The 56,816-nt window shown below is 70.6% G+C and carries 50 protein-coding genes and 1 tRNA gene (1 of these 51 running past the window's edge); 36 read left to right on the top strand and 15 right to left on the bottom strand.

Annotated features, from left to right (window positions below; translation table 11 throughout):
• Window positions 1-2,381 carry the 3' portion of a penicillin acylase family protein gene (locus tag ACQKIP_RS02695; RefSeq protein ID WP_365866369.1) on the top strand. Its footprint begins 376 nt before the window's first position, so 2,381 of the gene's 2,757 nt are visible here — the last part of the coding sequence; the start codon falls outside the window, past its left edge; its stop codon occupies window positions 2,379-2,381.
• Window positions 2,382-2,450: 69 nt separating this feature from the next.
• On the opposite strand, the gene ACQKIP_RS02690 is transcribed toward ACQKIP_RS02695, so the two are convergent.
• Window positions 2,451-3,062 (bottom strand): 5-formyltetrahydrofolate cyclo-ligase, encoded by a 612-nt coding sequence (locus ACQKIP_RS02690; protein ID WP_365866367.1) that lies wholly within the window; start codon window positions 3,060-3,062, stop codon window positions 2,451-2,453.
• A gap of 94 nt (window positions 3,063-3,156) precedes the next feature.
• On the opposite strand from ACQKIP_RS02690, the gene galU reads away from it, so the two are divergent.
• From galU to ACQKIP_RS02655, 7 genes are all read left to right on the top strand, one after another.
• A complete protein-coding gene (galU, locus tag ACQKIP_RS02685; RefSeq protein ID WP_361195199.1) occupies window positions 3,157-4,062 on the top strand; it encodes a UTP--glucose-1-phosphate uridylyltransferase GalU in 906 nt (301 codons plus the stop codon).
• 4 nt (window positions 4,063-4,066) lie between these two features.
• Window positions 4,067-5,398, top strand: a complete 1,332-nt coding sequence (gene glp / locus ACQKIP_RS02680; RefSeq protein ID WP_365866365.1) for a molybdotransferase-like divisome protein Glp — start codon at window positions 4,067-4,069, stop codon at window positions 5,396-5,398.
• Window positions 5,399-5,485: 87 nt separating this feature from the next.
• Window positions 5,486-5,986 carry a cyclic pyranopterin monophosphate synthase MoaC gene (moaC, locus tag ACQKIP_RS02675; protein WP_361195203.1) on the top strand — a complete coding sequence of 167 codons (501 nt, stop codon included), beginning with the start codon at window positions 5,486-5,488 and terminating at the stop codon, window positions 5,984-5,986.
• Window positions 5,983-6,483, top strand: coding sequence for a MogA/MoaB family molybdenum cofactor biosynthesis protein (locus tag ACQKIP_RS02670; RefSeq protein ID WP_365866363.1), 501 nt, complete (start codon window positions 5,983-5,985; stop codon window positions 6,481-6,483). The genes moaC and ACQKIP_RS02670 overlap by 4 nt, the downstream gene beginning before the upstream one ends.
• On the top strand, window positions 6,480-7,103 hold the full coding sequence (locus ACQKIP_RS02665; protein WP_365866392.1) for a GNAT family N-acetyltransferase: 624 nt from the start codon (window positions 6,480-6,482) through the stop codon (window positions 7,101-7,103). The genes ACQKIP_RS02670 and ACQKIP_RS02665 overlap by 4 nt, the downstream gene beginning before the upstream one ends.
• Window positions 7,104-7,300: 197 nt before the next feature.
• The gene (gene sepX / locus ACQKIP_RS02660; RefSeq protein ID WP_365866361.1) at window positions 7,301-8,557 is read left to right on the top strand and encodes a divisome protein SepX/GlpR; all 1,257 of its coding nucleotides are present in this window, start codon (window positions 7,301-7,303) and stop codon (window positions 8,555-8,557) included.
• Window positions 8,558-8,624: 67 nt separating this feature from the next.
• Window positions 8,625-8,698: transfer RNA gene (locus ACQKIP_RS02655), tRNA-Ala, on the top strand.
• 76 nt (window positions 8,699-8,774) lie between these two features.
• Here ACQKIP_RS02655 and ACQKIP_RS02650 read toward each other — a convergent pair.
• Window positions 8,775-9,287, bottom strand: a complete 513-nt coding sequence (locus ACQKIP_RS02650) for a GNAT family N-acetyltransferase (protein WP_427741982.1) — start codon at window positions 9,285-9,287, stop codon at window positions 8,775-8,777.
• Window positions 9,288-9,370: 83 nt separating this feature from the next.
• Here ACQKIP_RS02650 and ACQKIP_RS02645 point away from each other — a divergent pair, with 83 nt between their 5' ends.
• The gene (locus ACQKIP_RS02645) at window positions 9,371-10,171 is read left to right on the top strand and encodes an exodeoxyribonuclease III (protein WP_365866359.1); all 801 of its coding nucleotides are present in this window, start codon (window positions 9,371-9,373) and stop codon (window positions 10,169-10,171) included.
• Window positions 10,172-10,262: 91 nt separating this feature from the next.
• Window positions 10,263-11,312 carry a DUF6528 family protein gene (locus ACQKIP_RS02640; RefSeq protein WP_365866358.1) on the top strand — a complete coding sequence of 350 codons (1,050 nt, stop codon included), beginning with the start codon at window positions 10,263-10,265 and terminating at the stop codon, window positions 11,310-11,312.
• 52 nt (window positions 11,313-11,364) lie between these two features.
• Here the strand turns inward: ACQKIP_RS02640 and ACQKIP_RS02635 are convergent, their stop codons facing one another.
• Complete coding sequence (locus ACQKIP_RS02635; RefSeq protein WP_365866389.1) at window positions 11,365-12,006, bottom strand: MerR family transcriptional regulator; 642 nt, start codon at window positions 12,004-12,006, stop codon at window positions 11,365-11,367.
• A gap of 186 nt (window positions 12,007-12,192) precedes the next feature.
• Between ACQKIP_RS02635 and ACQKIP_RS02630 the strand changes: the two genes are divergently transcribed.
• From ACQKIP_RS02630 to ACQKIP_RS02620, 3 genes are read left to right on the top strand one after another with little or no spacing between them, the layout of a single operon-like run.
• Window positions 12,193-13,776 (top strand): flavin-containing monooxygenase, encoded by a 1,584-nt coding sequence (locus tag ACQKIP_RS02630; RefSeq protein WP_365866356.1) that lies wholly within the window; start codon window positions 12,193-12,195, stop codon window positions 13,774-13,776.
• On the top strand, window positions 13,773-14,726 hold the full coding sequence (locus ACQKIP_RS02625) for an alpha/beta fold hydrolase (RefSeq protein ID WP_365866354.1): 954 nt from the start codon (window positions 13,773-13,775) through the stop codon (window positions 14,724-14,726). Before ACQKIP_RS02630 ends, ACQKIP_RS02625 begins: the two co-directional genes overlap by 4 nt.
• The gene (locus tag ACQKIP_RS02620; RefSeq protein ID WP_361195216.1) at window positions 14,723-15,601 is read left to right on the top strand and encodes an SDR family oxidoreductase; all 879 of its coding nucleotides are present in this window, start codon (window positions 14,723-14,725) and stop codon (window positions 15,599-15,601) included. The genes ACQKIP_RS02625 and ACQKIP_RS02620 overlap by 4 nt, the downstream gene beginning before the upstream one ends.
• Window positions 15,602-15,692: 91 nt before the next feature.
• Here the strand turns inward: ACQKIP_RS02620 and ACQKIP_RS02615 are convergent, their stop codons facing one another.
• Both ACQKIP_RS02615 and ACQKIP_RS02610 read right to left on the bottom strand, forming a co-directional pair.
• Window positions 15,693-15,899 carry a hypothetical protein gene (locus ACQKIP_RS02615; RefSeq protein WP_365866352.1) on the bottom strand — a complete coding sequence of 69 codons (207 nt, stop codon included), beginning with the start codon at window positions 15,897-15,899 and terminating at the stop codon, window positions 15,693-15,695.
• Window positions 15,900-16,012: 113 nt separating this feature from the next.
• Window positions 16,013-19,303: a S41 family peptidase gene (locus tag ACQKIP_RS02610; protein WP_427741978.1), complete on the bottom strand. Its 3,291-nt coding sequence runs from the start codon at window positions 19,301-19,303 to the stop codon at window positions 16,013-16,015.
• A gap of 235 nt (window positions 19,304-19,538) precedes the next feature.
• Between ACQKIP_RS02610 and ACQKIP_RS02605 the strand changes: the two genes are divergently transcribed.
• Window positions 19,539-20,111: a TetR/AcrR family transcriptional regulator gene (locus ACQKIP_RS02605; protein WP_365866386.1), complete on the top strand. Its 573-nt coding sequence runs from the start codon at window positions 19,539-19,541 to the stop codon at window positions 20,109-20,111.
• Between the two features lie 109 nt (window positions 20,112-20,220).
• Complete coding sequence (locus ACQKIP_RS02600) at window positions 20,221-22,473, top strand: MMPL family transporter (protein WP_365866350.1); 2,253 nt, start codon at window positions 20,221-20,223, stop codon at window positions 22,471-22,473.
• Window positions 22,474-22,507: 34 nt separating this feature from the next.
• Here ACQKIP_RS02600 and ACQKIP_RS02595 read toward each other — a convergent pair whose 3' ends face one another.
• A complete protein-coding gene (locus tag ACQKIP_RS02595; protein ID WP_365866349.1) occupies window positions 22,508-22,849 on the bottom strand; it encodes an SsgA family sporulation/cell division regulator in 342 nt (113 codons plus the stop codon).
• A gap of 212 nt (window positions 22,850-23,061) precedes the next feature.
• Between ACQKIP_RS02595 and ACQKIP_RS02590 the strand changes: the two genes are divergently transcribed.
• From ACQKIP_RS02590 to ACQKIP_RS02575, 4 genes are read left to right on the top strand one after another with little or no spacing between them, the layout of a single operon-like run.
• Complete coding sequence (locus tag ACQKIP_RS02590) at window positions 23,062-24,138, top strand: energy-coupling factor ABC transporter permease (protein ID WP_365866347.1); 1,077 nt, start codon at window positions 23,062-23,064, stop codon at window positions 24,136-24,138.
• A 1-nt stretch (window position 24,139) separates the two neighbouring features.
• Window positions 24,140-24,901: a cobalt ECF transporter T component CbiQ gene (gene cbiQ, locus ACQKIP_RS02585; RefSeq protein WP_344520595.1), complete on the top strand. Its 762-nt coding sequence runs from the start codon at window positions 24,140-24,142 to the stop codon at window positions 24,899-24,901.
• Entirely contained in the window at window positions 24,889-25,653 is a 765-nt protein-coding gene (locus tag ACQKIP_RS02580; RefSeq protein WP_365866344.1) for an energy-coupling factor ABC transporter ATP-binding protein, read from the top strand. Before cbiQ ends, ACQKIP_RS02580 begins: the two co-directional genes overlap by 13 nt.
• A gap of 35 nt (window positions 25,654-25,688) precedes the next feature.
• On the top strand, window positions 25,689-26,852 hold the full coding sequence (locus ACQKIP_RS02575) for a serine hydrolase domain-containing protein (RefSeq protein WP_365866342.1): 1,164 nt from the start codon (window positions 25,689-25,691) through the stop codon (window positions 26,850-26,852).
• A 39-nt stretch (window positions 26,853-26,891) separates the two neighbouring features.
• On the opposite strand, the gene ACQKIP_RS02570 is transcribed toward ACQKIP_RS02575, so the two are convergent.
• From ACQKIP_RS02570 to ACQKIP_RS02550, 5 genes are all read right to left on the bottom strand, one after another.
• On the bottom strand, window positions 26,892-27,743 hold the full coding sequence (locus ACQKIP_RS02570; RefSeq protein WP_365866340.1) for a DMT family transporter: 852 nt from the start codon (window positions 27,741-27,743) through the stop codon (window positions 26,892-26,894).
• The gene (locus ACQKIP_RS02565; protein ID WP_365866338.1) at window positions 27,740-28,273 is read right to left on the bottom strand and encodes a YbaK/EbsC family protein; all 534 of its coding nucleotides are present in this window, start codon (window positions 28,271-28,273) and stop codon (window positions 27,740-27,742) included. The genes ACQKIP_RS02570 and ACQKIP_RS02565 overlap by 4 nt, the downstream gene beginning before the upstream one ends.
• Window positions 28,274-28,414: 141 nt before the next feature.
• Window positions 28,415-30,061 (bottom strand): penicillin-binding transpeptidase domain-containing protein, encoded by a 1,647-nt coding sequence (locus tag ACQKIP_RS02560; protein ID WP_365866384.1) that lies wholly within the window; start codon window positions 30,059-30,061, stop codon window positions 28,415-28,417.
• A 228-nt stretch (window positions 30,062-30,289) separates the two neighbouring features.
• Window positions 30,290-31,921: a penicillin-binding transpeptidase domain-containing protein gene (locus ACQKIP_RS02555; protein WP_365866336.1), complete on the bottom strand. Its 1,632-nt coding sequence runs from the start codon at window positions 31,919-31,921 to the stop codon at window positions 30,290-30,292.
• 119 nt (window positions 31,922-32,040) lie between these two features.
• Window positions 32,041-33,789 carry a dolichyl-phosphate-mannose--protein mannosyltransferase gene (locus ACQKIP_RS02550; RefSeq protein WP_365866334.1) on the bottom strand — a complete coding sequence of 583 codons (1,749 nt, stop codon included), beginning with the start codon at window positions 33,787-33,789 and terminating at the stop codon, window positions 32,041-32,043.
• A 158-nt stretch (window positions 33,790-33,947) separates the two neighbouring features.
• On the opposite strand from ACQKIP_RS02550, the gene rsmI reads away from it, so the two are divergent.
• The 11 genes from rsmI to ACQKIP_RS02495 all read left to right on the top strand — a co-directional run bounded on the left by rsmI (window position 33,948) and on the right by ACQKIP_RS02495 (window position 47,992).
• Window positions 33,948-34,793: a 16S rRNA (cytidine(1402)-2'-O)-methyltransferase gene (gene rsmI / locus ACQKIP_RS02545; RefSeq protein WP_365866382.1), complete on the top strand. Its 846-nt coding sequence runs from the start codon at window positions 33,948-33,950 to the stop codon at window positions 34,791-34,793.
• Between the two features lie 194 nt (window positions 34,794-34,987).
• Entirely contained in the window at window positions 34,988-35,437 is a 450-nt protein-coding gene (locus ACQKIP_RS02540; protein ID WP_427741974.1) for a hypothetical protein, read from the top strand.
• Between the two features lie 80 nt (window positions 35,438-35,517).
• Window positions 35,518-36,408: a TatD family hydrolase gene (locus ACQKIP_RS02535; RefSeq protein ID WP_365866332.1), complete on the top strand. Its 891-nt coding sequence runs from the start codon at window positions 35,518-35,520 to the stop codon at window positions 36,406-36,408.
• Between the two features lie 157 nt (window positions 36,409-36,565).
• Window positions 36,566-37,927 (top strand): ubiquitin-like domain-containing protein, encoded by a 1,362-nt coding sequence (locus ACQKIP_RS02530; RefSeq protein WP_365866331.1) that lies wholly within the window; start codon window positions 36,566-36,568, stop codon window positions 37,925-37,927.
• A 26-nt stretch (window positions 37,928-37,953) separates the two neighbouring features.
• Window positions 37,954-38,823, top strand: coding sequence for a 16S rRNA (adenine(1518)-N(6)/adenine(1519)-N(6))-dimethyltransferase RsmA (gene rsmA / locus ACQKIP_RS02525; RefSeq protein ID WP_365866329.1), 870 nt, complete (start codon window positions 37,954-37,956; stop codon window positions 38,821-38,823).
• Complete coding sequence (locus ACQKIP_RS02520; RefSeq protein ID WP_365866328.1) at window positions 38,820-39,713, top strand: 4-(cytidine 5'-diphospho)-2-C-methyl-D-erythritol kinase; 894 nt, start codon at window positions 38,820-38,822, stop codon at window positions 39,711-39,713. Before rsmA ends, ACQKIP_RS02520 begins: the two co-directional genes overlap by 4 nt.
• 76 nt (window positions 39,714-39,789) lie before the next feature.
• On the top strand, window positions 39,790-41,142 hold the full coding sequence (locus tag ACQKIP_RS02515) for an acyltransferase family protein (protein ID WP_365866326.1): 1,353 nt from the start codon (window positions 39,790-39,792) through the stop codon (window positions 41,140-41,142).
• Window positions 41,143-41,225: 83 nt separating this feature from the next.
• Window positions 41,226-43,049 (top strand): ABC-F family ATP-binding cassette domain-containing protein, encoded by a 1,824-nt coding sequence (locus ACQKIP_RS02510; protein WP_365866324.1) that lies wholly within the window; start codon window positions 41,226-41,228, stop codon window positions 43,047-43,049.
• Window positions 43,050-43,194: 145 nt separating this feature from the next.
• Window positions 43,195-45,060 (top strand): PQQ-binding-like beta-propeller repeat protein, encoded by a 1,866-nt coding sequence (locus ACQKIP_RS02505; RefSeq protein WP_365866322.1) that lies wholly within the window; start codon window positions 43,195-43,197, stop codon window positions 45,058-45,060.
• Window positions 45,061-45,127: 67 nt separating this feature from the next.
• Entirely contained in the window at window positions 45,128-47,005 is a 1,878-nt protein-coding gene (locus ACQKIP_RS02500) for a PQQ-binding-like beta-propeller repeat protein (protein ID WP_365866321.1), read from the top strand.
• A 261-nt stretch (window positions 47,006-47,266) separates the two neighbouring features.
• Window positions 47,267-47,992, top strand: a complete 726-nt coding sequence (locus tag ACQKIP_RS02495) for a helix-turn-helix transcriptional regulator (protein ID WP_365866319.1) — start codon at window positions 47,267-47,269, stop codon at window positions 47,990-47,992.
• 22 nt (window positions 47,993-48,014) lie between these two features.
• Here ACQKIP_RS02495 and ACQKIP_RS02490 read toward each other — a convergent pair whose 3' ends face one another.
• Together ACQKIP_RS02490 and ACQKIP_RS02485 are read right to left on the bottom strand one after the other, a co-directional pair.
• The gene (locus ACQKIP_RS02490; RefSeq protein WP_365866317.1) at window positions 48,015-48,296 is read right to left on the bottom strand and encodes a hypothetical protein; all 282 of its coding nucleotides are present in this window, start codon (window positions 48,294-48,296) and stop codon (window positions 48,015-48,017) included.
• Window positions 48,297-48,320: 24 nt separating this feature from the next.
• Window positions 48,321-50,003 (bottom strand): sodium:solute symporter family protein, encoded by a 1,683-nt coding sequence (locus ACQKIP_RS02485; protein ID WP_361195262.1) that lies wholly within the window; start codon window positions 50,001-50,003, stop codon window positions 48,321-48,323.
• Window positions 50,004-50,232: 229 nt separating this feature from the next.
• On the opposite strand from ACQKIP_RS02485, the gene galT reads away from it, so the two are divergent.
• From galT to galK, 3 genes are read left to right on the top strand one after another with little or no spacing between them, the layout of a single operon-like run.
• Complete coding sequence (galT, locus tag ACQKIP_RS02480) at window positions 50,233-51,303, top strand: galactose-1-phosphate uridylyltransferase (RefSeq protein WP_365866315.1); 1,071 nt, start codon at window positions 50,233-50,235, stop codon at window positions 51,301-51,303.
• A complete protein-coding gene (gene galE, locus ACQKIP_RS02475) occupies window positions 51,300-52,253 on the top strand; it encodes a UDP-glucose 4-epimerase GalE (protein WP_365866314.1) in 954 nt (317 codons plus the stop codon). The genes galT and galE overlap by 4 nt, the downstream gene beginning before the upstream one ends.
• Window positions 52,254-52,276: 23 nt before the next feature.
• Window positions 52,277-53,437: a galactokinase gene (gene galK, locus ACQKIP_RS02470; RefSeq protein WP_365866312.1), complete on the top strand. Its 1,161-nt coding sequence runs from the start codon at window positions 52,277-52,279 to the stop codon at window positions 53,435-53,437.
• Between the two features lie 16 nt (window positions 53,438-53,453).
• Here galK and ACQKIP_RS02465 read toward each other — a convergent pair whose 3' ends face one another.
• Window positions 53,454-53,897, bottom strand: a complete 444-nt coding sequence (locus ACQKIP_RS02465; RefSeq protein ID WP_365866310.1) for a GNAT family N-acetyltransferase — start codon at window positions 53,895-53,897, stop codon at window positions 53,454-53,456.
• 279 nt (window positions 53,898-54,176) lie between these two features.
• Here ACQKIP_RS02465 and ACQKIP_RS02460 point away from each other — a divergent pair, with 279 nt between their 5' ends.
• Window positions 54,177-54,953: a LuxR C-terminal-related transcriptional regulator gene (locus ACQKIP_RS02460; protein WP_160505515.1), complete on the top strand. Its 777-nt coding sequence runs from the start codon at window positions 54,177-54,179 to the stop codon at window positions 54,951-54,953.
• Here ACQKIP_RS02460 and tamR read toward each other — a convergent pair.
• Entirely contained in the window at window positions 54,912-55,409 is a 498-nt protein-coding gene (gene tamR, locus ACQKIP_RS02455; RefSeq protein WP_365866309.1) for a MarR family transcriptional regulator TamR, read from the bottom strand. The genes ACQKIP_RS02460 and tamR overlap by 42 nt on opposite strands.
• A gap of 123 nt (window positions 55,410-55,532) precedes the next feature.
• Here tamR and ACQKIP_RS02450 point away from each other — a divergent pair, with 123 nt between their 5' ends.
• Window positions 55,533-56,363, top strand: a complete 831-nt coding sequence (locus ACQKIP_RS02450; protein WP_365866306.1) for a trans-aconitate 2-methyltransferase — start codon at window positions 55,533-55,535, stop codon at window positions 56,361-56,363.
• Between the two features lie 4 nt (window positions 56,364-56,367).
• Window positions 56,368-56,760, top strand: coding sequence for a VOC family protein (locus tag ACQKIP_RS02445; protein WP_365866304.1), 393 nt, complete (start codon window positions 56,368-56,370; stop codon window positions 56,758-56,760).
• Window positions 56,761-56,816: the final 56 nt, after the last annotated feature.

The raw sequence follows: 56,816 nt of genomic DNA, 5'->3' as shown, positions 1-56,816 counted from the left end.
ACGAGTTCCTGCGGACGCTCGGCTGGCACCGAGTGGCGCAGAAGGAGTACGACTCCAAACTCTCGCCGGAGACGAAGAAGTACCTCCAGGCGTACTCCAAGGGAGTCAACGCCTACTTGAAGGACAAGAGCGGCAAGGACATCTCCCTGGAGTACGCCGCCCTCGGTTTCACCAACGACTACGCGCCCCAGAAGTGGACGCCCGTCGACTCCGTGGCATGGCTCAAGGCCATGGCCTGGGACCTGCGCGGCAACATGCAGGACGAGATCGACCGCTCCCTGATGACCAGCCGCCTGGGCCCGTCCCAGATCAAGGACCTGTACCCGAAGTACCCGTACTCCCGGAACAAGCCCATCGTCCAGGAGGGCGCCTACAACAGTGCCACCAAGGAGTACGAGGGCAAGGGCAGCGCGGGCAGCCAGTCGCAGTCACAGACAGGCGGCGCGGCCGGTACGGGCCTCGCGGGCAACGCCCAGGCCCCCGACGGACTGCAGTCCCAGCTGTCGGGCCTCTCCGACATCCTGGACAGCGTCCCGGACGCGGGCCTCGGCCCGAACGGCAACGGCATCGGCTCCAATTCCTGGGTGGTCTCCGGCGACCACACGATCACCGGCAAGCCCCTGCTGGCCAACGACCCGCACCTGTCGCCGCAGCTGCCCTCCACCTGGTACCAGATGGGCCTGCACTGCCGCTCGGTCTCCGAGGACTGCCAGTACGACGTCTCCGGCTACACCTTCGCGGGGATGCCCGGAGTGGTCATCGGCCACAACAAGGACATCGCCTGGGGCATGACGAACCTCGGCGCCGACGTCACCGACCTCTACCTCGAGAAGTTCGAGGGCGACGGCTACTCGTACGACGAGAAGGTGCTGCCCTTCAAGACCCGCACGGAGACCATCAAGGTCGCCGGGGGCAAGTCCAAGAAGATCACCGTCCGTGAGACCGGCAACGGACCGCTGCTGTCCGACCGAGACGACGAACTGGTGAAGGTCGGCAAGAAGGCCACCGTCGACAGCGCCGCCCCCGACCGGGGCGACGGCTACGGAGTCTCGCTGCGCTGGACCGCGCTCCAGCCGGGCAGGTCGATGGACGCCGTCTTCGAGCTCAACAAGGCGAAGGACTTCGCCGGCTTCCGCAAGGCGGCCGCTTCTTTTGAAGTGCCTTCGCAGAACCTGATCTACGCGGACCGCGACGGTCACATCGGCTACCAGGCACCGGGCAAGATCCCGGTCCGCGGCAAGGGCGACGGCGCGCTGCCCGCGCCCGGCTGGGACTCCGACTACCGCTGGACCGGCTACATCCCGCAGTCCGCACTGCCCTACGAGTACGACCCCAAGCGCGGCTACATCGTGACCGCGAACCAGGCCGTCATCGGCGAGAAGTACCCGTACAAGCTCACGGCCGACTGGGGCTACGGGGCGCGCAGCCAGCGCATCACCGACCTGATCCAGTCGAAGATCAAGAACGGTGGGAAGGTCTCCACCGAGGACATGCGCACGATGCAGATGGACAACAGCAGCGAGATCGCCAAGCTGCTCGTGCCCAAGCTGCTCAAGATCGACGTCAAGGACAGCTACGTCCGAGAGGCGCAGAAGCTCCTCGAGGGCTGGGACTACACCCAGGACGCCGATTCGGCGGCAGCCGCGTACTTCAACTCGGTCTGGCGCAACATCCTCAAGCTTTCCATCGGCAACAAGCTGCCCAAGGAGCTGCGGGTCAAGGGCCAGTGCCTGAACGTCGAGCCGGCCGGCAACACGGGCCCGGCCGACGAGGCCGAGCCGGTGCGCGAGTGCGGCCAGCGCGACGCGGAATCCGCGCAGCCCGACGGCGGCGACCGCTACTACGAAGTGATCCGGTCGATCCTCGACGACGAGGACAACGACTGGTGGAAGTCGCCCAAGACCCGCACGGACACCGCGACCAAGACCCGCGACCAGCTGTTCGGCCGGGCCATGGAGGACGCGCGCTGGGACCTGACGGCCAAGCTCGGCAAGGACGTCGACACCTGGAGCTGGGGCCGCCTGCACCGGCTGAGCCTGAAGAACCAGACCCTCGGCGTCGAAGGCCCCGGCTGGCTCCAGTTCATGCTCAACCGCGGCCCGTTCAAGCTGGGCGGCGGCGAGGCGGCGGTGAACGCCACCGGCTGGAACGCGGCGGGCGGCTACGGCGTGCAGTGGGTGCCGTCGATGCGCATGGTGGTCAACCTCGCCGACCTCGACAAGTCCAAGTGGATCAACCTCACCGGGGCTTCGGGGCACGCCTACAACGCGCACTACACCGACCAGACCAACAAGTGGGTCAAGGGCGAACTGCTGCCGTGGTCCTACTCGGAGGACGCCGTCAAGAAGAGCACGAACGACACGCTGGTGCTGCGGCCGTGAGCTGACACCCGCACCACCGGAAGGGCCCTCCACGCACGCGTGGAGGGCCCTTCCGGTACGTGGGGAGGGTCAGCGGAAGCGGCGTGCTCCCGACGGCGTGACCACGGCGTGCACGGGCTTGTCGTGCGGCTCCCGGGGGACGTGCGCGACGACCTCGGTGTCGTACAGGAGCACCACCAGGGCGGGATCGGCCCCCGCCCGCCCGAGCCGGGCCAGCACCCTGTCGTAGGACCCGCCGCCGCGCCCGAGCCGCATCCCGCCCTCGTCCACGGCCAGACCCGGCAGCAGCACGGCGTCCGCCGCCACGACGGCATCGGGCCCGAGCCGCGCCCCCGCGGGCTCCAAGAGCTCCATCTTTCCGGCGTGTTGTACGCGGGCCAGTGAGCCCGCGCCCTCATAGGCCGCCCAGTCCAGGTCGTTGTCCGCGAGGAGCACCGGCAGCAGGACCCGCGTCCCGCGCGCGTGGAGGGCGTCCAGGAGCGCGCGCGTCCCCGGTTCGCTCCCCACGGAGACGTACGCGGCGACCGTGCGCGCTCCGGAGAGCTCGGGCAGCTCCAGTGCGCGGCCGGCGAGAACCGTGGCGGCCTTCTGGGCGTCATCCCTAGTCAACCGGCGTCTCACCGCGAGGATTTCTCCGCGCAACGTGCGCTTGGTTGGCTCGGCAGGGCCGGTTTCTTGCATGGTGCGCTCACAAACCCCTTCAGGTGCGCTCATATGAGAACAAAATGTCCTCACCCACAGATTCCGCACATACTCACCGGTTATGGTTACGGACATGACTGAGTCTCACCCCCCGCGGATCAGCAAGGCTGTCATCCCCGCAGCAGGTCTCGGCACCCGGTTCCTGCCGGCCACCAAGGCCACTCCGAAGGAGATGCTGCCGGTCGTCGACAAGCCGGCGATTCAGTACGTGGTCGAGGAGGCCGCCTCCGCCGGCCTCGATGACGTCCTCATGATCACGGGCCGCAACAAGCGCCCCCTGGAGGACCACTTCGACCGCAACTACGAACTGGAGTCCGCCCTCCTGAAGAAGGGCGACGAGGCGCGCCTCGCGAAGGTCCAGGAGTCCAGCGACCTCGCGACCATGCACTACGTACGCCAGGGCGACCCCAAGGGGCTCGGTCACGCCGTCCTGTGCGCCGCCCCGCACGTGGGCAACGAACCGTTCGCGGTGCTCCTCGGCGACGACCTGATCGACCCGCGCGACCCGCTGCTCGCCCGCATGGTCGAGGTCCAGGAGCGGCACGGCGGCAGCGTCGTCGCCCTCATGGAGGTGGCCCCGGAGCAGATCCACCTCTACGGCTGCGCGGCCGTGGACGCCACGGACGAGGGCGACGTCGTCAAGGTGACGGGCCTGGTCGAGAAGCCCGACGCGGCGGACGCCCCCAGCAACTACGCCATCATCGGCCGCTATGTCCTGGACCCCCACGTCTTCGACATACTGCGCACGACCGAGCCGGGCCGCGGCGGCGAGATCCAGCTCACCGACGCCCTCCAGCAGCTCGCCGCGGACGAGAAGGTCGGCGGCCCCGTGCACGGCGTCGTCTTCAAGGGCCGCCGCTATGACACCGGCGACCGGGGCGACTATCTGCGTGCCATTGTCAGACTCGCGTGCGAACGTGAAGACCTGGGCCCGGACTTCCAGGCCTGGCTTCGCAGTTACGTGTCCGAGGAGATGTAGCACTTTGAGCAGCAGCGCGACGACCGAAGTCACCGGCCAGGACCACGTCTGGTCGGTGAGCGAGCACCTGGACGACATCCTCGGATCCGTCCGGCCCCTGGAGCCCATCGAGCTCCAACTGCTCGACGCCCAGGGCTGCGTCCTCGTCGAGGACGTCACGGTGCCCGTCTCGCTGCCGCCCTTCGACAACAGCTCCATGGACGGATATGCCGTCCGGGTCGCCGACATCGCGGGCGCCAGCGAGGAGTTCCCCGCCGTCCTGACGGTCATCGGCGACGTCGCCGCGGGCCAGGGCGAGCAGCCGGAGGTCGGCGCGGGCCAGGCCGCCCGCATCATGACCGGCGCCCCGCTGCCCCCCGGCGCCGAGGCCGTCGTCCCCGTGGAGTGGACCGACGGAGGGCTCGGCGAAGGCCCCGTCTCCGGAATGCGCGCCCACAGCGCCGCCCCCGACGGAGCCTCCGGCGAGGTCCGCGTGCACCGCCCCGCCGAGGCACGCGCGCACGTGCGGGCGCGTGGCAGCGACGTCCGGGCAGGTGACCGCGCCCTGACCGCGGGCACGGTCCTCGGCGCCCCGCAGATCGGCCTGCTCGCCGCGATCGGCCGGGGCACGGTCAAGGTGCGCCCGCGCCCCCGCGTGGTCGTCATGTCCACCGGCAGCGAACTGATCCAGCCCGGCGAGGAGTTGGACAAGGGCCAGATCTTCGACTCCAACAGCTTCGCCCTGACCGCCGCGGCCCGCGAGGCCGGAGCGATCGCCTACCGCGTGGGCGCGGTCGCCGACGACGCCGAGACGCTGCGCTCCACCATCGAGGACCAGCTGATCCGCGCCGACCTCATCGTCACCACGGGCGGCGTCAGCGTCGGCGCGTACGACGTCGTGAAGGAAGCCCTCTCCTCCGTGGGCGACGAGGACGAGGACGGCAGCGGCATCGAGTTCCGCAAGCTCGCCATGCAGCCCGGCAAGCCGCAGGGCTTCGGCTCCATCGGCCCCGACCACACCCCGCTGCTCGCGCTGCCGGGCAACCCCGTGTCGTCGTACGTCTCCTTCGAGATCTTCGTGCGTCCCGCGGTGCGCGCCCTGATGGGCCTTCCGGACGTCCACCGGCCGACGGCCCGCGCGGAGCTCGTCGCCGACAAGGCGCTCAGCTCGCCCGAGGGGAAGCGGCAGTTCCTGCGCGGGCAGTACGACGCCGAGGAGGGCAGCGTGCGGCCCGTGGGCGGCGCGGGCTCCCACCTCGTGGCGGCCCTGGCGCACGCGAACGCGCTGATCGTCGTCCCGGAGGGCACCGCGTCGGTGGAGCCGGGCGCCGACGTCGAAGTGGTCCTGCTCGGCTGAAACGCCGTCCCGCGCGGTACGGTGTCGCGCACATAGGCCCCCTCGCGCCGCACCGCGGGAGGGCCCGGACCGGGAGCGCCACAGCACATGAGTACGCAGCAGGGGCAGCAGAGACTGACACACATCGACGAAGCGGGCGCCGCCCGCATGGTCGACGTATCCGCGAAGGACGTGACGGCGCGCACCGCGAGCGCCAGCGGTCGCGTCCTGGTCTCGCCCCGCGTGATCGAGCTGCTGCGCGGGGAGGGCGTGCCCAAGGGCGACGCCCTGGCCACCGCGCGGATCGCGGGCATCATGGGCGCCAAGCGCACGCCCGACCTGATCCCGCTCTGCCACCCGCTGGCCGTCTCCGGAGTGAAACTCGACCTCTCCGTGGCGGACGACGCCGTCGAGATCCTGGCCACGGTGAAGACGACGGACCGTACGGGCGTGGAGATGGAGGCCCTCACCGCGGTGAGCGTGGCCGCCCTCACGGTGATCGACATGGTGAAGGCCGTCGACAAGGGCGCGGTCATCACGGACGTACGCGTCGAGGAGAAGTCGGGCGGCAAGTCCGGGGACTGGAGCCGCGAAGGAGCCGGCGCATGACGGCCTACCGCGCCCTCGTCGTCACGGCGTCCAACCGCGCGGCGGCCGGTGTCTACGCCGACCGGGGCGGCCCGGTCATCGCCGAGGCGCTGTCCGGGCTCGGCTTCGAGGTCGAAGGCCCCCGGGTGGTCCCGGACGGCGACCCCGTCGAGCAGGCCCTGCGCGAGGGCGCCGAAGCCGGATACGACGTGATCCTCACCACAGGCGGCACCGGCATCTCGCCCACCGACCGCACCCCCGAGGCCACCCGCGCCGTCATCGACCACGAAGTGCCGGGCATCCCGGAGGCGATCCGCGCCTACGGCAGGGAGAAGATCCCCACGGCCGTCCTGTCCCGCGGTCTCGCCGGAGTCGCCGGGCGCACCCTCATCGTGAACCTGCCGGGCTCCACCGGCGGCGTACGGGACGGCATGGCCGTCCTTGAGCCCCTCCTCGTCCACGCCATCGAGCAGCTCAGGGGCGGCGACCATCCCAGACCCCCGGGCGGTGTGAGCTGAACAGCCCTTCCTGGCCCGTCGAGCTGACGGACGGCGATGTCGCCCTCCGTCCGATAAAGATGCGCGACCAGCGGCCCTGGCGCGAGGTCAACCGGCGCAACCGGGACTGGCTGCGCCCCTGGGAGGCGACGATTCCGCCGCCCGGGCCCAGCGGTCCGATCGTGCACCGCCCGACGTACCGTCAGATGGTCCGGCATCTGCGCGCCGAGGCGCACGCCGGGCGCATGCTGCCCTTCGTGATCGAGTACCAGGGCAGGCTCGTCGGGCAGTTGACGGTCGCCGGGATCACCTGGGGATCGATGTGCTCGGGCCATGTCGGTTACTGGGTCGACCAGTCGGTCGCGGGCCGCGGCGTGATGCCGACCGCCGTCGCTCTCGCGGTCGACCATTGCTTCCGATCGGTCGGGCTGCACCGTATCGAGGTCTGTATTCGCCCCGAGAACGGGCCCAGTCGCAGGGTCGTGGAGAAACTCGGATTCCGCGAGGAGGGCCTTCGTCCACGCTATCTCCACATCGACGGTGCCTGGCGCGACCATCTTGTCTTCGCGCTCACCACGGAAGAGGTACCGGAAGGGTTGCTGCGGCGCTGGCACCAGGCAAGACCCCGGAAGACCGCGTAAATAGAATAAGTGTTTGAAAATGATCGGCGATCGACCGTCCGGGGCCCGACTTGATCCCCCCGAGGCATTAATTTCACGGTCCCGGTGGCCTGTTGATCGCATCAGTCACAAAAAAAGTTCGAGATATCAGCCAGATCGTGCGACACACCGGCGCAATTGGCAGATGGCCTCAAGCAAACCCCTCTACCGTGTGAGGCGTGAGCAGCAGCGGCCTCATCTACGCAGTCATCGTCGGGGCCTGGGCCGCCTACTTGGTGCCGATGTGGCTCCGTAGGCAGGACGAGCTCAATGAAGCCCGTCCGACGGAACGCTTCAGCACCGCCATCCGGCTTCTGTCCGGACGTGCGGGGATGGAGCGCCGGTACGCCAAGGACCTGCAAGCGCGCTCGCCTGAAGAGGAGGAGTCGCGCGACCCGGACAATGCCACCGGCTCGGTGGACGTCCGGGCCTTCGTCGCGCCTCCGCATCGGCAGGGCGCACCGGAAGAGCGGCCCGTGCCGCAGGCCAAGGCCCCGGTGAAACCCCGGGACCGGCAGCCCCCGCCGAGACCGGCGGCCAAGGAGCAGCCGGCCAAGCCCTCCGTGAAGGCCCGCGTCGACGCCCCGGAGCCCACCCCGGCCCCGACCGGCGCCCGGCCCCAGCAGTCGGCAGCCCGGCGTGCGGCATCGGCGGAAGCCGCCGCGCGCGCCCGGCGCACGAAGGTGCTCGCGCGCCGTCGGCGTACGACGGTGATGCTGTTCGTCGCCTTCACGCTCGGCGCGGTCGTCGCCGCGGTGGGCGGGCTCGCATTCCTCTGGGTGCCCGCCGTACCGGCCGCGCTCCTCAGCGCGTACATCGTGTACCTGCGGGGCCAGGAGCGGCGGCGCTTCACCTACACCATGGACCGGCGCAGGGCCGAGGTCGCGGCGCAGCGGCTGCGGGAGCGCCAGCCGCGCAGGCGTGCGGCGGGCGGCGGCGCGGAAGCGGTCGTCGACGACGCGGAGGAAGGACCCGGGCCCGACACGGAGACCGGCCTGTCCGCGCTCGCCGCCGACCGCCGCGCCCTGGTCGAGCAGACCGACCACGCGGAGTGGGTGGACCAGCAGCGCGAGCGGCAGCGGCGCCCCGGCCACGGCGACAGCTGGGACCCGGTACCGGTGCCCCTGCCGACGTACGTGACCGCGCCGGTCGCCCCGCGGGCCACCGGCGACGTCGACTTGAGCGCGCCCGACGCCTGGAGCTCGGCGCGGTCGAGCTCCGTGGAGCCCGCCGCCGACGAGGCGCACGGCGAGGCGCAGGAGAGCGAGTACGCCGAGTACGCCGAGGGCGTGGAGCCCGCCGAGGGCGCGGACGGAGCCGATGGCCGCAGTGACGCACGGCGGGCCGCGTCCGCCCGCCGGGCCCGCGAGCGGGGGCGTACGCCGCTCTTCGATCAGTACGAAGAAGGGGAGCGGCCGCGTGCCGCCAACGAGTGAGGTCTGACCAGCCAGGAACGGATTTCCGAGCACCCCAATCGGGATGCTAGAGTTTCACTCGTTGCAAGGGCCTGTGGCGCAGTCTGGTAGCGCACCTCGTTCGCATCGAGGGGGTCTGGGGTTCAAATCCCCACAGGTCCACTGCACATGAGATCCCGTCCAGTTCATCGAACTGGGCGGGATCTTTGCTGTGCCTCAGATTTGAAGCACGGGGGAACTACAGCGCCTTCACGTAGCAGCGGCTCAGGTCCTCGAAGCGGTAGTGGCCGAACTTGGCGGGGGCCGGGGTGTAGCCGGTCGACGTGTAGAGGGCTATGGCCTCCGGCTGCTTCGTGCCCGTCTCCAGGACCATGCGCGTACGGCCCGCGGACCTCGCGTCGTCCTCCAGGGCCGCCAGGATGCGGCGGGCCAGGCCGAGGCCGCGCGCCTCCGGGGTCACGTACATGCGCTTGATCTCGGCGTCGCCGTTTCCGTACCCCTCGTCGTTCTCCTCGTGGGCGCGCCAGCCGCCGGTGGCCACCGGGGTGCCGTTCTCGTCGTACGCGAGGAGATACAGGCCGCCCGGTGCCCTGAACATGGCCGGGTCGAGAGGTGTGACATCGCCCTCATCGCCGTACCGCTCCGCGTATTCGAGCTGGACGCGGTCGTTGAGCTTGACCGCGTCGGGGTGGTCGAAGGGGGTGGGGCGCAGCTCTATGGCGGGTCGCTGCGGCGAGGGCTGAATAGTCATGCGAACCATCGTACTTCTATGCGGGTGTGTTCGGGTGCTTGCGGTGTGCGGGTGTGCTTCAAGTGTGCCGGTATCGTTCCCGGATGCTCACCGTGACCAGTGTGAATGTGAATGGGCTGCGCGCCGCCGCCAAGAAGGGCTTCGTGGAGTGGCTCGCCGACACCTCGGCCGACGTACTCTGCCTCCAGGAAGTGCGGGCCGAGCCGCAGCAGCTGCCCGAGGAGGTGCGGGCGCCCGAGGGCTGGCACGTCACGCACGCGCCGGCCGCCGCCAAGGGGCGCGCGGGCGTCTCCCTCTATACGCGGCGTGAGCCGGACCGGGTGCAGGTCGGATTCGGGTCGCAGGAGTTCGACGGCAGCGGGCGCTATGTCGAGGCCGATCTGCCCGGCGTCACGGTCGCGAGCCTCTATCTGCCCTCCGGCGAGGTCGGTACGGAGCGGCAGGACGAGAAGATCCGCTTCATGGACGAGTTCCTCACGTATCTGAAGGGGCTCAAGCAGCGGGCCGCCGCCGAGGGGCGCCAGGTCGTGGTCTGCGGCGACTGGAACATCGCGCACCAGGAGGCCGACCTCAAGAACTGGAAGGGCAACAAGAAGAACTCGGGCTTCCTGCCCGAGGAGCGTGCCTGGCTCACCGAGGTCTTCGAGGGGGACGCCGGGTACGTCGACGTGGTGCGGGCGCTGCATCCCGACGTCGAGGGGCCCTACTCCTGGTGGTCCTACCGGGGGCGTGCCTTCGACAACGACACGGGCTGGCGGATCGACTACCACGTGGCGACGCCGGGGCTCGCGGAGCGCGCGGTCAAGGGATTCGTGGAGCGGGCGGCCACGCACACGGAGCGGTGGTCGGACCATGCGCCCGTCACGGTGGTCTACGACATGTGAGTCCGCGCGGCGCCATGGCATGTTGCGAGCGCGTACCTGACAATGACTCAACTGTCAGCCGTGTGGGGGAGACTTCATGTCCGGTGCGTCGATGCCATCTCGTCGGGGTGTGCTGCTGGGGGCGCTGGTCGCCGGGGTCGGAGCGGGGCTGCCGCTGGCCGCCGCGGCGCCCGCCGGGGCATCGGGCGGCACTCCGGGCGGGGTCCCGCGCCGCACGCCGCCCGTGCTCCTCACCGAGCAGGCGACCCAGCAGATCCTGGTGCTCGACCCGCGGCGCAGGGTGTGGGACGTGGAGCGTGATCCGTCCGCCGTGCGGTGGGCGTTCTCGCCGACCAGGCGCAAGGGGTACGAGGATCTCCGGCCCGAGGAGAGCTGGGTGTATCCGAGCGAGTCGAAGGTGCGCAGACTCAAAGGGCGTACGTACGTCCTGACCACCGCGTCCTTCGGGTTCGTCGCCGTGGTCGACTACCCCTCGGGCAAGCGCTACTGGGGTGCGGCGCTGGGTCCCGGCGACGACCTCTTCAATCCGCACAGCGCGGAGATCCTGCCCGACGGCAATGTCGCGGTGGCGTGCAGTACGGGGGCGCTGGTGCGGTTGTACGCGGCGTCGCAGGGGCCGCGTGCCTCGCAGTACGCCGAGGCGGAGCTCAAGGGGGCGCACGGGCTGCACTGGGACGGTGCGCGGCAGGTGCTGTGGGCCATCGGCGACGATGAGTTGGTCACGTACGAGGTGGGCGGGACGCGGGCGCGGCCCACGCTGGCGCGGCGGTCCTCGGTGGGGCTTCCGGTCGGGACGCCGGGGAAGACTCCCGGCGGGCACGATCTTTTTCCCGTGGCCGGGGGTGTGGGGCGGGGCGGGCGCGTGGAGCGGCTCTGGGTGACCACCAACGCGGCCGTCTTCCAGTACGACATCGAGGCCGGGGCCTTCGTGCAGGACTTTGCCGGGGCCGAGGAGATTTCCCGGAAGTCCGTGAAGGCGGTGGGGGATGATCCGCGGACCGGGCAGGTGCTGTCCACCGTGCCGGAGGCCGGGCTCGAGGAGACCTGGTGGACCACCAAGGTGAGTGTCCATCGGCCCCGGAGTGAGTATTCGCTGGTCGACGGGGGGATTTACAAGGCCCGGTGGTTCTTGCCGCGGTAGGCGGGCGGGTGCGGGTGGTGCGTGGGTGCGGGTGGTGGGCCCCCGGCAGGGGTTACTCCTCCGGCTTCTCCGAAGCCAGTCTGCGGTCCAGGGCCATCGACAGTTCCGCCTCCACCACGCTCTTCGCCAGTGGGCGCAGGCGTTCGATGCTGACGTTGCCCGCCTCGGACGGGGTGTGGGTGCGGATGGTGGTGATGAACAACTCCGCGAGCGCGTCAGCGTGTTCGCGTACCCGCTGGCCCGCCTCCAGGACCGCCGCCAGCGGGATTCCCTCGCGGACCAGGGCCGAGGAGACGTCCAGGAGGCGGCGGCTCACGTGCACGATCTCGTCGCCGTCCGTGCCGAGGTAGCCGAGGTCCATGGCCGCGGCGAGGTTCTCGGGGGTGACCTCGCCCGCGAAGCGGTCGGCGAGTTCCTCGGGGGTGAGGCGGACCGGGGTCTCCTCCGTGGGTTCGCCGATGCCCAGGAGTTCGCCGACGTCGCGGCCGTTCTCGAAGGCCTCCGCGAGTTCCGCGATGCCGCTCAGGGTGTGGCCGCGTTCCAGGAGGGCGGCGATCGTCCGGAGTCTGGCCAGGTGGTGGTCGTCGTACCAGGCGATACGGCCCTCGCGGCGGGGCGGCGGGATCAGACCGCGTTCACGGTAGAAGCGCACGGTGCGCACCGTGATGCCGGCGGCCTTGGCCAGCTCCTCCATGCGGTACTCGCGTGTTTCTGCCACGGCAGCAGCCTATGTGCTGGCGGATCGTGTGCGTCGTGCGCGTGTTCTACCGGCGGTAACTCGCGGCGCCAGACCCCTACCCATCAGTAGGGAGTTGTTCTACTCTCCCAATTGCGCCAGTGGTCACTGGCAGAGTCGTGATGCAGTTCGGGAGGCGGCGGCATGGCCGAGGACGAGCGCCAGCAGGAGCGCGAGCAGGGGCGCGAGGGTGGTCGCGCACACGAACACGTGCGGGTGGCGGTGATCGGGTCCGGATTCGGCGGGCTCGGGGCCGCGGTCCGGCTCCGCCGGGAAGGCATCACCGACTTCGTCGTCCTGGAGCGGGCCGACGCGGTGGGCGGCACCTGGCGGGACAACAGCTATCCGGGCTGCGCGTGCGACGTGCCCTCGCATCTGTACTCGTTCTCCTTCGCGCCCAACCCCGACTGGCCGCGCACCTTCTCCGGCCAGGAGAAGATCCAGGAGTACCTGGAGAAGGTCGCCGACACCTTCCGGCTGCGCTCGCACATCCGCCTCAGCACCGAGGTGATGCAGCTGCGCTGGGACGCGGACCGGCTGCTGTGGGAGGTCGAGACCAGCAACGGCACCCTCACCGCCGACGTCGTCGTCTCCGCCACCGGGCCGCTCTCCGACCCGAAGCTGCCGGACATCCCCGGCCTCGACACCTTCGAGGGCAAGGTCTTCCACTCCGCGCGCTGGGACCACGACTACGACCTGCGCGGCAAGCGCGTCGCGATGATCGGCACCGGCGCCTCCGCCATCCAGATCGTGCCCGCCATCCAGCGCGAGGTCGGCAAGCTCACCCTCTTCCAGCGCACCCCGCCCTGGGTGATGCCGCGCATGGACCGCGCCATCAGCAAGGCCGAGCGCTGGCTGCACCGCCAGCTTCCGTTCACCACGCAGGCCCGGCGCGGAATCCTGTGGGGCATCCGGGAGCTGCAGGTCCAGGCGTTCACCAAGCGGCCCAACGAGCTCGGCGTGGTCGAGCAGCTCGCCAAGCGGAACATCGCCCGGGCCGTCAAGGACCCGGCGCTGCGGGCCAAGCTGACCCCCTCGTACCGCATCGGCTGCAAGCGGATCCTGCTGTCCAACACCTACTACCCGGCGCTCGCGCAGCCCAATGTGGACGTCGTCGCCAGCGGGCTGAGCGAGGTGCGCGGCAACACCGTCGTGGCCGCGGACGGCACCGAGACCGAGGTCGACGCGATCATCTTCGGTACGGGATTCCATGTGACGGACATGCCGATCGCCAACCGCGTGGTGGGCGCCGACGGCGTGACGATGATGGAGACCTGGAAGGACGGGATGAAGTCGCTGCGCGGCGCGACCGCCGCGGGCTTCCCCAACTTCATGACGGTCATCGGCCCGAACACCGGCCTCGGCAACTCCTCGATGATCCTGATGATCGAGTCCCAGCTGAACTATCTCGCCGACTACATGCGGCAGTTGGACGTGCTCGGTGACCGGGCCGCGCTCGCCGTGCGGACGAGCGCCGTGAACGCCTGGAACGACAAGGTCCAGGAGCGGATGAAGCGCACCGTGTGGAACACCGGCGGCTGCAACAGCTGGTACCTCGACGAGAACGGCGTGAACACCACGATCTGGCCGGGGACCACGAGCGAGTTCCGCAATGCGACGCGGCGGGTGGACCTCGCCGAGTACGAGGTGGTGCGGCCGCCGAAGGTGAGTGCGCAAGCCGCGAAGCCGAAGTCCCGTAAGACGAAGAAGATCGAGGCAGGCGCATGAGCAGGCTGATGCATGTGACGAGCGGCCCCTTCGCGCCGCCTCCCGCGGCACGGGAACTGACCGTCGTCTCGGCGGACGGCGCGCGGCTGCACGCCGAGGTGCACGGGCCCGAGGGCGCGCCCGCGGTGGTGCTCGCGCACGGGTGGACCTGCTCGACGGCCTTCTGGGCCGCGCAGATACGTGAGCTGGCCGTCGATCACCGCGTGATCGCGTACGACCAGCGGGGGCACGGGCGCAGCGCGGCGCCGGACGGCGTCGAGGGCTACAGCACCACCGCCCTCGCCGACGATCTGGAGGCGGTGCTCGCGGCGACGCTCGCCCCTGGCGAGCAGGCCGTCCTCGCCGGGCACTCCATGGGCGGCATGACGATCATGGCCGCGAGCACGCGGCCCGGCTTCCGGGAGCACACGGCGGCGGTTCTGCTGTGCAGCACGGGCAGTTCGCGGCTCGTCGCCGAGTCGACCGTGGTACCGATACGGGCCGGAGGGCTGCGGACGCGGCTCACGCGGTCGGTCCTCGGTGCGAAGGCGCCGCTGGGTCCGGTCACGCCCATGGCCCGCAAGATCCTCAAGTACGCGACGATGGGGCCGGGTTCGGCGCCGGACCGGGTCGAGGTGTGCGCGCGGATCGTGCACGGGTGCCCGCGCGTGGTGCGCTACCGCTGGTCGCACGTACTGGACGAGCTTGCGCTCGACGCCGGGGTCCTGGAGCTGACCGTGCCGACCGCGGTCATCGCGGGCACGGCTGACCGGATGACGCCCGTCACGCTCGCTCGGCGCATCGCCGGAATGCTGCCGGACTCCCTCGGTCTCACCGAGCTGCCGGGCATCGGCCACATGACGCCCGTCGAGGCGCCGGAAGCGATAACGGACGGGATCAGGGATCTCGCGAAGAGGTACGTACGGGCCGGCGATCAGCAGATTCAGGGGCTTGAGGGGAGCAGCGCATGAGCAAGGTCAGCCTGGAGGGTCAGGTCGCGGTCGTCACCGGGGCGGCGCGGGGCGTGGGCGAGCTGCTCGCGCGCAAGCTGTCGGCGCGCGGCGCGAAGATCGCGCTCGTCGGCCTCGAACCGGACGAGCTGAAGCAGGTCGCGGGGCGGCTGCACACCGAGGCCGAGGCCTGGCACGCGGACGTCACCGACCATGTCGAGATGGCGCGGGTCGCTCAGGAGGTCAAGGAGCGGTTCGGCAAGGTCGACATCGTCGTCGCCAACGCGGGCGTCGCCAACGGCGGTCCCTTCGTCGAGTCCGACCCCGTCGCGTGGCGCCGGGTGATCGAGGTCAACCTCATCGGCAGCGCGGTGACGGGGCGGGCGTTCCTGCCGGTCCTCACCGAGAGTCGGGGATATCTGCTCCAGATCGCCTCCCTCGCGGCGATCACTCCGGCGCCGATGATGTCCGCGTACTGCGCGTCGAAGTCGGGCGTCGAGGCGTACGCGCACTGTCTGCGGGCCGAGGTCGGCTACAAGGGCGTGAAGGTGGGCGTCGGGTACCTGTCCTGGACGGACACCGACATGGTGCGGGGCGCCGACCAGGACGACGTGATGCGGGAGTTGCGCCAGCGCCTGCCGTGGCCGTCCAACAAGACGTACCCGCTGGGCCCTGCCGTCGACCGGATCGTCGCCGGGATCGAGCGCCGCTCCAGCCATGTGTACGCGCAGTGGTGGCTGCGGGGCATGCAGGGCATCCGGGGCTACCTCCCGGCGCTCATCGGCACGGTCGGCCAGCGCGAGATGCGGCGCTTCGAGCCCCGCCTCGCCTCGGTCTCCACGGGGCTCGTGGGAGCGGGGGGCTCCGCCGACGAACAGGCCCGTACGGGGCGGTAGTTGATACCCCGGCGTCGGGCCTCGCACCGGACGCAGCGATGAGGCCCCCCGGCGTCCCGGGGGGCCTCATCCGTTCGAGCTCGCCGCAGCGTCAGGCGTCGTAGTCGCGGTCGAACTTGTCCTGCTGCTCCTGGGCCGCCTCCTGAGCCTGGTCCGGGGCCTGCGAGGAACGCTCGCTCGCCTCGTCCCGCGCCTGCGAAGCCCGCTCGCTCGCCTCGTCCTTGCGGTCGCCCATGGCGCCCTTCGCCTTGTCGGCGAGCTGGTCGGCCTTGTCCTGGAACTGGTCCTTGATGCCCATGCTTGTTCACTCCTAGAGGGTGAGGTTGGAGGGGCCTCGACCAGACTTACATGAGGGTTCATACCTCGCATTTCGATCTTTAACAGGCAGTTACCGGCCGCGGGAATGCCCCGTCAGGAGTCCCGCGGCGGCAGCTTCGGACGCCGCCGGTCCGGCACGTCGTCCTGGCCCGGCGGCGTCGCCGCCGGCTGCTGTGCCAGGAGGTCGAGCGCGACCTGCACCGCGTCGTCGAGCTGTGCGTGCCGCCCCTCCGCCCAGTCCAGGGGAGTGCGCAGGACCTCCAGGTCCGGGGCCACGCCCTGGTTCTCCACGGACCAGCCGTACTCGTCGAACCACCCCGCGTTCATCGGCACCGTGATGACCGTGCCGTCCCCCAGGACGTGCCGCCCGGTCATCCCCACCACGCCGCCCCAGGTGCGCTGGCCCACCACGGGGCCGAGGCCCAGCAGCTTGAAGGCCGCCGTGATCATGTCGCCGTCCGACGACGTCGCCTCGTCGGCCAGGGCCACCACGGGACCCCGGGGCGCGTTCGACGCGTACGAGACGGGCTGGGCGTTGCGTGTCAGGTCCCAGCCCAGGATCTTCCGCGTCAGCTTCTCGACCACCAGCTCGCTGATGTGGCCGCCCGCGTTGCCGCGTACGTCCACGATCAGGGCCGGGCGGGACACCTCCAGGCGCAGGTCGCGGTTGAACTGGGCCCAGCCGGAGCCGCCCATGTCGGGGATGTGCAGATAGCCGCACTTCCCGTCGCTCAACTCCCGTACGACGTCGCGTCGTTTGGCCACCCAGTCCTGGTAGCGCAGGGGGCGTTCGTTGATGAGCGGGACGATCGCCACCCGGCGCGGCCTGCCCTCCGCCTCCGCCGCCTCGAACGTCAGCTCCACCGTCGTGCCGCCCGCCGCCGCGAGCAGGGGGTAGGGGCCGGCCACGGGGTCCACCGGGCGGCCGTCGATGTGCGTGAGGACCGCGCCCTCGCGGATGCCCGCGCCCGCGAGCGGCGAGCGTGCCTTGGAGTCGGACGATTCGCCGGGCAGGATCCGGGTGACCATCCATTTGTTGTCCCGGCAGACCAGATTGGCGCCGAGCAGGCCCATCGCCCGCTGGTAGTGCGGCGGTCCTTCGTTGCGGCGGGCGGGGGAGACGTACGCGTGGGAGGTGCCCAGTTCGCCGAGGACCTCGCGCAGCAGGTCGGCGAACTCGTCGGGGGACGCGACCCGTTCCACGAGCGGCCGGTACTGGTCCAGGACCGCGGGCCAGTCGATGCCGCACATGTGCGGCTCCCAGAAGTAGGCGCGGATGAGCCGGCCCGCTTCGTCGTAGGCCTGGCGCCACTCGGCCGCCGGGTCGACCTCGTGCAGGATGCGGCGCAGGTCGATCCAGACGGTCGTGTCGCCGTCGCCGACCTCCGTGGACGGCACCGCGCTCAGGTCGCCCTCGTCGACCACCACGAGCCGTGTGCCGTCGCCGCTGAGCGCGAACCAGTCGAGGTGGTCGACCAGGGCGGACTTCTTGGCCTTGGCGATGTTGAAGTACTCCAGGGTGGGGCGGCCCGAGGTGTCCGACGGGTTGGCGAACGTCTCGCCGAGGGCGCCCGAGATCGGCCAGCGCAGCCAGACCAGGCCGCCGCCGCTGACGGGGTGCAGGGCCGAGTACTTCGACGCCGAGACGGGGAACGGCGTCACCCTGTTCTCCAGGCCCTCCACCTCCACGATCACCGTGCCGTCCTGTGACCTGCCGTCCGCCGGGTCGAGCCCGCCCGCGGCCGGGCGGCCGTCGGGGGAGAGCGCGAAGGGCGAGGGGGTCGCCGACGACAGGGGCACCAGGTAGGGGCGGCAGCCGAGCGGGAAGGAGAGGTCGCCGGTGTGTACGTCGTAGACGGGGTCGAAGCCGCGCCAGGACAGGAAGGCGAGATAGCGGCCGTCGCGCGTGAAGACGGGGTTCTCGTCCTCGAAGCGGCCGTTGGTGACGTCGACGATGATGCGGCAGCCGGGGCCCTCGATGCGGGCCATCTTGATCTGGCGCAGCGAGCGGCCGATGCCCGGATGCGACCAGGTCAGCCACGCCCCGTCCGGGGAGAACGCCAGGTCGCGCACCGGCCCGTTGACGGAGGCGATCAGCTCCGTCACCTCGCCGTCGGACTCCTCGCCCGCGTCGACCAGGAGGAGCCGCCCGTCGTTCGAGGCGATCGCGAGCCGTTCGCCCTCGGGGTCGGAGACCAGTTCGAGGACCCGGCCGAGTTTCCCCTGGGCGAGCCTGCGCGGCAGGCGCGCACCGCTGGCGCGCGGCAGATAGGCGATCTCTACGGCGTCCTCGCCCTCCGCGTCGGTGACGTAGGCGACCTGTCCGCCCTTGCCGAGCATCTCCGGGAGCCGCACGCGCACGCCCGGGGTGTCCGTGATGGTGCGCGCGGGTCCGTCCCGGTGCGTCAGCCAGTACAGGCTGCCGCGTACGACGACGGCGCTGGCCCGTCCCGTCGCGTCGACGGAGAGCGAGTCGACGTGCTGCGCGGCCGGCACCTGGTAGATCCGCCGCCCGGCGCGCGGCCCGCCGAGGCGTACGTCGAGGCGGCGCGGCACGGAGCCGGCGCTCAGGTCGTCCACCAGCCAGACGTCGCCCGCGCACTGGTAGACGACGCGGTCGCCGTCGCTGGACGCGTGCCGGGCGTAGAACGTGTCGTGATCGGTGTGCCGCCGCAGGTCGGAGCCGTCCGGCAGACAGGAGTAGAGGTTGCCGACGCCCTCGTGGTCGGAGAGGAAGGCGATCCTGCCGTCCACGAACATCGGGGCGTCCAGATGCCCGTCGAGGTCGGGCAGGATCTGCTCGCCGTGCATCCACAGGCGGCCCATGGCCCCGCCCCGGTAGCGCTTCCAGGCCGCGGGCTCGTGCGGCGGCTTTCCGGTGAGCAGGAGCGTCTTGCGTTCGCCCTCGATGTCGTTGACCGCGATGTCGTAGACGGGGCCCCAGGGCAGCTTGCCGCCGGGCGAGCCGTCGGTGGGCACGCTGTAGGCCCAGCAGAAGTACGAGAAGGGCTGGCCGTGCGAGGAGACGGCGAGGATGTCGCCGTCGGGGGACCAGCCGCAGACCCGGGTGTCCGTGCTGCCCCAGTAGGTGAGGCGCCGGGCGGGGCCGCCGTCGACCGGGGCGAGGTGGATCTCCGGGTCGAGGCTGCGCCATGTCGTGTACGCGATGTGGCGGCCGTCCGGCGAGAAGCGCGGGTGGCTCACCTTGGTCCGGTCGACGGTCACCCGCCAGGCCCGGCCCGCGGGCTCGCCGTCCTTGCCCATCGGGGCCACCCAGAGATCGTCCTCGGCCGCGAAACAGAGGCGGTCGCCGCTGAGGTGCGGAAATCGCAGGTAGGCCTGGTCGGCGTGGTCAGCATGGGCTTCATCGCGCGCGTCGGTCACTTCACCATGCTTTTCCGGTGCGCAGGGCCCGGCAACTCGTACAGGGAGACGAACAGACGCGGCCGGGCTCGGCGGACTGGAACGGACGCACGGCCGGACGCGGCCGGGCGCGGCGGCGTGCGCGTGACGCAGCACACGTACGAAACGGTTTCGTTTCGTTAAGGCGCCGGGTACAGTCGTGGCGTACGGAACAGTTTCGACAGGGAGCGGAGGGATCATGGCTGAGGCGGCAACGGTGCGGCGCAGCCGGATCACACCCGAGCGCGAGGCCGAGCTCTACGCGGCCGTGCTCGATCTGCTCCGCGAGGTCGGCTACGAAGCGCTCACGATGGACGCCATCGCGGCCCGCGCGAAATCCAGCAAGGCCACCCTCTACCGCCAGTGGGGGAGCAAGCCCGAGCTGGTCGCCAGGGCGCTGCGGCACAACAAGCCGGTGTCCATCGCCGACATCGACACCGGGTCCCTGCGCGGGGACCTGATGGAGAGCGTGGACCGTTCGGACGACTGTCAGATGGAGCGGGACGCCGCGCTGATGCGGAGCCTGTTCCACGCCATCCACGGAAACCCCGAACTCCACCAGGCGCTGCGGCAGCTGCTCGTCGAGCCGGAGATCACCGGTTTGAACCTCCTGCTGCGCAGGGCCGTGGAGCGCGGCGAAGTGTCCCCGGACAACCCCGCGCTCGACTACGTCATCCACATGATGATCGGCGGCTTCGTCGCCCGTGACCTCATCGAGGACCGCTCGGTCGACCGGGAGTTCCTCCGTTCCTACATCGACGCCGTGATCCTCCCCGCTCTCGGCGTCTGACCCACCCCCTTCACCAGGACCACCCCTTCCACCTGACGCGACCGCTCACGTCGTCGGGCTGATCCCTCCTGCCCCGTAGACACCACGACCTGACCGGGAGTACGCCCTCGTGGCCACTTTCCTCTACAAACTAGGCCGACTCGCCTTCAGGCGGCGGCACTTCGTCGCCTTGATATGGGTGGCGCTCCTGACCCTCGCGGGGGTCGGCGCCGCGTCCGCGCCCACCGCCGCCTCCAGCTCCTTCTCCATTCCGGGTACGGAGGCGCAGAAGGCCTTCGACCTGCTCGAAGAGCGGGTGCCCGAAGCCAGCGCCGACGGTGCGAGCGCCAAGGTCGTCTTCAAGGCGCCGGACGGCGAGAAGGTCACCGATCCGCAGAACAAGGCGGACATCGAGAAGACGGTCGCCGCGCTCAAGTCCGGTTCGGACGAGGTCGCGCGGGCGGACAGCCCCTTCCAGACCAAGACGGTCAGCAAGGACGGCTCCACGGCGTACGCGTCGGTGTCGTACAAGGTCACCTCGATGGAGCTGACCGAGGACAGCCGTGACGCCCTGGAGAAGACGACCGACGAGGCACGGGAATCCGGGCTCACGGTCGAGGTCGGCGGTGACGCGCTCCAGGCGATGCCCGAGACCGGGGCCACCGAGGTCATCGGCATCGCGGTCGCGGCCGTCGTTCTCGTCATCACCTTCGGTTCGCTGGTCGCGGCGGGGCTTCCGCTGCTCACCGCGCTGATCGGCGTCGGTATCGGCGTCTCCACGATCACCGCGCTTGCCAGCGCGCTCGACCTGGGGACGACGACCTCCACGCTCGCCATGATGATCGGCCTCGCGGTCGGCATCGACTACGCGCTCTTCATCGTCTCGCGCTACCGCGGTGAACTCGCCGACGGGCGGGACCGCGAGGAGGCGGCGGGGCGTGCCGTGGGGACCGCAGGGTCGGCCGTGGTCTTCGCCGGGCTCACCGTGGTCATCGCCCTTGTCGGCCTCGCCGTGGTGAACATCCCCATGCTCACCAAGATGGGCTTCGCGGCGGCGGGCACGGTGGTCATCGCCGTCCTCATCGCGCTCACCCTGATTCCGGCGCTGCTCGGGTACGCGGGCAAGAAGGTCAAGCCCACGGGCGAGAAGAGCAAGGTGCTCGGCGGGGGCCGCAAGAAGGCCGCGGCGGAGGCCGAGAGCTCCGGGAAGAAGGAGCCCAAGGACAACCTCGGCACGCGCTGGGCGCGCTTCGTCGTCCGCCGTCCGCTCACCGTCCTGCTCGTCGGTGTCATCGGCCTGGGCGCCGCGGCGCTGCCCGTCTCCTCCCTCGAACTGGGTCTGCCCGACGACGGCTCGCAGCCGACGTCCACGACCCAGCGCAAGGCGTACGACCTGGTCTCCGAGGGATTCGGCCCCGGCTTCAACGGCCCGCTGATGGTGGTCGCCGACCTCAAGGACTCCAAGGACCCGAAGGCCGCCGCCGGTTCGATCACCAAGACGATCTCCGGACTCGACGACGTCCTCTCGGTCGCCCCGCCGGCGCTGAACAAGGAGGGCGACACGGCGATCATCTCCGTCGTCCCGTCCTCGAAGCCCAGCGGCATCGAGACCGAGAACCTCGTGCACGCGATCCGTGACGCGGGCGGCGACATCAAGTCCGACACCGGCGCGAGCGTCATGGTCACCGGTACGACGGCCATGAACATCGACGTCTCCCAGAAGCTGAACGACGCCCTGCTGCCCTACCTGGCACTCGTCGTCGGCCTCGCCTTCCTCCTGCTGATCATCGTCTTCCGCTCGATCCTGGTCCCGCTCAAGGCGGCGCTCGGCTTCCTGCTCTCGGTCCTCGCGGCCCTGGGCGCGGTCGTCGCGGTGTTCCAGTGGGGCTGGCTCGGCTCGCTCTTCGGCGTCGAGCAGACCGGCCCGATCATGAGCATGATGCCGATCTTCATGGTGGGCGTGGTCTTCGGCCTCGCGATGGACTACGAGGTGTTCCTCGTGACGCGCATGCGAGAGGCGTACGTCCACGGGGAGCGCCCCGGCCAGGCGATCGTGACCGGCTTCCGGCACGGCGCCCGGGTGGTCTCGGCAGCCGCGGTAATCATGATCGCGGTCTTCGCCGGCTTCATCGGCTCCACGGAGCAGATGGTGAAGATGATCGGCTTCGGGCTGGCGATCGCGGTGTTCTTCGACGCGTTCATCGTGCGCATGGCGCTGGTCCCTGCGGTGCTCGCGCTGCTCGGCAAGAAGGCGTGGTGGCTCCCGAGGTGGCTGGACCGCGCGCTGCCGAACGTGGATGTCGAGGGCGAGGGGCTGCGTGACCTCGACTCGGCGGGCAAGCAGGGCCCGGGCGATGACGACAGGGAGCTGGAGCGCGTCTGACGTACGGCGCTGACGTACGCGGCTGACCTGCGCGTCAGTGCGGGACGGGGGTGGCCGCGTACGTGCGGCGCAGGAAGCGGATCAGTGCGGACGCGTCGAACTGCACTACCGCCACCCCCTGCGCCGAATGGAACTCCATGACCGTCTGGACCCGCCCACAGGGCCAGATGTGTACGTCGCCGCTGGTGGACGGGGCCCGCAGGCCCTGTTCGAGCAGCTGCCGGGCGAAAGTCCATTCGTGGGAACCGGGGAGGCCGATCCGCACCGAAAGCGGGTCGGCCTCCGGGTCGTAGCGCAGGACGGCGGGGACGGCGAGCTGGTCGTCCGGGGAGTCCGAGACGACGTGGACGCGTGCGAACTGTTCTACTGCGGTCATCGCCGACTCCTCACCGTCACGGCCGTCTCGGGCCTTATGCCCTCTAATGTCCCATATATTCGGATTCTCGCTCCAGGTGTGACCGAGTGTGACGGGGATAACTGGGTACCCATCGCTCTTGCAAGCCGTTCGCAACAGGGCACTATCATTGAACGGTTCACGAGCGATCCGCTCTGTCTGCCCTTCTTCCTGTCCTGCCCAGGAGCGCGCGCATGCATGTCCCCGACGGATTCATCAACGCCCCCGTCTCCGCCGCCACCGGGCTCATCGCCGCCGGAGCGGTCGCCGTCAGCCTCCGCGGCGCCCGGCGCGAACTCGACGAACGGACCGCGCCGCTCGCCGGTCTCGTCGCCGCGTTCATCTTCGCCGTGCAGATGCTGAACTTCCCCGTCGCCGCCGGGACCAGCGGACATCTGCTCGGCGGAGCGCTCGCCGCGATACTCGTCGGCCCCTATACGGGGGTCCTCTGCGTCTCCGTCGTCCTGCTCATGCAGGGCGTCCTCTTCGCGGACGGCGGCCTCACCGCGCTCGGCGTGAACATCACGGACATGGCGATCGTCACGACCGTCGTGGCCTATCTCACCTTCCGCGGCCTGGTGAAGGTCCTCCCGCGCACCCGCCGTTCGATCACCGCGTCCTCGTTCGTCGCCGCGCTGATCTCCGTGCCCGCCGCCGCGGTCGCCTTCACGTTCCTCTACGCCCTCGGCGGCACCACCGACGTCTCCATCGGCAAGGTCGCCACGGCCATGATCGGCGTGCACGTCCTGATCGGCATCGGCGAGGCGGCGATCACCGCGCTCACCGTCGGCGCCGTCATCGCGGTCCGCCCCGACCTCGTGTACGGGGCGCGCGGCCTGACCCAGAAGCTCAAGCTCCGGGTCGGCGGCGAACTGGTCGACGCCCCGGCCGCGGAAGAGCCCGCCCCCGTCGCCGCCGCCCGCTCGCACCGCAAGGTGTGGATCGCGGGCCTGGTCACCTCCCTCGTCCTCGCCGGCTTCGTCAGCTTCTACGCGTCGGCGAACCCCGACGGCCTGGAGAAGGTCGCCCACGACAAGGGCATCGACAAGAAGGCCGAGGAGCACGCCAACGCGGACTCCCCGCTCGCCGACTACGGCGTCAAGGACATCACCGACGCCCGCCTCTCCGGCGGCCTCGCGGGCGTGATCGGCGTCGGCGTCACCGTCGTCGCGGGCACGGCGGTCTTCTGGTCGCTGCGCCGCCGCCGTACGGCGGACGCGGGCCCGGCGTCCACGGCTTCCGCCACCGACTCGGCGTCGGAGAACGCCTGACATGGGAGCGGGCCACGCCCACCGCCTCTACCGGCACGGCCACTCGCCGGTGCACGCGCTGCCCCCGCACACCAAGCTGGCGGCGGTCTTCTGCTTCGTGGTCGTGGTGGTCTCCACGCCGCGCGAGGCGATGTGGGCCTTCGGCCTGTACGCGGTGCTGCTCGGCGCGGTGGCTTACGCCTCCCGCGTCCCGCTCCCCTTCCTCCTCAAGCGGCTGCTCATCGAGGTGCCGTTCGTGGCGTTCGCGGTGCTCATGCCGTTCGTGGCGGAGGGCGAGCGGGTCGACGTACTCGGCATGTCCCTGAGCGTCAACGGCCTCTGGGGCGCCTGGAACGTCCTGGCCAAGGGCACGCTCGGCGTCGCGGCGTCGGTCCTGCTCGCCTCGACCACCGAACTGCGCTCACTGCTCCTGGGCCTCCAGCGCCTGAAGCTGCCGCCGCTGCTCGTCCAGATCGCCTCGTTCATGATCCGGTACGGCGACGTGATCACGGACGAGATGCGCCGCATGAAGATCGCCCGCGAGTCCCGCGGCTTCGAGGCACGGGGCGTACGGCAGTGGGGCGTCCTGGCGAAGTCCGCGGGCGCGCTCTTCATCCGCTCGTACGAGAGGGGCGAGCGGGTGCACCTGGCCATGGTCAGCCGGGGTTACGCCGGTTCGATGCCGGTGATCGACGAGGTCACCGCCTCGCGTGCGCAGTGGACGTACGCCTTTGCCCTGCCGGGCGCCGCACTTGTCGTATGTCTGTTGGGATGGACCCTGTGAGCACTGCCCCTTCTCTTGACGTATCCGGCCTCGCCTTCGCCTACCCCGACGGGCACCAGGCGCTCTTCGGCGTCGACATGGCCATCGGCCGCGGCGAGCGGGTCGCGCTGCTCGGCCCGAACGGCGCGGGCAAGACGACGCTCGTCCTGCACCTCAACGGCATCCTGACGGGCGGCGCGGGCACGGTCACCGTCGCGGGCCTGCCGGTCGGCAAGAAGCACATGGCGGAGATCAGGCGCCGGGTCGGCATCGTCTTCCAGGACCCGGACGACCAGCTGTTCATGCCGACGGTGCGCGAGGACGTGGCGTTCGGTCCGGCGGCGGCGGGGATGCGCGGCCCGGAGCTGGAGGCCCGCGTCCACAAGGCCCTCTCGCAGGTGGGGATGGCGGATTTCGCGGACCGTCCGCCGCACCACCTCTCCTTCGGCCAGCGCAGGCGCGTCGCGGTGGCGACGGTCCTCGCCATGGAGCCGGAGATCCTGGTCCTCGACGAACCCTCGTCCAACCTGGACCCGGCCTCGCGCCGCGAACTGGCCGACATCCTGCGTTCGCTGGACGTCACGGTCCTGATGGTCACCCACGACCTGCCGTACGCACTCGAACTCTGCCCCCGCGCCCTGATCCTGAGCGAGGGCGTGATCGCGGCGGACGGGCCGACGGGGGAACTCCTCGGCAACGAGGACCTGATGGCCGCACACCGGCTTGAGCTGCCTTTCGGCTTCGATCCGAAGACCGTCAAGGCGAACCAGTAGGGAATCCTTGGCTGTGAGCGGCTGTTGGTTCTGTCATGGACGTTGATGTGCACGGGACAGTCGCCGAGGGATACGAACCGGTCCGGGACGCCTTCGTACGGAACTTCACCGATCTCGGCGAGCGCGGAGCGGCCGTCACCGTGTACCGGGACGGACGCCCGGTCGTCGACCTGTGGGGTGGCACGAAGTCCGTGGACGGGGGCGGGGACTGGGAGCACGGGACGGCTCAGGTGGTGCGCTCGGCCACCAAGGGCGTGGCCGCCACCGCCCTGCTCCTCCTGCACCAGCGCGGCGAGTTGGACCTGGACGCACCCGTCGGTTCCTACTGGCCGGAGTTCAAGGCGCGGGGCAAGGAGCGGGTACTGGTCCGGCACGTGCTCGCGCATCGCGCGGGGGTGCCGGCCCTCGACCGTCCGCTGACGCCGTCGGAGGCGCTCGACCCGGATCTCGGCGCGGCGGTGGTCGCCGCCCAGGCCCCGTTCTGGGAGCCCGGCGAGGAGCACGGGTACCACGCGCACACGTACAGCTGGCTCACCGGCGAGCTGGTGCGGCGGGTGACGGGGCGGTCCATCGGGGAGTTCGTCGCCTCGGAGATCGCCGGGCCGCTCGGCCTCGACCTGTGGATCGGCCTTCCGGAGGCGGAAGCGGGCCGGGCCGGGCGCCTCGGCCGGATCGAGGACCCCGCTCCCGCCGGGGGCCTGAGGGTGCGGCCCAAGCGGGCCGTGGCGGAGGCCTACGCGGACCCCGCCTCGCTCACCCAGCGGGCGTTCGGCGCGATCACCCCGGCGCCGGACGAGAACGACCCGGCGTACCGGGCGGCCGTCCTGCCCGCGTCCAACGGCGTCGCCACGGCGGGCGCTCTGGCCCGCTTCTACGCCTCGCTGATCGGTGAAGTGGACGGCGCTACACGGTTGTTCACGCCGTCCACGGTCGCGCCGGCCCGCGCGGAGGCGGCCTCGGGGCCCGACCGCGTCCTGGTCGTGAACACCCGCTTCGGCCTCGGCTACATGCTGCACGGCGGGGCTTCGCCCCTGCTGGGCCCCGGCTCGTTCGGGCACCCCGGCCGGGGCGGGGCACTCGGCTTCGCCGATCCGGAGTCGGGGGTGGGGTTCGGGTACGTGACCAACGGGATGGCGAAGGGCGTCACGGCGGACCCGCGGGCGCAGGCGCTGGTGCGGGCGGTGCGGGGGCTGGTGTGAAGGGCGGGGCAGAGGAAAGCCCCGCAGGGCCCGCGTGCCCTACCCCGCGTGCAGCATCAACCCGATTCCCGCCACCATCAGGCCCGCCGCCACCAGCCTCGGCGCCCCGAACTTCTCCTTGAAGAAGATCGCGCCTATCGCCGCGCCCACGATGATCGAGGACTCCCGGAGTGCCGAGATGGGCGCGAGGTCCGCCTTGGTCTGGGCCCACAGGACCAGGCCGTACGCGGCCACCGACAGGGCCGCGCCCAGAAGGCCCACCCCTGCGAACGGGCGCAGCCTGCCGACCAGTTCGCCGCGCCAGCGGTACGCCGCGTACACCGGGATCGCCAGGCCCTCCATGATCATCAGCCACGCGATGTAGCCCATCGAGGTTCCGGAGGCGCGGACGCCAAGGCCGTCCACCACCGTGTACGCCGCGATCGAGACGCCCGTCGCGAGCGCCGCGCCGATCGCCGCCCAGTCGGGGCGCCGCCCCGAACCCCGTATGCCCCAGAGGGCCAGGCCCGTCAGGCCCGCGCAGGAGACCGCGACGCCCGCCGCCTGCCAGCTGTCGGGCACCTCGCCGGCGAAGACCGCCGCGAGGACCGTCACCACCAGCGGCGCCGTGCCGCGCGCGATCGGGTAGGCCTGGCCGAAGTCGCCGAGCTTGAACGACTTCATGAGCAGGGCGTAGTAGCCGACGTGGATCGCCGCGGAGACGATCAGGTAGGGCCAGGCGCCTGCCGCGGGTATCGCCGCGAACGGGGCGATGAGCAGACCGATCAGCAGGCCGCCGCCCGAGATGAGGGTGAAGCCGACCAGCTTGTCGGTGATGTGGTGCGCGATCGCGTTCCAGCTCGCGTGCGTCACGGCGGCCAGCAGGACCGCCGCCGCCACCAGCGGCGTCACTTGGCGAGCTCGCGCACGTCCACCAGGGTGCCGTTCGCGTGGTCGACCAGATCCCGGGGCGCCATGGGGAAGACGGCGTACGGAGTGCCCGCCGCCGCCCACACCACGTCGTGGCCGAGCAGCGAGCGGTCCGCCAGGACGCGTGTCCTGGTCACGTGACCGAAGGGCGGTACGCCGCCGATCGCGTACCCGGTGGTCTCCCGGACGACGTCCGCCTTCGCGCGCGTCACCTTCTGCGCGCCCAGTTCCCGCCGTACGAGCTCCAGATCGACCCGCGACGCGCCGTCCATCAGGACCAGGACAGGAACCCCGTCCGCAGCGAAGATCAGCGACTTGCAGATCTGGCTGAGCTCGCAGCCGATGGCCGCCGCGGCCTCCTGCGCGGTGCGCGTCGCCTCCGGGAAGCGGCGGACCTCGCCGACCAGCCCGGCGAGACCGAGATCGCCCAGAGCCGCGGCGAAACGGGGGTGGGCTGCGGAGGAGGCGGGAGAGGGGGAAGCGGGTGAAGCGGGGGAATCTGTAGCGCTCATGCCCGGCACGCTAGCGGTCCGTGTACCGGGCACGCGACCGTGTATCCGTATACCGGACGGACGGCCCCGCCGTGCGGGACGGCGGCTCCTTGTCGGTGGCTATCTGCCCGCGGCCATGTGTCCGCGGCTACTGGTCCGCGGCTACTTGTCCGCCAGGAACATCGCCCGCACCAGCGGCCCCGCCGAGTCCCCGCCGTGCCCGCCCTCCTGCACCACCGCACCCGCGGCGAGATCACCGCGGTACGCCGTGAACCAGCCGTTGGGCTTCTTCTGGCCGTCGACCTCCGCGGAGCCCGTCTTCGCGCCCATGTCGGAGCCGAGCCCGGACATGGGCTCCACCGCGGTCCCCGCGACCGCGGTGTAGTGCATCAGCTCCCGCAGCGCCGAGGCCGTCGCGCCCGACATCTTGCGGGGAGCCGTCGCCAGCGTGCGCTTGTCGACGTCCGGCGAGACCAGATACGGCTGCTTGAACGTGCCCGACTTCACCGTGGCCGCCACCGACGCCATGTTCAGCGGGTTCATCCGCACCCCGCCCTGCCCGATCAGCGAGGCCCCCATCTGCGCGTCGCTCTGCACGGGGATCGCGCCGTCGAAGGTGGGGGCGCCGATCGACCAGTTGTCGCGGCCGAGGCCGAAGACCTCCTGCGCCTGCTTGGTCAGGGAGTCGTTCTCGAGCTTCTTGGCCTGGCTGATGAAGGCCGTGTTGCAGGACCGGGCGAAGCTCGCGCGGAACGTGCCGTCCTTGATCTGGAACTTGTCGTCGTTCTGGAACTTCCACCCGCCGTACGTCACGTACTTCGGGCAAGGATGCTTTTTGTCGACCCCCGCGAGCTTCTTCTCCAGGAGCAGCGACGACGTGATGACCTTCATCGTCGAACCGGGGGCCAGCGACCCCTGGAAGGCGGTGTTGAAGCCGCCGGGGTTGGAGTTGGCCGCCGCCAGGATCTCGCCCGTGCTCGGCTTCACCAGGACCACCGAAGCCTGCTTGCGCTTGCCCGTCTCCTTCTCCGCCGCCGCCTGGAGCGTGGCGTCGAAGGTCGTCTTCAGGGTGCCGGGGGTGCCGGGCGAGAGCGTGAGCAGCGTCTTGTCGGGCGTGGCCTCGGCGTCGTCCTTCGTCGTCTTCGACTTCTCGGCGTCCTTCGCGCTGTCCCCCCGCACGACGCGCAGCTCCACGCCCGCCTTGCCGCCGGCCTTGTCGCCGAACTTCTCGCGCATGCTGTCAAGGACCGTGCCGAGCGAGGGGTACTTCGCCTTGGTCAGCTCGCCGCCGTCGCGGTCGACCGCCTTGATGGGCGGGTCTCCCGCCTCGCCGGTGACCAGGCGGTCGCCGTCCTTCAGGTCCGGGTGGACGACGGAGGGCTGCCAGCCGACCAGCGTCTTGCCGTCGGCCTTTCTTCGCACGACGGTGAGCTCGGACTCGTACGCGAACGGCTTGCTCTGTCCCTCGTACGAGACCGTGGAGGTGACCGAGAACGGCACCTTCGCGCCCGTCCGCTTGCCCGGCGCCAGCTTCACCTCGGTCAGGTGCGCGTCCTTGGCGTACGCGGTGAGGGCGGTCTTCGCCGCCGCCCGGTCGTCCGTGAGCGCCGCGGCCCCTGCCGCGTCGCCCTTCTCCCACGCCGCGAGGAAGCCCTTGGTGGTGGCACGGATCTCGGTGGCCGTCGGCGGGCCCGAGGCCACCTGCTTCTCGTCGACCGTCCCGTCGCCGTCGCCGGACGAGCCGCCGATCAGGCTGTACGCGGCGATGCCCACACCGCACACGACCACGGCGGCAGCACCGCCGAGCACACCGGGATGCACCTTGCCGCGCTTCGCACCGGAAGCACCGGGTGTACCCGGCACGCCCGGTCCGCCGGACGCCACCCCCGCGCCCGTGATGCTCTTGAAGCCCTTGCGCTCGCTGGCGCGCCCTCGCTTACCCACTGACCCTCCGCAGATCCCAGATCACAGAGCCCCCAAGCTCCGCACCGGAAGGCTCACACTAGGGGGCTTTCATGAAGCCCCCGACCACATGCCTCAACTGCCTGCGGCAAGCACCGCCGCCACGATAGGGCCGGCGGTGTCGCCGCCGTGGCCGCCCTCCTGGGCCACCGCCGCCGCTGCCACGTCCTCCCGGTAGCCCGTGAACCAGCTGTTCGGCTTCTCCTGGCCCGTGACTTCCGCCGAGCCGGTCTTCGCGCCGATGCTGCCGCTGAGCCCGGACATGGCAGCTGCGCCGGTGCCGCTGACCGCCGTACGGTTCATCATCTGACGCAGCTGCTGGACGGTGGCCGCGGGCAGGCCGCGCGCCTGCGCCAGCTCACGGTCGTCCAGGCCCCGGGCCACGATGACCGGCTGCCGGAAAGCTCCCGTCATCGCGGTCGCCGTGACGGACGCCATGTTGAGCGGGTTCATCTGGACCTGGCCCTGGCCGATGACGTTCATCGCGCGGTCGGGGCCGGGGGACGCCGGGACCGAGCCGTCGGTCGTGGTGACGCCCACCTTCCAGTCGAGCCCGAGGCCGAACCCCTGCTGGGCCTCCTCGGTGAGCGACTCGTCCGAGATGCCGTCCTCGTCGACCAGCTTCACGAAAGCGGTGTTGCAGGAGCGGGCGAAGCTTTCGGAAAGGGTCGCGCCCTCGTTCGGCGCCATCCCCTTGAGATTGCTGACCTGCCGGCCCTGCCAGACAGCGGTGTTCGGGCAGGGCGCAGGACCGCTCGCCTTCGTGACGCCCTTGTCGATGAGCATCGCCGCCGAGACGATCTTCATCGTGGAACCGGGGGCCAGCTTGCCCTCGAACGCCGCGTTGAACGCGTCCTCGCGGTGGTTGGCGACCGCGAGGACCTCGCCGGAGCTCGGCTGCACGGCGACCACGGACGACTCCGGGTGCTGCGCCACCGCCTGCTCGGCGGCCCGCTGGGCGGGCGCGCTCAGGGTCGTCTTGAGCTGCCCCGCCTTGCCCTTGGCGAGCGTGAGGAGTGTCTCGCTGCCCGCGTTCTCGTCCGCGTGCCGGACGTAGAGCTCGATGCCGGGGGTGCCGCCCGTCTGATCGCCGTACTTCGCCCGCAGCTGGTCGAGGACCGGGCCGAGCGACGGATAGGCCTTCCTGTCCAGTACCCGGCCGTGCCGGTCGACGGCCTTCACGGGCGGCGCCGCGGCCTCGCCGGTCTCCAGGGTGTCGTCCCGCTCCAGGTCCGGGTGGACGACCGAGGGCTGCCAGTCGACGAGCGCGCGGCCGGTCGTCTTGCCGCGGACGACGGTCAGTTCGGAGTCGTAAGCGAACGGCTTGGTCTTCCCCTTGTACGACACCGTGGCCTCGACGGAGAACGGCACGACCGCCCCGGTGGCCTTGCCCGGCGTCAGCTTCACCTTCGTCAGGTGGGCGTCCTCGCGATAGCCGGTCAGGAGCGCCGACGCCGCTTCCGCGTTGTTCGTGTAGTACGAGGCCTGCTTGGCGTCCCCCTTCGCCCACGCGGCGAAGAATTTCTCCGTGGTCTCGCCTATCTCGCCGCTCGTCGGCGGCCCCGCCTTCACCGTCTTGGGCCCCACACCGGGCGAACCCCCGCCCCCGGTCACTCCGTTCACCAAGTTGTACGCGCCATATCCGGCGCCCCCCACCATGACGGCGAATACCCCGCCGACCAGCGTGACCTTTACCCCTTTACGCATGTCGCGTTCCCCTCCCCAGGAGCCTTCCCGAATGAATTCGGGAAGGTCGCACGTCCCGAACCCTAAGGGGAGCAAGTGACGGAAGAGAGGGCTGTTATGCGTCCGGTACAGGCAAATGTCTAGACCCATGTGTCGAGCAGCATGCGGGCCCGCCAGGAATCGATGGGAATGGCCTGACCTGTGTAGATCGGCCAGAACCAGACGAAGTTCCAGATGATCAGGAGCACCAGGACGCCCGATGCCGCGGCCCCCACGACCCGGCGCCGCTCGGTGGACCCCGGCGGCCCCAGGATCGCGCCGACCATCATCGCCACGGCCAGGCACAGGAACGGCACGAAGACGACCGCGTAGAAGAAGAAGATCGTCCGCTCCTGGTACATGAACCACGGCAGATAACCCGCCGCGATCCCGCACACGATGGCGCCCGCCCGCCAGTCCCTGCGGAACACCCACCGCCACAGCACGTAGAGCAGCGCGAACGCCCCCGCCCACCACAGCATCGGAGTGCCCAGCGCAAGGACCTCGCGGGCGCACTTCTCGGCGGTTCCCGAGGGACAGCCGTCCTTGCCGGGCAGCGGCGACTCGTAGAAGTACGAGACGGGGCGGCCGTCGACGATCCAGCTCCACGGGTTCGACTGGTAGGTGTGCGGCGAGGAGAGCCCCACGTGGAAGTCGTACACCGCGTGTTCGTAGTGCCACAGGCTGCGCAGCCAGTCCGGCAGGAGCGTCCAGGAGCCGCCCTTGCCGTCCGTCGCCGCCCAGTCGCGGTAGTAGCCGCCCGTGCCGTCCGTCGGGGAGAGGATCCAGCCGAGCCACGACAGGACGTACGTGCCGATCGCCACCGGCACCGTCGAGACGAACGCCGGGAACACGTCCCGCTTGAGGACCGTGCGGTAGGGGTGCGCGGCGCCGGCGACCCGGCGGCTGCCCACGTCCCACAGGACGGTCATCAAGCAGAAGAAGACCATGATGTACAGGCCGTTCCACTTGGTCCCGAACGCCAGACCCAGGCAGAGACCGGCCGCCCAGCGCCAGGGCCGCCGGCCCAGGCGCAGTGTCCCGGCGACGTACGCGTCGGCGCGGACGATTCCGTCCTCGTCCGTCGGCAGCGCCGCCGAGAGCTTCGCCCGCGCCTTGTCCCGGTCGATGAGGAAGCAGCCGAACGCGGCGAGCACGAAGAACATCAGGACCTGGTCGAGCAGCGCGGTGCGGCTCATCACGAAGTGCAGCCCGTCCACCGCGAGCAGCCCGCCCGCCAGGCACCCCAGGAACGTGGAGCGGAAGAGCCGCCGCCCGATCCGGCACAGCATCAGCACCGAGAGCGTGCCGAGCAGCGCCGTCATGAAGCGCCAGCCGAACGGATCGAAACCGAAGATCCACTCGCCGATGCCGATGATGTACTTGCCGACCGGCGGATGCACGACGTACGCGGCGTCCGTCGGGATCGTGACGCCCGAGCCCTGCTGGAGGACGGTGTCGTTGACCTTGTCCGGCCAGTTGACCTCGAAGCCCCGGTGGATCAGCGCCCAGGCGTCCTTGGCGTAGTACGTCTCGTCGAATATCACGGCCTTCGGGCTGCCGAGATTCCAGAACCGGGTCAGCCCCGCGACGAGCGTGATCAGCAGGGGGCCGATCCAGCCCGACCACCGGAGGAGCAGGTCGGCGTAGTGCTTGGGCATGCCGATCGACGCCCACAGCCGCGGGCTCGGTGCGGTGTACGCGGGCACGAGCCGGGCCCGGACGTCGGAGGTGGGCCCGGTGGGCCGCGCCACGTAACCGAAGCGGCGCAGCCTGTGCTGCCACGACGGCTGCTGCTCCTCGGCTGCCTGGCCCTGGCGGGTGTCCGGGGAAGACGCGGTACTGGTCACCGCGCCATCGTAGGGAACCCGACTGTGTGAGTCCCGCTCCCGGCTCCTGAGAGGATGGAACAGTGACAGGAAGCGCAGATTCTCCCGGCAACCGGCCCTCCGGAAACCCGTCCCCCGGAGGCCCCTCGTCGGGAACCCTCGTCCTCGCGGGCACGCCCATCGGCGACGTCGCGGACGCACCGCCGCGCCTCGCCGCCGAGCTGGAGTCGGCCGATGTGGTGGCCGCCGAGGACACCCGGCGGCTGCGCAGGCTGACCCAGGCGCTCGGCGTGCAGGTGGGCGGCCGGGTCGTCTCGTACTTCGAGGGCAACGAGAGCGCGCGCACGCCCGATCTCGTCGAGGCGCTGGCCGGCGGCGCGCGCGTGCTGCTCGTGACCGATGCCGGGATGCCCTCGGTGTCCGACCCCGGCTACCGGCTCGTCGCCGCCGCCGTGGAGAAGGACATCCGGGTGACCGCGGTGCCGGGGCCGTCAGCGGTGCTCACGGCGCTCGCGCTCTCGGGGCTTCCGGTGGACCGCTTCTGCTTCGAGGGCTTTCTGCCCCGCAAGGCCGGCGAGCGGCTCTCGCGGCTTCGCGAGGTGGCCGATGACCGTCGCACTCTCGTCTACTTCGAGGCACCGCACCGGATCGACGACACCCTCGTCGCGATGGCCGAGGCGTTCGGCGAAGAGCGCAGGGCGGCCGTGTGCCGCGAGCTGACCAAGACGTACGAAGAGGTCAAGCGGGGTTCGCTGAAGGAACTCGCCCAGTGGGCGGCCGACGGAGTGCGCGGCGAGATCACCGTCGTCGTCGAGGGCGCACCCGAGAAAAGCCCCGGTGACCCGGGCCCCGAGGAGCTGGTGCGCAGGGTGCGGGTGCGCGAGGAGGCGGGGGAGCGACGCAAGGAGGCGATCGCCGCCGTCGCGGCCGAAGCAGGGCTACCCAAGCGGGACGTGTTCGATGCGGTGGTAGCGGCAAAGAATGCGGCTCAAAGCGCCCCATCGGAGGGCAAAGGACTATCGTGAAAAGCAAAGTGCGGGCCGTTCACCGGGCCTGAAGGCTATGGAAAGGCCAAATCGCCTTCAACTGTCGACAGGTCCGATGCGCTCGCTCCGGGAAAGGCGTCCACTGGTCAAAGGGGACGCACCCGTCCCCACGCTTCCGGCCGGGAGGAAAACCCGGTCCGGCAGCGCTTGTCCAGCGGACAAGAGGAGCTGGCATGAGTGAGATCGCCGACACCGGTCGTCAACACACCACGGCGTCCAGGGCGTCCGACGCGATATCCGCGGCACACCCGGCAAACACCGTTCACGAGTCGTACGCCTTTGCCTGCATGCGCTGCGGGCACGGCTGGGAGCAGTCGTACGAGATCGAGCATCACGTGGACGGCGAGGGCAAGGAATTCGTGATGTACCGGGCGGACGGCCTCCATGTGCCGTCGCCCCTGACCCGGCCGACGTGCCTGAACTGCGGCGGGCATGTCGTACGGATCATGCGGGCCGGGCAGGTTTCGTCGGTGCTCGATCTGATGCAGCGGCATCACGCGCCGCGGGGGGCCACGAAGGCGGAGGACGGGGCGGCGGAACTGCCCGAACCGCGTGAGCCCGGGCGACACCACTGGCATCTGTCGGCGCTGCTGCACCCCTTCCACCACCGCAAGGCGGGCTGACGGCCTCTTCTGCCGTCCCTGCCGGTCGTCCCCTCGGTCGTCCTTTTCGGCGGGCCGATGTCCCTTCGTAGGATCGGGGCATGCCTTCCTCTTCCAAAGACGCCGACGCCAAGAACGCCGCGCCGCCGCTGCCCGAACCCCTTCGGGTGGCGGTCGCCGACTCCCACACCCACCTCGACATGCAGTCCGGGACGGTGGACGAGGGGCTCGCCAAGGCGGCGTCCGTGGGCGTGACGACGGTCGTGCAGGTGGGCTGTGACGTCGCGGGCTCGCGCTGGGCCGCGCAGACGGCCGCCGCGTACGGGAGCGTGCACGCCACCGTCGCCCTGCATCCCAACGAGGCGCCGCGCATCGTGCACGGCGACCCCGACGGCTGGTCCCGGCAGGGGGCGCGCGAGGGGGGCGGCGAGGGGGCGCTCGACGCGGCGCTCGCCGAGATCGACGCGCTTGCCGCGCTCGACCAGGTCAAGGGCGTGGGCGAGACCGGGCTCGACTACTTCCGCACCGGTCCGGAGGGCAAGGCCGCCCAGGAGCGGTCCTTCCGCGCCCACATCGAGATCGCCAAGCGGCACGGCAAGGCCCTGGTCATCCACGATCGCGAGGCGCACGAAGACGTGCTGCGGGTCCTGAAGGAGGAGGGGGCTCCGGAGCGCACCGTCTTCCACTGCTACTCGGGCGACGCGGCGATGGCCCAAGTGTGCGCGGAGAACGGGTACTTCATGTCCTTCGCGGGCAACATGACCTTCAAGAACGCGCAGGGACTGCGTGACGCGCTGGCCGTGGCACCCCTCGAATTGGTGCTCGTGGAGACCGACGCGCCCTTCCTCACGCCCGCTCCCTACCGCGGACGGCCTAACGCGCCGTATCTCATTCCGGTCACATTGCGGGCCATGGCCGAGGTGCGCGGCATCGGAGAGGACGCCATGGCCGAGGCGATCTCGGTCAATACGGCGCGTGCCTTTGATTACTGACGGATAACGCCGGGGGCCCTGCGGTTCAGGGCCACGCCGCGACACTGCGTAGTCGTGCTGCTTTGGAGAGTGACGGTCGCTCCGCTAGGTTCTGGTCGCCTCGCTCGATCCGGACCAGACCGGAACCAGGACAGTACGAGAACGCTGGAGCGTCGTCGTGAGTCATGCGCCGCAGTACGAGACGCCCTATGGGGTCGGCACGGCCTATGAGCCGGAACCGGAACCAGGGACGGGCCGGGTGCCGGAGTATGTGCCGGTGCCGGAGCGGGACACCGAGCCGGCCTTCCGGGCCGACTTTCCCCGGCAGTCCGCCGGGCCCGTCTTGGAAGGCGGGCGGGCCGAGGCGCGGCGGGCCGCCCGGCGCAGGAAGACCAAGCCCAAGCCGCGGTCGGGTGCGCGGTCCAGGGAGGCCGCCGAGCGTGTTTCCGAGCGGCCCGAGGCCTTGCGGCGGCTGCTGCCCCAGGCCCTGGTCGTCGCGTTCCTCGCGGGCGGCACCTCCGCGTTCGTCGCCGACGACAAGGCCGTGCAGCTGACGGTCGACGGGCAGTCGCGCACGCTGCACACCTTCGCGGACGACGTGGGCGAGCTCCTGGAGGACGAGGGCGTGGACTTCGGGGCGCACGACATCGTGGCGCCCGGCGCGAGCGCGGCCCTGGCCAGCGGCGACGAGATTGCCGTCCGTTACGGGCGGCCGGTCAAGCTCACCCTCGACGGGCAGCGGCGCGAGGTGTGGACGACGGCGCGCACGGTGGACGGCGCGCTGCGGCAGCTCGGGGTGCGGGCCGAGGGCGCCTATCTGTCGGCCTCGCGGAGCAGGCGGATCGAGCGGGCCGGCCTCGACCTGGACGTACGGACCGAGCGCACCGTGACGATCATGGCGGACGGGCGTGAGCGGACCATCCGTACGAACGCGGCGACGGTGGGGGAGGCGGTCGAGGAGTCGGGGGTCAGCCTGAACGGCCAGGACACCACATCCGTTCCGCCCGAGAGCTTCCCCCGCGACGGCCAGACGGTGACCGTCATGCGGATCTCCGGGCACAAGGAGGTGCGGGACGAGCCGATCCCGTTCGACGTGCGGCGGAGCGACGATCCGTCGCTGTTCGCCGGTACGGAGGTCGTCGAGCGGCAGGGCCACCAGGGCACCCGGCGGGTCACGTACGCGCTGCGCACGGTCAACGGCGTCAAGCAGAAGCCGCGGCGGCTGCGCGCGGAGGTCGTGCGGCAGCCGCAGACGCAGATCGTGAAGGTCGGCACGAAGCAGCGGCCGGATTCGGTCGCCGGGGCGGAGGGCCTGAACTGGGGTTCGCTGGCGCACTGCGAATCGGGCGGCCGTCCGGGCGCGGTGGACGCGTCGGGGACGTACGGGGGCCTGTACCAGTTCGACACCCAGACCTGGCAGAGCCTGGGCGGCTCCGGCCGCCCCCAGAACGCCTCCGCGGACGAACAGACGTTCCGCGCGAAGAAGCTGTACGTACAGCGGGGGGCGAGTCCGTGGCCACACTGCGGGGGGCGGTTGTAGGGGGCCGGGCCACGTAACCTGGTGCGGTGAGTAACAGTGAGCCCGGTGCTCTTCTAGGTGCCGCCGACATCCGCGAGCTGGCCGCAGCGCTCGGCGTACGCCCGACCAAGCAGCGCGGCCAGAATTTCGTCATCGACGCCAACACCGTCCGCCGTATCGTCCGCACCGCGGAAGTCGGCCCGAAGGACGTGGTCGTCGAGGTCGGGCCGGGGCTCGGCTCACTGACCCTGGCCCTCCTGGACACCGCGGACAGCGTCGTCGCGGTCGAGATCGACGACACCCTCGCGGCGGCCCTGCCGGCGACCATCGGGGCCAGGCTCCCCGCGAAGGCCGCTTCCTTCGCGCTCGTGCACAGCGACGCCATGCTCGTCACCGAGCTGCCGGGCCCCGCCCCGACCGCGCTGGTCGCCAACCTGCCGTACAACGTCGCCGTGCCGGTCCTGCTGCACATGCTCGACACCTTCCCCACCATCGAGCGCACGCTCGTGATGGTGCAGGCCGAGGTCGCCGACCGCCTCGCCGCCGCGCCGGGCTCGAAGGTGTACGGAGTGCCGTCCGTGAAGGCGAACTGGTACGCCGACGTGAAGCGCGCCGGTTCCATCGGACGCAACGTCTTCTGGCCCGCCCCGAACGTCGACTCGGGCCTCGTCTCGCTCGTACGGCGCGCCGAGCCGGTGAAGACCACCGCGTCGAAGAAGGAAGTCTTCGCCGTCGTCGACGCGGCCTTCGCCCAGCGCCGCAAGACCCTGCGCGCCGCGCTCGCCGGCTGGGCGGGCTCGGCGGCGGCCGCGGAGGCGGCCCTCGTCGCCGCCGGGGTCTCGCCGCAGGCACGCGGCGAGGCGCTGACCGTGGAGGAGTTCGCCCGGATCGCCGAGAACAAGGGAGCCGGCGCGTGAGCCACAGCGTGACCGTACGGGTCCCCGCCAAGGTCAACGTCCAGCTCGCGGTGGGTGCCGCCCGCGCGGACGGTTTCCATGACCTGGCCAACGTCTTCCTCGCCGTCGGGCTCTACGACGAAGTCACCGTGACCCCCGCCGAGCAGCTGCGGGTGACCTGCTCGGGGCCCGACGCCGGGCAGGTACCCCTCGACCGCACGAACCTGGCGGCGCGGGCCGCGGAACTCCTCGCCGCGCGCCACGGACGTACGGACGCCGTGCACATCCACATCGCCAAGGACATCCCCGTCGCGGGCGGCATGGCCGGCGGCAGTGCGGACGGCGCGGGTGCGCTCCTGGCGTGCGATGTCCTGTGGGGGACCCGGGCCTCGCGCGACGAACTCCTCGACATCTGCGCCGAGTTGGGCAGCGACGTGCCGTTCAGCCTGGTCGGCGGCGCGGCCCTGGGCACGGGGCGCGGCGAGAAGCTGGAGATCCTGGAGGTCGGCGGCGACTTCCACTGGGTGTTCGCGGTGGCCGACGGCGGCCTCTCCACGCCCGCGGTCTACCGCGAGTTCGACCGCCTGACCCCCGATGCGCCCGCCCCGCAGGCGTCCCCCGCGCTGCTCGACGCCCTGCGCAAGGGCGACGCCGAGGCGCTCGCGGGTGCCGTCACCAACGACCTCCAGCCCGCGGCCCTCTCGCTGTTCCCCTCGCTCGCCGACACCCTCGCCGCCGGTACGCAGGCGGGCGCCCTGGCCGCGCTGGTCTCCGGCTCCGGGCCGACGACGGCGTTCCTGGCCGCGGACGCCGTATCCGCGCGCCGGGTCGCCGATGCGCTGACGGCCTCCGGCACCTGCCGCACGGCCCGGGTCGCACACTCGCCCGCGCCGGGCGCGACGGTGCTCTAGACGTACGGATACTCAGGCGCCGATCTGAGTACGTACGCGCTGACGCGGGCCCTGCGGCGAGCGCCACCGTACGTACATGGGATCAAGCGTTCGCGAACTGGCCGAGAAGACGCCCACCGGGCGCGACCGGTACATCGACCTGCTGCGGGTCGCCTCGCTCGGCACGGTCGTCGTCGGGCACTGGCTGATGGCGGCGGTGACCGTCGGGGACGACGGCGCCGCCGAGGCCGGCAATCTCCTCGCCGTCGTGCCCGGCCTGCAACCGCTCACCTGGGTGCTCCAGATCATGCCGGTATTCTTCTTCGTCGGCGGCTTCTCGCACGCCCTGTCGTACCGCTCCCTCAGCAGGAAGGCCCCCGGCGGCTCCGTCTACTCGGAGTTCCTGCGGGCGCGCCTCCAGCGGCTGCTCCGGCCCACGATGATATTCATCGGGGTGTGGGGAGCGGCGGCCCTCCTTGTCCAACTGCTCGGCCGCGGCGGGGCGTTGCTGGACGTGACGCTCCGGCTCGTCGCCCAGCCGCTGTGGTTCATCGGCATCTACCTGGCGATGGTGGCGTTCACGCCGCCGCTGCTGCGGCTGCACGAGCGCTACGGGTGGGGCGCCTTCGGCGGTCTCGTCCTGGCCGCGGGGGCGGTGGACACGGCGCGCTTCGCCTTCGAAGTGCCGTACGTCGAGTTCCTGAACTTCGCCTTCGTGTGGCTCGCCGTGCATCAGCTCGGCTTCCTGCGGGCGGACGGCAGGCTGCGGGCGCACGGCTTCCCCCTGCCCGCGGTCATGGCGGCGGCGGGGCTCGCGGGCGCCGCGGCCCTGGTGGCCCTCGGCCCCTATCCGCTCTCGATGGTCGGCATGCCCGGCGAGCGCGTCTCGAACATGGCCCCGCCCACCTTCGCCCTGCTCTGCCACGGAATGTGGCTGGTGGGAGCGGTGGAGCTGCTGCGGGGGCCCGCCGTGCGGTGGCTGGCGCGACCCCGGGTGTGGCGGGGCGTGGTGGCGGCGAACGGGGTCTCGATGACGGCGTTCCTGTGGCACCTGACGGCGATGCTCGGGGTGTACGGGACGCTGATCGCCGCCGACGTACCGCTGCCGGAGCCCGCTTCGGCGGCGTGGTGGGCGCAGGTCCCGCCGCGGATGGCGGCCGCGGCGCTGCTCACCGCGCTGCTCGTGGCCGCCTTCCGCCGCTTCGAACGTCCCTCGCAGGCGAAGGAATTGCTCGCCGAGCCGGGCCCCGTCTCGGGACCCGCCGCCGCGCTCGGCGTCGCCCTGTGCCTGTTCGGGGTGCTCGGCCTCTCCATGGTCGGCTTCGGCGGGCTGCTCGAAGGGCGTACGGCGACGGTGGTGGCCGTGCACATGACGGCGCCGGTGGCGGTGGGGATGGCCCTGGCGGGGTGGCTGCTCGTGGAGCGGGCGGGGCGGCGCTCCGCGGGCTGATCGGCTCCGCTACGGCCGCCGGGCCGGTTGTCGTCGCCTCCGACTACGCTGGAGGTCGATCGATCCCCTTCCCTGGAGCGTTAATGGCCGTCAACCTGGTCAATGTCGAGGCAGTCAGCAAGGTGTACGGCACCCGTGCCCTGCTCGACGGTGTCTCCCTCGGCGTGTCCGAGGGAGACCGGATCGGCGTCGTGGGGCGCAACGGCGACGGCAAGACGACCCTCATCCGGATGCTCGCCAAGCTGGAGGAGGCCGACTCCGGGCGGGTCACGCACAACGGCGGTCTCGTGCTCGGCGTGCTGACCCAGCACGACTCCCTCGACCCGGCGGCGACCGTGCGGCACGAGGTCATCGGTGACCTCGCCGATCACGAGTGGGCGGGCAACGCCAAGATCCGCGACGTGCTCACCGGCCTGTTCGGCGGGCTCGACATGCCGGGCTTCCCGCAGGGGCTCGACACCGTCATCGGGCCGCTCTCCGGCGGTGAGCGCCGCCGTATCGCGCTCGCGAAGCTGCTCATCGGCGAGCCCGACCTGATCGTGCTCGACGAGCCGACCAACCACCTGGACGTCGAGGGCATCGCCTGGCTCGCCGAGCACCTGCGCACCCGGCGCTCTGCGCTCGTCTGCGTCACGCACGACCGCTGGTTCCTCGACCAGGTGTGCACGCGCATGTGGGACGTACAGGCAGGTGCCGTCTTCGAGTACGAGGGCGGGTATTCCGACTACGTCTTCGCGCGTGCCGAGCGCGAGCGCATCGCGGCCACCGAGGAGACCAAGCGCAAGAACCTGATGCGCAAGGAGCTCGCCTGGCTGCGGCGCGGCGCCCCCGCCCGCACCAGCAAGCCGCGGTACCGCATCGAGGCCGCGAACGAACTCATCGCCGACGAGCCGCCGCCCCGCGACACCAGCGAGCTGATGAAGTTCGCGACGACCCGGCTCGGCAAGACCGTCTTCGATCTGGAGGACGTGACCGTCCAGGCCGGGCCCAAGGTCCTCCTCAAGCATCTGACCTGGCAGCTGGGCCCCGGCGACCGCATCGGCCTGGTGGGCGTCAACGGCGCGGGCAAGACCTCGCTGCTGCGGGCGATGGCGCAGGCGCAGCGCTCGGACGGCGACGTGCAGCCCGAGGCGGGGCGCGTGGTGGTCGGCAAGACCGTCAAGCTCGCCTATCTCTCGCAGGAAGTGGCCGAACTCTCCCCGACGCTGCGGGTGTTGCAGGCCGTGCAGCAGGTGCGCGAGCGGGTGGACCTCGGCAAGGGCCGGGAGATGACCGCGGGCCAGCTCTGCGAGACGTTCGGCTTCAACAAGGAGAAGCAGTGGACGCCCGTCGGCGATCTCTCCGGCGGCGAGCGGCGGCGGCTCCAGCTCCTGCGGCTCCTCATGGACGAGCCGAACGTCCTCTTCCTCGACGAGCCGACGAACGACCTCGACATCGAGACGCTGACGCAGCTCGAAGACGTCCTCGACGGCTGGCCCGGCTCGATGGTCGTGATCTCCCACGACCGGTTCTTCCTGGAGCGCACCACCGACAAGGTCTTCGCGCTGCTCGGCGACGCCACGATGCGGATGCTGCCGCGCGGCATCGACGAGTATCTGGAGCGGCGCAAGCGGATGGAGGCCGCGGGCGCCCCGGCGGCCCCCCTCGCCGAGTCCGCCGCGCCGGCCGCCGCACCGCAGAAGCCGGCGGTCTCCTCCGCCGACGCCCGCGCCGCGAAGAAGGAACTCCAGAAGATCGAGCGGCAGCTGGACAAGATGTCGACGAAGGAAACGTGGCTCCACGCCCAAATCGCCGATAACGCCACCGACTTCGAAAAGGTGGCCAAACTGGACGCCGAGCTGCGCGAACTCGTGAGCGAGCGGGACGAGTTGGAGATGCGCTGGCTGGAGCTTGCGGAGAGCGCGTAGAGGTCTCGTAACGGACACATCACGGGCCGGTCCTCCCTTGGGAACAGGGGACGGACCGGTCAGTTGTGCTAGGCGGACAGGGTGATAGAAAGGTCCGCCTGAGCACCACTTGGCGTGCCGAAAATCAGTGAAGGGGGAAGCGCTGATGTCTCAGCCGCCCAACCAGCCGCCGTCCGGCGGTTTCGGAGCTCCGCAGGATCCGCAGCAGGGAGCGCCGCAGCCACCGGGCCAGCCGCCGCAGCCGCCGGCCCAACCGCCGCAGGCCCCGGCCCAGCCGCCGCAGGCTCCGCAGACCCCGCCGTCCGGGGCCCCGCAGACTCCGCCCGCGCCGCAGCCGGGTTACGGATACCCGCAGACTCCGCCCGCAACCCAGCCGGGTTACGGCTACCCGCAGTCCGGACCGTACAACCAGCCCGGGCCGTACAACCAGCCCACCCAGCCCGGTCAGCCGGCCCCCTACGGCCAGCCCACGCAGCCGGGCCCTTACGCCGCCCAGCCGCAGTACGGCTATCCGCAGCAGCAGTACCCCGGCGGCCCCGGCGCGCCCGGCACCCCGCCCTCCGGCGGTGGCAGCAAGAACCCCTTCAAGGGCAAGCCCGGCCTGATCGTGGCGGCCGTGGCCGCCGCGGCGCTGGTCATCGGCGGTGTGGCCTGGGCGGTCGTCGGCGGTGACGACGACCCCGGCAAGAAGAAGCCCGTCGCCGGAAAGAGCGACGACCCCAAGGCCAGCGGCTCCGCCCCGGTCAATCCGGGCGACGGAGACGGCGACGGCGACAAGGGCGCGGAGGACCTCAACGCGGGCCGCCAGCCCGGCGAGTCGAAGGTGCTCTGGTACAAGGAGGCACCCAAGGTGCCCGGCTCCGGCGCCGACGCCAAGGGCATGTGGATCCACAAGGACATCGCGGTGAAGGCGGCGTTCAAGGAGATCACCGGCTACAAGGTCAAGACGGGCGACCAGGCCTGGCCGACGATCAAGTTCCCGCAGAAGATCTGTGGCACGACCCCGCAGATCTCGAAGGACAACGAGATCGTCGTCGCGTACAAGGACGGCCAGAAGGACGACGCCAAGTGCAACCAGATCCAGGTCGTCGACCTCGATGACGGAAGCAAGGGCTGGGTCAAGCCGGTGAAGGAGGAGGGGCTCTTCGACATGTCCCTCAGCACCGACCTCTCCCTCACGGGTGACACGCTGATGGTCGGCCGCTCCCAGTCCGGCACGGCACTGCGCCTGAGCGACGGCAAGGAGCTCTTCGTCGCCGACAAGAAGGACCCGGGGACCTGCTTCCCCAGCGGCTTCGCCGGCGGCAAGAAGATGCTCGTCGCCTACTCGTGCGGTGCGAGCTCGCCCAGCGAGCACGACGAGTTGCAGCAGATCGACCCGAAGACCGGCGACGCCGTGTGGACGAAGAAGTTCCCCAAGGGCTGGAAGATCGGGCGGATCTACTCCGAGAGCCCGACGATCGTGTACCTCACCAATGAGGACAAGAAGCAGTGGAACATCACCACGCTGAAGCCCAACAGCAGCGACACCCGCTCCGAGGTCGCCGTCGACGAGAAGTTCGCGCCCGAGTGTGACGGCTCGTCGTTCCTCGGCGGCAGCCTCCAGGGCTGCCTGGGCGCGACGACCGACGACAAGAACCTCTATCTGCCGACCGACGCGACGTCCGGCCCCAACGAGGTCGTGGCGATCAGCCTCGCCACCGGCAAGGAGGCCTGGCGCACGAAGTCGCCGGCTGATGAATCGATGCTGCCGATCAAGGTCGACGGCGATGCGCTCATCGGATACGTCAACCCCTCGTACGACTCCGGCGGCCAGGTCGTCTCGATCCCGCTGTCGGGCTCGCACAAGCCGAAGACGCTCCTGAAGAACCCCTCGGGGACCTCGGAGATCGAGAGCGGCTTCTACTCCAAGACGATCGACTACGTGGACGGTCGTTTCTACATCTCCACCACGCGGCTCTCGGGCAGCGCAAAGGGCCAGGAGAAGCTGATGCTGGCCTACGGCAAGTGACTTCTCCGTCGGGCAAGTCGCCCTCTTCGTCGCTCAGTTCAACTCTCGTCCCCAAGGAATCGACGTCATGACCCAGCCGCCCCAGCCGCCCAACGAGCCCCCGCAGGGCGGGTTCGGCGCTCCCCAGGACCCCCCGCCGGGCGGGTTCGGCAAGGCTCCCGAGCCGAACAACCCGTCGTACGGCTACCCGCAGACGCCGCCCCAGACCCCGCCCCAGACGCCGCCGGCCCAGCCGCCGACGCAGCCGGCGGGCCAGCCCCAGGTCGCCCCGCCGCCGCAGACGCCGCCTCCGCCGCCGCAGGGCCAGCCGCAGGGCTACGGATACCCGGGCCAGCCCCAGGGCCAGCCGCAGGGTTACGGCTACCCCGGCCAGCCGACCCAGCCGTACGGCCAGCAGGCCCCGTACGGCCAGCAGCCTCCCTACGGCGCTTACCAGCAGCCGAGCACGATGCCGATGGCCCCGCAGGCCGGTGCGCCCGCGGCGGGCGGCGGCTCGAAGCTCAGCGGCCAGATGAAGATCATCATCGGTGCGGTCGTCGCGATCGCCCTGATCGTCGGCGGCGGTGTCTTCTACGCCTCGACCTCGGGCAAGGACGACACCGAGGCGAGCTCCGAGGGCTCGACCGGCGGCGGCAAGGGCGGCGAGGAGAAGAAGGGCGGCGACGAGCAGGGCCCGAGCGGCCCCGGCTCGGAGAAGGTGCCGACCAACACCAGCGCCACCGTCTCCATGCAGATCCCGCAGCCCGAGGTGCCCAAGGACGACGTCTGGAGCATCAAGGGCTCCTGGCTCACCGATGACGTCTACGCCAAGGCGGGCGTCAACGAGATCGTCGGCTACAACCCCGCCGACGGCAAGGAACTGTGGACCCTGCCGCTCGCGGGCCAGACCTGCGCGGGCTCGCGCGAGGTCACCAAGGACGGCGTCGTCGCGGTCGCCTACGAAGAGGCCAAGCGGACCAAGAAGGGCGACCACCAGACCTGCTCGCAGATCTCCGCGGTCGACCTGAAGGACGGCCGCAAGCTCTGGACGAAGAGCATCGACGAGGGCAGCTCGAAGGCCCGCGTCGAAGAGCTCACCATCAGCGGCAACACCGTCGCGGTCGGTTCCAGCGCAGGCGGCGCCGCCTTCGACATCGCGAACAAGGGCAAGCTCCTGTGGGAGCCCACCGTGGGCGACGAGTGCCAGGACGAGGGCTACGCCGGCGGCGAGCAGCTCGTCGTCGTCCAGAAGTGCGGTGACTACGGCGACGAGAAGCTCAAGATCCAGCTTCTCGACCCCAAGACCGGCGACGACAAGTGGACCTACCCGGTGACGCCGGGCGTCGACAACGCCAAGATCATCTCGACCCGTCCCGTCGTCTTCGGCCAGGACACCCAGGAGATCACCGCGAGCGGCGTCACGGACGCGTTCTCGCTGGACGACAAGGGGAAGCTGCGCGCCAAGATCTCGCTGCCCGACGGCAAGTACGACCACGACTGCGAGGTCAACGTCGTCTACGCCTGCAGCTCGCTGGCCGTCGGCAACGACAAGCTCTACGTCCCGACCCGTCAGCACAAGGGCGGCGGCGACGGCTACAGCCAGACCAACGAGATCATTTCCTTCTCGCTGGCCACCGGCAAGACCACGGGTGACCGCGCCGACGCGGGCGAGAACGGCGAGATGTTCCCGATCCGCATGGACGGCGGCAACATCCTGGCGTACAAGGACGCCGGTTACGACAAGGGCGCCCAGGTCGTCTCCCTCAACGGCAAGACGATGAAGGAGACCAAGCTCCTGGAGACCCCCGCCGCCGAGTCGGTCGGCAGCGCGATCAGCAGCATGGTGCCGAAATCGAACGAGCTTCTTTACGGGAACGGCAGGCTGTATCTCGGCAAGGAGCTGATCAGCAAGCCGTACTCGAAGGACGAGAAGGAGTACACGGCCCTGGGATTTGTCGCCCAGTAACCCGTGTGAACTGCGCGTACGCGCCGACGGCCCCGTTCCCGAAAGGGAGCGGGGCCGTTTCGTTCATCCCGTTCGCCCTTCCGTACGTATGTACTGGCGGGCGCTTTCCGATGGTCGGGATTTCGGCATTCCAGGCCGCTTCTCACCGGTAGGGGGCGCGCGACGTCGAACAAGCGTGTAGCTTCCGGGGCATGAGTGGGTGCGGGGCCGGGGGGCCCTCGATCCGTGGGGGATCCGTGGGTATAACTGGGGGGTTGCTCGATGGGTGTGCGGCTCATGGTGGTCGACGACCACCGACTGCTCGCCGAGGCGCTCGCCTCGGCCTTGAAACTGCGCGGGCACCGGGTGCTCGCCGCGGCCGCCCCCGCGGCCGGGGCGGCGGAGCTGGTCATCAGCCGGGCCCCCGAGGTCTGCCTGCTCGGCACGGCGACGCCCGCGGAGCCCGGCATGTTCGATCCGGTCGTGAAGATCAAGCGGGAGCGCCCGCAGGTCGCCGTGGTGGTGCTCGGCCCGGTGCCGAGCCCGCGCGGCATCGCCGCGGCCTTCGCCGCCGGGGCCTCCGGCTACGTACGCCATGACGAGCGCATAGAGGGTGTCGAGCGCGCCATCATGAAGGCGCGAGCGGGCGAGGCGGCCGTCGCCCCGCAGTTGCTCCAGGGTGCGTTCAGCGAGCTGCTCAATCCGGCCGCGCAGCCCGACGACGAGGGGCAGCGGCTGCTTCAGATGCTCACGCCGCGCGAGGTCGAGGTCCTGGTGCGGGTCGCGGACGGCGAGGACACCCGGCTGATCGCCGCGGGTATGGGCATAGCGCCCAGCACGGCGCGCACGCACGTGCAGCGCGTCCTGATGAAACTGGGCGTCGGCTCCCGTCTTGAGGCCGCGGCGCTCGCCGCGCGGACGGGGCTGCTCGACCGCGCGGAGCGGCCCGTGGCTGCCTTCGCGAACGACGTGGAGACGCCTGCGGGGCCCGAGTCACCTGCACGGTGAACGCGGGCCCCGCAGGGGGGTGTTACTCGCCTTCCGGGTCCTCGGTGGGCGGCGGGGTGGGCCGCAGCCACAGCCAGCCGAGGAAGAAGAGGCCGAGCGCCAGCATGGCCAGGCCCGTCCACAGGTTGATGTTGATGTCCTCGGCCTTGTTCAGGTCGGCGTCGGACGGGGAGATTCCGGCGATCGTCACGATGATTCCGTAGACGACGAACAGACCGCCGATGATCCGCCGGATGTCGAAGAGGCGAGCCGCCGTGGCGGACTTGCGCTCCAGCTCGGAGACTTCGTTGTGCAGTTCAGACATGTTCTTCCAGACCTCCGATCGGACTCAGAACGAGTAGGGGACGTAGCAGAGCGCGGCGAGCACGATGGCGCCCCAGCCGAGCAGCGCCGGCTTGCGGTACCAGGCGTCGTCGCCCTCGGCGGGCGGCTCCTCCAGGCCCGGTGAGGCCGTTCCGTAGACCAGACCGGCCAGTTCGTTCTCCGGCTTGGGCGCGGTGAAGAGCGTGACCGCGACCATCACCACGGCACCGGCGACGAAGCCGACGATCGCCGAGACGAAGTTGGCGCCCTGGTCGGTCGGGATGTCGATGACGCCCTGCTTGTAGATGTAGAAGTAGTTGATCATCGCGGCGCCGGTGCCCGCGACCAGGCCCCACACGCCGGACTTCATCGAGGCGCGCTTCCAGAACATGCCGATGATGAAGACCACGAACATCGGGACGTTGAAGAAGGAGAACAGCGTCTGGAGGTAGCCCATGATGTTCGAGAACGACGAGGCGATGAAGGCCGTTCCGATGGAGGCGAGGACGCCGATCGCGGTGATCAGGCGGCCGAACTTGAGGTAGTAGCCGTCCTCGCGGTCCTTGACCACGTACTTCGCCCAGATGTCGTACGTGAAGACGGTGTTGAAGGACGACACGTTCGCCGCCATGCCCGCCATGAACGCCGCGAGCAGACCGGTCACCGCGATGCCGAGCACGCCGTTGGGCAGCAACTCCTGCATCAGGTACGGGATCGCGTCGTTGTAGGTGAGGTCCGAGCCCGCCGTGCCGATCTTCGGGACGAGGACGGCGGCGACCAGGCCGGGGATCATCACCAGGAAGACGATGAAGATCTTCGGGAAGGCGGCGATGAGCGGGGTGCGCTGGGCCGCGGAGAGGTTCTTCGCGGACAGGGCGCGCTGCACCTCGGCGAAGTTGGTCGTCCAGTAGCCGAAGGAGAGCACGAAGCCGAGGCCGAGGATGATCGTCAGCCAGTTCGCGCCCAGCGGGTTGGCGTCACCGATGCCGGTGCCGCCCCAGGCGGTCATGAAGTCACCGCCGTGCGACTTCTCCAGGGAGCCGGAGAGACCGTCCCAGCCGCCGACCTTCTTCAGGCCGATGACGCAGATCGGGATGAGGGCCGCCAGGATCACGAAGAACTGGAGGACTTCGTTGTAGATCGCCGAGGAGAGCCCGCCGATCGTGATGTACGCCAGGACGAAGAAGCCGGCGACCACGATCGCCACCCACTGCGGCCAGCCCAGGAGCGCTTCGACGACGATCGACAGGGCGTAGAGGTTCACGCCCGCGATGAGGATCGCGGCGAAGGCGAAGAGCGCCGAGCTGAGCAGGTGCGCCGACTTGTCGAAGCGCTGGAGCAGGTACTCGGGGACCGAGCGGACCTTGCTGCGGTAGTAGAACGGCATCATCACGAGGCCGAGGAAGACCATCGCGGGGATGGCGCCGATCCAGTACCAGTGGACGACCGCGACGCCGTACTGCGCGCCGGTCGCGGCCATGCCCAGGATCTCGGTGGCGCCGAGGTTGGCGGCGACGAACGCGAGACCGGTGACCCAGGCGGGCAGCGAACGGCCCGAGAGGAAGAAGTCGAGGCTGGTCTTCACGGAGCGCCGGGCGGCGAAGCCGATGCCCAGGACGACGGCGAAGTAGATCGCGAGGATCGCGTAGTCGAGGCCGTTGGTGGGCAGCCGAAGCCCCTCGGCCAGGGTCTGTGTGGGGGACTGCATGGGGAACTCGCTTCGTTGCGCGAACTGATCAGACCGGAACCTACGCTTCTCGCTTCAATAACTGAAGACTTCTTTTGGTGTTCTTTGTTTGATTGTGATCGAGCCGGTTCCCGCACGTGTCGTGTCACGCGTCCTGACGCGCCTCGCGCACGGCATTGACGATGCTGTTGCCTTGTGGTTTGTTATGTTCGGTTATGTTGGGTGTGGGTGTTGGTGAGGAGCCCCGGACGTGAAGAAGACCTCGACCCGTCTCGCAGACGGTCGTGAGCTCATCTACTACGACTCGCGCGACGACGCCGTGCGCGACGCCGTCGACCGAAGGCCCCTCGATCCCATCTCCACCACCTCGGAGATCCGCCGGGACCCGCTCCTGGGCGACGCGGTGGCCATCGCCTCGCACCGCCAGGGCCGCACCTACCACCCGCCGGCCGACGAGTGCCCCCTGTGCCCCTCCGCGGGCGAGCGGCTGAGCGAGGTCCCCGACTCCTCGTACGACGTGGTGGTCTTCGAGAACCGCTTCCCCTCGCTGGCCGGGGACGCCGGGCGGTGCGAGGTCGTCTGCTTCACCTCCGACCACGACGCGTCCTTCGCCGACCTCACCGAGGATCAGGCCGGACTGGTGCTCGACGCGTGGACGGACAGGACGGCCGAGCTCTCGCACCTGCCCTCCGTCGAGCAGGTGTTCTGCTTCGAGAACCGCGGCGCCGAGATCGGCGTGACCCTGGGCCACCCGCACGGCCAGATCTACGCCTACCCCTTCGTCACCCCGCGTACGTCCCTGATGCTCAGGTCGCTCGCCGCGCACAAGGAGGCGACGGGCCGCAATCTCTTCGACGACGTCGTGGCGGAGGAGTCGGCGGGCGAGCGCGTGGTCCTGGAGGCCGAGCACTGGGTGGCCTTCGTCCCCTACTCCGCGCACTGGCCCTACGAGGTGCACCTCTACCCCAAGCGCCGCGTCGCGGACCTGCTCGGGCTCGACGAAGCGGCACGCACAGAATTCCCCAAGGTCTATCTGGAACTGTTGAGGCGCTTCGACCGGATCTTCGGTGACGGTGGAACCGGGGGCGAGCCGCTCACGCCGTACATCGCGGCGTGGCACCAGGCTCCCTTCGGCGCGCTCGACGAGCACGAAGGGGTCAATCGGGACGACTACGCGCTCCACCTCGAGCTTTTCACCATTCGCCGCACTTCGGGCAAGCTGAAGTTCCTCGCGGGTTCCGAATCCGGCATGAGTGTGTTCATCAACGACGTGCCGCCGGAAGCCGCGGCCCAGCGACTGCGAGAGGTAGCGAGTTCATGAGCCGTAAATACCTGGTCACCGGCGGGGCGGGCTATGTGGGAAGCGTGGTGGCCCAGCATCTGATCGAGGCCGGGCACGAGGTGACGGTCCTCGACAACCTCTCCACCGGGTTCCGCGAGGGCGTCCCGGCCGGCGCCGCGTTCATCGAGGGCGACATCCGCGATGCCGCCAAGTGGCTGGACTCCTCCTACGACGCCGTGTTGCATTTCGCCGCCTTCTCGCAGGTCGGCGAGTCCGTCGTGAAGCCCGAGAAGTACTGGGACAACAACGTCGGCGGCACGATGGCGCTGCTCGGCGCGATGCGCGACGCCGACGTGCGCAAGCTCGTCTTCTCCTCCACGGCGGCGACGTACGGCGAGCCGGTCAGCAGCCCCATCACCGAGACCGACCCCACCGCCCCGACCTCTCCGTACGGCGCCTCCAAGCTCGCCGTCGACCACATGATCACCGGCGAGGCCGCGGCCCACGGCCTGGGTGCGGTCTCCCTTCGCTACTTCAACGTGGCGGGCGCCTACGGCGAGTACGGCGAGCGCCACGACCCCGAGTCGCACCTGATCCCGCTCGTCCTCCAGGTCGCACAGGGCAAGCGCGAGGCGATCAGCGTCTTCGGCGACGACTACCCGACCCCGGACGGCACGTGCGTGCGCGACTACATCCACGTCGCGGACCTCGCGCAGGCGCACCTCCTCGCCGTCGAGGCGGCCACCTCCGGCGAGCACCTGATCTGCAACCTCGGCAACGGAAACGGTTTCTCCGTGCGCGAGGTCATCGAGACCGTCCGCCAGGTCACCGGGCACCCGATCCCGGAGGTCACGGCCCCGCGCCGCGGCGGCGACCCGGCGGTCCTCGTCGCGTCGGCGGCCACCGCGCGGGAGCGGCTCGGCTGGAATCCGTCCCGCGCGGACCTCGCGGGCATCGTCGCCGACGCATGGGCGTTCGCCCAGCGCTGAGCAGGGGTTGAAGGGGAAAACTGATGGACGTAGCGGGCCAGTTCACCGAGCTGTACGGGTACGAGCCGGACGGGGTCTGGTCGGCTCCCGGCCGGGTCAACCTGATCGGTGAGTACACGGACTTCAACGAGGGCTTCGTGATGCCGCTCGCCCTGCCGCACACCGCGGTGGCGGCGGTGGCCCGCCGCTCCGACGGCATCCTGCGGCTCCACTCGGCGGACATCGACGCCCCGGTCGCCGAACTGCGCGTCGACGACCTCACCCCCCTTTCGAAATACGGGCAGGGCGGCTGGGCCGCCTACCCGGCGGGCGTGGTGTGGGCGCTGCGGGACGCGGGCCACGAGGTCTCCGGCGGCGCGGACATCCACCTCGCGTCGACCGTGCCGACCGGGGCGGGCCTCTCCTCGTCGGCGGCCCTCGAGGTCGTCACGGCCTTCGCCCTGAACGACCTGTACGAACTCGGCCTCGACGCAGCCCGGTTGGCGGTCCTGTCCCAGCGCGCCGAGAACGCCTTCGTCGGCGTGCCGTGCGGCGTGATGGACCAGATGGCATCCGCGTGCGCCACCGAAGGCCACGCCCTGCACCTGGACTGCCGTGACCTGACGACCCGGCAGGTCCCCTTCGACCTCGCCGCACAGGGCCTGCAACTGCTCGTCGTCGACACCCGCGTCAAGCACGAACTGGGCGACGGGGCGTACGCCGAGCGGCGGGCGGGCTGCGAGGAGGGCGCGCGCATCCTCGGCGTATCCCACCTGCGGGACGTCCCGTACGCGGAACTCCCCGCCGCCCTCGCCAAGTTGGCGGACGCCGACGAGAAGATCAGCCGCTACGTACGCCACATCGTCTCGGACGACCACCGGGTGGAGCAGGTCATCGGCCTGCTCGACGCGGGCGACGTCCGCGCGATCGGCCCCGTCCTGACCGCGGGGCACGCGTCGCTGCGGGACGATCTGCGCATCTCCTGCGAGGAGTTGGACCTGGTGGTGGCCACCGCGAACGCGGCGGGCGCGATCGGCTCCCGGATGACGGGCGGCGGCTTCGGCGGCTCGGTGATCGTCCTGGTGGAGGAGGTCGACGCGGAGCCGGTGACGAAGTCGGTCCTGGAGGCGTTCACCGCTGCGGGCTACACGGCCCCGCGGGTCTTCCCCGCGGTGCCTTCGGCGGGGGCGCGGCGCCTGGCGTGAACCGGCCCGGCCGCGATCAGGCCAGTCTCTTCGTCAGGGTGAACTCCTTGGCGCCCGGAGGGTAGTCCGGGATGACCGAAACCACCTCGTAGCCCTGGTCGCGGTAGAAGCCGGGCGCCTGGAAGTCCCAGGTCTCCACGCGGGAGTTGAGACAGTTCCGGTCATCCCTGGCGATGCGTTCCGCCTCCGCGAGCAGTCGTCCGCCCAGGCCCGCGCCCTGGTGGGCCTCGCTGACCCAGAGATGGTTCACGTGGAGCCAGCGGCCCCAGGTGTGCCCTGCGAGGCCGCCCACCAGACCCCCCGTGCGCTCCAACAGCCATACGGCCAGCGGTGATTCGCGGTCCTGCGGGGTGCCGCGCAGGGAGCGGATCACCGGCGATGCCGCAGCGTTGGACGCCTGGAGGCCGGCGAGAAGAAGAGCGGACCGCTCCTTGTCGACTCCTGTCTCAATACGAAACATACGGCTCACCATAAACGCGCTGGCCAGTCAGTTCTGTAAATTACCTTCCGCTCCTGCCGTGCGGCCCTACTCTGAGTGGCAGTGCCGGTGGGGGCCGGCACTGATCAGGGGGCGAGACAGTCGGGTACGACGCCCGGCGATGGGGGTAGCAGTTACAGCGCGGCGGCGGCCGGGCGACTGCGGCGACCCCCGTCCCGGGTGTCGTACCCGTACCGTACGCGTCCTCCGACGATGGGGTATCCCCTGCTCTTCGAGGAGAGCCTGGGGGAGGGGGTTTCAGTGGTTCGTATCCGAGTCCTGGTCGTCGACGACCATCGCATCTTCGCCGAGTCGCTCGCGGCGGCACTGGCGGCGGAGCCCGACGTCGACGTGTCCGCGGCGGGCAGCGGCCCGGCCGCACTGCGCTGCCTGGAGCGGGCGATAGCCGAGGGGCGCAGATACGACGTGCTGCTCGTCGACGCCGACCTGGGCGCGTCCGCGAGCGCCGTGCAGGGCGTCAGGCCCGCGCCTTCCGTGCAGGAGGGCAACGCCGACGGCCTGGTGGACGGCATTTCCCTGGTGGCCGGGGTCCGTTCGGGCCAGCCCATGGTCCGCACGGTCGTGCTCGCCGAGAAGGACGACCCGCGCCGGGCCGCCCTCGCGTTGCAGGCCGGTGCCTCCGGCTGGGTCGCCAAGGACTGCTCGCTGTCCCGGCTCCTTACGGTCATACGGGGCGTGCTGCGGGAGGAGACCCATCTGCCGCCCGCGCTGCTCACCGGCGTCCTGCGCGAGCTGACCGCGGCCCGCAAGCACCGCACGGAATCCGAGCGCCTGGTGGAGTCCCTGACCCCGCGCGAGCGCGAGGTGCTGCGCTGCATGGTGGCGGGCCTCGGCCGGAAGGCGGTGGCCGAGCGGCTGTTCCTCTCCCCGCACACCGTGCGTACGCACATGCAGAACGTCCTTGGAAAGCTGGGCGTCCACTCCACGCTCGCGGCCGTCGCCCTTGCCCGCAGGGCCGGGGTCGGTCCGGTCGACCTAGCCGGGGATGTTGTCGAACGGGGCGGTCAACTGGCGTAGCAACGCCGCCAGTTCGCCGCGCTGTCCGCGTGACAGCTCGGCGAGGATCGCCCGCTCCTGCTTGAGGAGGCCGGCGAGGGCCTGGTCCGCGCGGTCCCGGCCCTCGCCGGTCAGCCGCACGAGCACGCCCCGCCGGTCGCTGGGATCCGGCAGCCGCTCGACGAGTCCCTTCTTCGCGAGCCGGTCGATGCGGTTGGTCATCGTGCCGGACGTCACCAGGGTCTGGGTGAGGAGCTGTCCGGGGGAGAGCTGGTACGGCGAGCCCGCGCGCCGCAGCGACGTCAGCACGTCGAACTCCCACGGCTCCAGATTGTGCTCCGAGAACGCGAGCCGACGGGCCCTGTCGAGATGCCGCGCGAGCCTGCTGACGCGACTGAGCACCTCGAGTGGTTCCACGTCGAGGTCGGGGCGCTCCCGGCGCCATGCTGCGACCAGACGGTCGACCTCGTCCTCCATGACGATCAGTGTAGGGGGTCTGTCGACATGAAGTCTCTTGACGTCAAGATACTTCGGGGTCGAGGATGGTCGGGCGGCGTCCGGACGGCGCTGTCGTACCGCGTTTCGAGGAGGTCCCTCTCCATGACTGCCGCCCCCACTCCCACCTGGGACCCCGGCCAGTACCTGCGTCACTCCGGCCACCGGGCCCGCCCCTTCGTGGACCTCCTGGCCCGCGTTCCCGAACTCCCCGCCGCGAAGGGGCGCCCGCCGCGCATCGCGGACCTGGGCTGCGGCCCCGGCAACGTCACCCGGCTCCTGGCCGAGCGCTGGCCCGCCGCGCACATCACCGGCTTCGACAACTCCGGGGAGATGCTGGAGCAGGCCGGGCGCCTCGCGGGGCCCACCTCCGGCGGCGGGCGCCTGGACTTCGCCGCGGCGGACGCGTCGCAATGGGCGCCGCCGGCCGGGACGTACGACCTGATCCTGTCCAACGCGACGCTCCAGTGGGTGCCGGGCCACGCGGACTCCTTCCCCGCCTGGGTGGCGGCGCTGGCTCCCGGCGGGACGTTCGCCTTCCAGGTGCCCGGCAACTTCGACGCCCCCAGCCACGTCCTGATGCGGGAGCTGAGCGAGTCCGAGCGGTGGCGGGACCGGCTCGGCGGGCGGCTGCGGCACGCGGACGCGGTGCTCTCGCCCGCGGCCTATCTGGAGCGGCTTGTCGCTGCGGGTTGCGAGGTGGATGCGTGGGAGACGACGTACCTCCATCTCCTGGAGGGGGAGGACCCGGTACTCGACTGGGTCAAGGGCACGGGCCTGCGGCCGGTCCTGACGGCCCTCGCGGACGACGAGGCGGCGCGGGAGGCGTTCCTGTGCGAGTACCGGGAGCTGCTGCGCAAGGCGTACCCCGCGACCGCCGCCGGAACGGTCTTCCCCTTCCGCCGGGTGTTCGCCGTGGCACGCAGGGCGGGCTGAGCCCGTGCTGACCGGCATCGACCACGTCCAGCTGGCCGCGCCGCCGGGCAGCGAGCCGCGGCTGCGGGCCTTCTACTGCGGGGTGCTCGGCATGACGGAGATCCCCAAGCCGGGCGAGCTCGCCGCGCGGGGCGGGTGCTGGTTCGCGACGGGTGCCGTACAGCTGCACCTGGGCATCGAGGCGGACTTCCGCCCCGCGAGGAAGGCGCACCCGGGCCTGCGGGTCCGGGACATCTCCGCGTACGCGGACCGCCTGACCTCCCGGGGCACCCCCGTGACCTGGGACGACGCCCTGCCGGGACACCGCCGCTTCTACGCGGACGACCCGGTGGGCAACCGCCTGGAGTTCCTCGAACCGCAGGCAGCCGCTAGCTGTATTGATCACGAGCGTTGTTAACACCGTCCGGGCTTGATCATGGCGAAGACCTCCGGTGTGGTGGAGCTGTCTAGGAC

Source organism: Streptomyces sp. NPDC059900 (assembly GCF_050270335.1).
Lineage (GTDB): Bacteria > Actinomycetota > Actinomycetes > Streptomycetales > Streptomycetaceae > Streptomyces.
This window is presented reverse-complemented; position numbering and strand designations above follow the sequence as displayed.

Coding starts and splice junctions, on each gene's coding strand:
- ACQKIP_RS02690 (WP_365866367.1), bottom strand. CDS start 3,062: ATGCAAGAAACCGGCCCTGCCGAGCCAACCAAGCGCACGTTGCGCGGA.
- galU (WP_361195199.1), top strand. CDS start 3,157: ATGACTGAGTCTCACCCCCCGCGGATCAGCAAGGCTGTCATCCCCGCA.
- moaC (WP_361195203.1), top strand. CDS start 5,486: ATGAGTACGCAGCAGGGGCAGCAGAGACTGACACACATCGACGAAGCG.
- ACQKIP_RS02670 (WP_365866363.1), top strand. CDS start 5,983: ATGACGGCCTACCGCGCCCTCGTCGTCACGGCGTCCAACCGCGCGGCG.
- ACQKIP_RS02650 (WP_427741982.1), bottom strand. CDS start 9,287: ATGACTATTCAGCCCTCGCCGCAGCGACCCGCCATAGAGCTGCGCCCC.
- ACQKIP_RS02645 (WP_365866359.1), top strand. CDS start 9,371: ATGCTCACCGTGACCAGTGTGAATGTGAATGGGCTGCGCGCCGCCGCC.
- ACQKIP_RS02640 (WP_365866358.1), top strand. CDS start 10,263: ATGCCATCTCGTCGGGGTGTGCTGCTGGGGGCGCTGGTCGCCGGGGTC.
- ACQKIP_RS02635 (WP_365866389.1), bottom strand. CDS start 12,006: ATGGAGGAGCTGGCCAAGGCCGCCGGCATCACGGTGCGCACCGTGCGC.
- ACQKIP_RS02630 (WP_365866356.1), top strand. CDS start 12,193: ATGGCCGAGGACGAGCGCCAGCAGGAGCGCGAGCAGGGGCGCGAGGGT.
- ACQKIP_RS02625 (WP_365866354.1), top strand. CDS start 13,773: ATGAGCAGGCTGATGCATGTGACGAGCGGCCCCTTCGCGCCGCCTCCC.
- ACQKIP_RS02620 (WP_361195216.1), top strand. CDS start 14,723: ATGAGCAAGGTCAGCCTGGAGGGTCAGGTCGCGGTCGTCACCGGGGCG.
- ACQKIP_RS02615 (WP_365866352.1), bottom strand. CDS start 15,899: ATGGGCATCAAGGACCAGTTCCAGGACAAGGCCGACCAGCTCGCCGAC.
- ACQKIP_RS02595 (WP_365866349.1), bottom strand. CDS start 22,849: ATGACCGCAGTAGAACAGTTCGCACGCGTCCACGTCGTCTCGGACTCC.
- ACQKIP_RS02590 (WP_365866347.1), top strand. CDS start 23,062: ATGCATGTCCCCGACGGATTCATCAACGCCCCCGTCTCCGCCGCCACC.
- cbiQ (WP_344520595.1), top strand. CDS start 24,140: ATGGGAGCGGGCCACGCCCACCGCCTCTACCGGCACGGCCACTCGCCG.
- ACQKIP_RS02580 (WP_365866344.1), top strand. CDS start 24,889: ATGGACCCTGTGAGCACTGCCCCTTCTCTTGACGTATCCGGCCTCGCC.
- ACQKIP_RS02575 (WP_365866342.1), top strand. CDS start 25,689: ATGGACGTTGATGTGCACGGGACAGTCGCCGAGGGATACGAACCGGTC.
- ACQKIP_RS02565 (WP_365866338.1), bottom strand. CDS start 28,273: ATGAGCGCTACAGATTCCCCCGCTTCACCCGCTTCCCCCTCTCCCGCC.
- ACQKIP_RS02555 (WP_365866336.1), bottom strand. CDS start 31,921: ATGCGTAAAGGGGTAAAGGTCACGCTGGTCGGCGGGGTATTCGCCGTC.
- ACQKIP_RS02540 (WP_427741974.1), top strand. CDS start 34,988: ATGAGTGAGATCGCCGACACCGGTCGTCAACACACCACGGCGTCCAGG.
- ACQKIP_RS02535 (WP_365866332.1), top strand. CDS start 35,518: ATGCCTTCCTCTTCCAAAGACGCCGACGCCAAGAACGCCGCGCCGCCG.
- ACQKIP_RS02515 (WP_365866326.1), top strand. CDS start 39,790: ATGGGATCAAGCGTTCGCGAACTGGCCGAGAAGACGCCCACCGGGCGC.
- ACQKIP_RS02510 (WP_365866324.1), top strand. CDS start 41,226: ATGGCCGTCAACCTGGTCAATGTCGAGGCAGTCAGCAAGGTGTACGGC.
- ACQKIP_RS02505 (WP_365866322.1), top strand. CDS start 43,195: ATGTCTCAGCCGCCCAACCAGCCGCCGTCCGGCGGTTTCGGAGCTCCG.
- ACQKIP_RS02500 (WP_365866321.1), top strand. CDS start 45,128: ATGACCCAGCCGCCCCAGCCGCCCAACGAGCCCCCGCAGGGCGGGTTC.
- ACQKIP_RS02495 (WP_365866319.1), top strand. CDS start 47,267: ATGGGTGTGCGGCTCATGGTGGTCGACGACCACCGACTGCTCGCCGAG.
- ACQKIP_RS02490 (WP_365866317.1), bottom strand. CDS start 48,296: ATGTCTGAACTGCACAACGAAGTCTCCGAGCTGGAGCGCAAGTCCGCC.
- ACQKIP_RS02485 (WP_361195262.1), bottom strand. CDS start 50,003: ATGCAGTCCCCCACACAGACCCTGGCCGAGGGGCTTCGGCTGCCCACC.
- galE (WP_365866314.1), top strand. CDS start 51,300: ATGAGCCGTAAATACCTGGTCACCGGCGGGGCGGGCTATGTGGGAAGC.
- galK (WP_365866312.1), top strand. CDS start 52,277: ATGGACGTAGCGGGCCAGTTCACCGAGCTGTACGGGTACGAGCCGGAC.
- ACQKIP_RS02465 (WP_365866310.1), bottom strand. CDS start 53,897: ATGTTTCGTATTGAGACAGGAGTCGACAAGGAGCGGTCCGCTCTTCTT.
- tamR (WP_365866309.1), bottom strand. CDS start 55,409: ATGGAGGACGAGGTCGACCGTCTGGTCGCAGCATGGCGCCGGGAGCGC.
- ACQKIP_RS02450 (WP_365866306.1), top strand. CDS start 55,533: ATGACTGCCGCCCCCACTCCCACCTGGGACCCCGGCCAGTACCTGCGT.